General features: G+C 37.0%; 52 protein-coding genes. 50 read left to right on the top strand and 2 right to left on the bottom strand.

The window, feature by feature from the left end:
• Positions 1-232 precede the first annotated feature (232 nt).
• Entirely contained in the window at positions 233-517 is a 285-nt protein-coding gene (locus tag ENH66_01890) for a hypothetical protein (protein ID HDZ54433.1), read from the bottom strand.
• A gap of 128 nt (positions 518-645) precedes the next feature.
• Here ENH66_01890 and fusA point away from each other — a divergent pair, with 128 nt between their 5' ends.
• The 45 genes from fusA (at position 646) to ENH66_01665 (ending at position 34,434) form a co-directional block, all read left to right on the top strand.
• The gene (gene fusA, locus ENH66_01885; GenBank protein HDZ54432.1) at positions 646-2,748 is read left to right on the top strand and encodes an elongation factor G; all 2,103 of its coding nucleotides are present in this window, start codon (positions 646-648) and stop codon (positions 2,746-2,748) included.
• Between the two features lie 524 nt (positions 2,749-3,272).
• Positions 3,273-4,472, top strand: a complete 1,200-nt coding sequence (gene tuf, locus ENH66_01880) for an elongation factor Tu (protein ID HDZ54431.1) — start codon at positions 3,273-3,275, stop codon at positions 4,470-4,472.
• 83 nt (positions 4,473-4,555) lie between these two features.
• The gene (locus ENH66_01875) at positions 4,556-4,906 is read left to right on the top strand and encodes a 30S ribosomal protein S10 (GenBank protein ID HDZ54430.1); all 351 of its coding nucleotides are present in this window, start codon (positions 4,556-4,558) and stop codon (positions 4,904-4,906) included.
• Positions 4,907-5,061: 155 nt separating this feature from the next.
• Positions 5,062-5,739 (top strand): 50S ribosomal protein L3, encoded by a 678-nt coding sequence (rplC, locus tag ENH66_01870; protein ID HDZ54429.1) that lies wholly within the window; start codon positions 5,062-5,064, stop codon positions 5,737-5,739.
• A 208-nt stretch (positions 5,740-5,947) separates the two neighbouring features.
• Entirely contained in the window at positions 5,948-6,619 is a 672-nt protein-coding gene (locus ENH66_01865) for a 50S ribosomal protein L4 (protein HDZ54428.1), read from the top strand.
• A 237-nt stretch (positions 6,620-6,856) separates the two neighbouring features.
• Entirely contained in the window at positions 6,857-7,138 is a 282-nt protein-coding gene (locus ENH66_01860) for a 50S ribosomal protein L23 (protein HDZ54427.1), read from the top strand.
• 26 nt (positions 7,139-7,164) lie between these two features.
• Positions 7,165-7,947 (top strand): 50S ribosomal protein L2, encoded by a 783-nt coding sequence (locus ENH66_01855; GenBank protein ID HDZ54426.1) that lies wholly within the window; start codon positions 7,165-7,167, stop codon positions 7,945-7,947.
• Positions 7,948-8,030: 83 nt separating this feature from the next.
• The gene (locus ENH66_01850; protein ID HDZ54425.1) at positions 8,031-8,354 is read left to right on the top strand and encodes a 30S ribosomal protein S19; all 324 of its coding nucleotides are present in this window, start codon (positions 8,031-8,033) and stop codon (positions 8,352-8,354) included.
• An 81-nt stretch (positions 8,355-8,435) separates the two neighbouring features.
• Positions 8,436-9,008: a 50S ribosomal protein L22 gene (locus ENH66_01845; GenBank protein HDZ54424.1), complete on the top strand. Its 573-nt coding sequence runs from the start codon at positions 8,436-8,438 to the stop codon at positions 9,006-9,008.
• A gap of 4 nt (positions 9,009-9,012) precedes the next feature.
• Positions 9,013-9,666, top strand: a complete 654-nt coding sequence (locus ENH66_01840) for a 30S ribosomal protein S3 (GenBank protein HDZ54423.1) — start codon at positions 9,013-9,015, stop codon at positions 9,664-9,666.
• 17 nt (positions 9,667-9,683) lie between these two features.
• Positions 9,684-10,094 (top strand): 50S ribosomal protein L16, encoded by a 411-nt coding sequence (locus ENH66_01835; protein ID HDZ54422.1) that lies wholly within the window; start codon positions 9,684-9,686, stop codon positions 10,092-10,094.
• Between the two features lie 68 nt (positions 10,095-10,162).
• Positions 10,163-10,375, top strand: coding sequence for a 50S ribosomal protein L29 (gene rpmC / locus ENH66_01830; protein HDZ54421.1), 213 nt, complete (start codon positions 10,163-10,165; stop codon positions 10,373-10,375).
• 43 nt (positions 10,376-10,418) lie between these two features.
• The gene (rpsQ, locus tag ENH66_01825; GenBank protein HDZ54420.1) at positions 10,419-10,652 is read left to right on the top strand and encodes a 30S ribosomal protein S17; all 234 of its coding nucleotides are present in this window, start codon (positions 10,419-10,421) and stop codon (positions 10,650-10,652) included.
• Positions 10,653-10,747: 95 nt separating this feature from the next.
• Positions 10,748-11,116, top strand: coding sequence for a 50S ribosomal protein L14 (locus ENH66_01820; GenBank protein HDZ54419.1), 369 nt, complete (start codon positions 10,748-10,750; stop codon positions 11,114-11,116).
• 2 nt (positions 11,117-11,118) lie between these two features.
• The gene (locus ENH66_01815; GenBank protein HDZ54418.1) at positions 11,119-11,424 is read left to right on the top strand and encodes a 50S ribosomal protein L24; all 306 of its coding nucleotides are present in this window, start codon (positions 11,119-11,121) and stop codon (positions 11,422-11,424) included.
• Positions 11,425-11,436: 12 nt separating this feature from the next.
• On the top strand, positions 11,437-11,994 hold the full coding sequence (locus ENH66_01810; protein ID HDZ54417.1) for a 50S ribosomal protein L5: 558 nt from the start codon (positions 11,437-11,439) through the stop codon (positions 11,992-11,994).
• A gap of 85 nt (positions 11,995-12,079) precedes the next feature.
• A complete protein-coding gene (locus ENH66_01805; GenBank protein ID HDZ54416.1) occupies positions 12,080-12,265 on the top strand; it encodes a type Z 30S ribosomal protein S14 in 186 nt (61 codons plus the stop codon).
• An 85-nt stretch (positions 12,266-12,350) separates the two neighbouring features.
• Complete coding sequence (locus ENH66_01800) at positions 12,351-12,740, top strand: 30S ribosomal protein S8 (protein HDZ54415.1); 390 nt, start codon at positions 12,351-12,353, stop codon at positions 12,738-12,740.
• Between the two features lie 14 nt (positions 12,741-12,754).
• On the top strand, positions 12,755-13,303 hold the full coding sequence (locus ENH66_01795) for a 50S ribosomal protein L6 (protein HDZ54414.1): 549 nt from the start codon (positions 12,755-12,757) through the stop codon (positions 13,301-13,303).
• 43 nt (positions 13,304-13,346) lie between these two features.
• Positions 13,347-13,790, top strand: coding sequence for a 50S ribosomal protein L18 (locus tag ENH66_01790; GenBank protein HDZ54413.1), 444 nt, complete (start codon positions 13,347-13,349; stop codon positions 13,788-13,790).
• Positions 13,791-13,823: 33 nt separating this feature from the next.
• Positions 13,824-14,336: a 30S ribosomal protein S5 gene (rpsE, locus tag ENH66_01785; GenBank protein HDZ54412.1), complete on the top strand. Its 513-nt coding sequence runs from the start codon at positions 13,824-13,826 to the stop codon at positions 14,334-14,336.
• Between the two features lie 132 nt (positions 14,337-14,468).
• Entirely contained in the window at positions 14,469-14,900 is a 432-nt protein-coding gene (gene rplO, locus ENH66_01780) for a 50S ribosomal protein L15 (GenBank protein ID HDZ54411.1), read from the top strand.
• A gap of 173 nt (positions 14,901-15,073) precedes the next feature.
• Positions 15,074-16,360, top strand: a complete 1,287-nt coding sequence (secY, locus tag ENH66_01775; protein ID HDZ54410.1) for a preprotein translocase subunit SecY — start codon at positions 15,074-15,076, stop codon at positions 16,358-16,360.
• Positions 16,347-17,084: an adenylate kinase gene (locus ENH66_01770; protein ID HDZ54409.1), complete on the top strand. Its 738-nt coding sequence runs from the start codon at positions 16,347-16,349 to the stop codon at positions 17,082-17,084. Before secY ends, ENH66_01770 begins: the two co-directional genes overlap by 14 nt.
• Positions 17,071-17,820, top strand: coding sequence for a type I methionyl aminopeptidase (map, locus tag ENH66_01765; protein ID HDZ54408.1), 750 nt, complete (start codon positions 17,071-17,073; stop codon positions 17,818-17,820). The genes ENH66_01770 and map overlap by 14 nt, the downstream gene beginning before the upstream one ends.
• Before the next feature lie 312 nt (positions 17,821-18,132).
• On the top strand, positions 18,133-18,858 hold the full coding sequence (locus tag ENH66_01760) for a glycosyltransferase family 2 protein (GenBank protein ID HDZ54407.1): 726 nt from the start codon (positions 18,133-18,135) through the stop codon (positions 18,856-18,858).
• Positions 18,855-19,937, top strand: coding sequence for a DUF4931 domain-containing protein (locus ENH66_01755; protein HDZ54406.1), 1,083 nt, complete (start codon positions 18,855-18,857; stop codon positions 19,935-19,937). The genes ENH66_01760 and ENH66_01755 overlap by 4 nt, the downstream gene beginning before the upstream one ends.
• Positions 19,938-20,118: 181 nt before the next feature.
• Positions 20,119-20,580, top strand: coding sequence for a ligand-binding protein SH3 (locus ENH66_01750; protein HDZ54405.1), 462 nt, complete (start codon positions 20,119-20,121; stop codon positions 20,578-20,580).
• Between the two features lie 2 nt (positions 20,581-20,582).
• Positions 20,583-21,368 (top strand): triose-phosphate isomerase, encoded by a 786-nt coding sequence (locus ENH66_01745; GenBank protein ID HDZ54404.1) that lies wholly within the window; start codon positions 20,583-20,585, stop codon positions 21,366-21,368.
• Between the two features lie 31 nt (positions 21,369-21,399).
• The gene (locus ENH66_01740) at positions 21,400-21,909 is read left to right on the top strand and encodes a hypothetical protein (GenBank protein HDZ54403.1); all 510 of its coding nucleotides are present in this window, start codon (positions 21,400-21,402) and stop codon (positions 21,907-21,909) included.
• A 108-nt stretch (positions 21,910-22,017) separates the two neighbouring features.
• Entirely contained in the window at positions 22,018-23,253 is a 1,236-nt protein-coding gene (gene mnmA / locus ENH66_01735; GenBank protein ID HDZ54402.1) for a tRNA 2-thiouridine(34) synthase MnmA, read from the top strand.
• Positions 23,254-23,505: 252 nt separating this feature from the next.
• Positions 23,506-23,772, top strand: coding sequence for a hypothetical protein (locus ENH66_01730; GenBank protein ID HDZ54401.1), 267 nt, complete (start codon positions 23,506-23,508; stop codon positions 23,770-23,772).
• A gap of 208 nt (positions 23,773-23,980) precedes the next feature.
• Entirely contained in the window at positions 23,981-25,786 is a 1,806-nt protein-coding gene (locus tag ENH66_01725; protein HDZ54400.1) for an alanine--tRNA ligase, read from the top strand.
• Positions 25,787-25,864: 78 nt separating this feature from the next.
• Positions 25,865-27,043 carry a hypothetical protein gene (locus ENH66_01720; GenBank protein ID HDZ54399.1) on the top strand — a complete coding sequence of 393 codons (1,179 nt, stop codon included), beginning with the start codon at positions 25,865-25,867 and terminating at the stop codon, positions 27,041-27,043.
• Between the two features lie 228 nt (positions 27,044-27,271).
• Positions 27,272-28,546, top strand: a complete 1,275-nt coding sequence (locus tag ENH66_01715; protein ID HDZ54398.1) for a hypothetical protein — start codon at positions 27,272-27,274, stop codon at positions 28,544-28,546.
• Between the two features lie 155 nt (positions 28,547-28,701).
• On the top strand, positions 28,702-28,917 hold the full coding sequence (locus ENH66_01710) for a translation initiation factor IF-1 (protein ID HDZ54397.1): 216 nt from the start codon (positions 28,702-28,704) through the stop codon (positions 28,915-28,917).
• A gap of 133 nt (positions 28,918-29,050) precedes the next feature.
• Positions 29,051-29,164 carry a 50S ribosomal protein L36 gene (locus ENH66_01705; GenBank protein ID HDZ54396.1) on the top strand — a complete coding sequence of 38 codons (114 nt, stop codon included), beginning with the start codon at positions 29,051-29,053 and terminating at the stop codon, positions 29,162-29,164.
• Positions 29,165-29,287: 123 nt separating this feature from the next.
• On the top strand, positions 29,288-29,677 hold the full coding sequence (locus tag ENH66_01700) for a 30S ribosomal protein S13 (protein HDZ54395.1): 390 nt from the start codon (positions 29,288-29,290) through the stop codon (positions 29,675-29,677).
• 13 nt (positions 29,678-29,690) lie between these two features.
• The gene (locus ENH66_01695; GenBank protein HDZ54394.1) at positions 29,691-30,143 is read left to right on the top strand and encodes a 30S ribosomal protein S11; all 453 of its coding nucleotides are present in this window, start codon (positions 29,691-29,693) and stop codon (positions 30,141-30,143) included.
• Positions 30,144-30,230: 87 nt separating this feature from the next.
• Entirely contained in the window at positions 30,231-30,857 is a 627-nt protein-coding gene (locus tag ENH66_01690) for a 30S ribosomal protein S4 (GenBank protein HDZ54393.1), read from the top strand.
• Positions 30,858-31,011: 154 nt separating this feature from the next.
• Positions 31,012-31,944 carry a DNA-directed RNA polymerase subunit alpha gene (locus tag ENH66_01685; GenBank protein HDZ54392.1) on the top strand — a complete coding sequence of 311 codons (933 nt, stop codon included), beginning with the start codon at positions 31,012-31,014 and terminating at the stop codon, positions 31,942-31,944.
• 90 nt (positions 31,945-32,034) lie between these two features.
• Positions 32,035-32,385, top strand: a complete 351-nt coding sequence (locus tag ENH66_01680; GenBank protein HDZ54391.1) for a 50S ribosomal protein L17 — start codon at positions 32,035-32,037, stop codon at positions 32,383-32,385.
• Position 32,386: 1 nt separating this feature from the next.
• Positions 32,387-32,746, top strand: coding sequence for a 50S ribosomal protein L13 (gene rplM / locus ENH66_01675; protein ID HDZ54390.1), 360 nt, complete (start codon positions 32,387-32,389; stop codon positions 32,744-32,746).
• A 1-nt stretch (position 32,747) separates the two neighbouring features.
• Complete coding sequence (locus ENH66_01670; protein HDZ54389.1) at positions 32,748-33,299, top strand: 30S ribosomal protein S9; 552 nt, start codon at positions 32,748-32,750, stop codon at positions 33,297-33,299.
• 436 nt (positions 33,300-33,735) lie between these two features.
• Positions 33,736-34,434 (top strand): Dna2/Cas4 domain-containing protein, encoded by a 699-nt coding sequence (locus tag ENH66_01665; GenBank protein ID HDZ54388.1) that lies wholly within the window; start codon positions 33,736-33,738, stop codon positions 34,432-34,434.
• A gap of 72 nt (positions 34,435-34,506) precedes the next feature.
• Here the strand turns inward: ENH66_01665 and ENH66_01660 are convergent, their stop codons facing one another.
• Positions 34,507-35,904 carry a hypothetical protein gene (locus ENH66_01660; protein ID HDZ54387.1) on the bottom strand — a complete coding sequence of 466 codons (1,398 nt, stop codon included), beginning with the start codon at positions 35,902-35,904 and terminating at the stop codon, positions 34,507-34,509.
• Positions 35,905-36,242: 338 nt separating this feature from the next.
• Between ENH66_01660 and murA the strand changes: the two genes are divergently transcribed.
• The 5 genes from murA (at position 36,243) to rseP (ending at position 41,776) form a co-directional block, all read left to right on the top strand.
• Positions 36,243-37,508, top strand: coding sequence for a UDP-N-acetylglucosamine 1-carboxyvinyltransferase (gene murA / locus ENH66_01655; protein HDZ54386.1), 1,266 nt, complete (start codon positions 36,243-36,245; stop codon positions 37,506-37,508).
• Between the two features lie 145 nt (positions 37,509-37,653).
• Positions 37,654-38,661: a rod shape-determining protein gene (locus tag ENH66_01650; GenBank protein HDZ54385.1), complete on the top strand. Its 1,008-nt coding sequence runs from the start codon at positions 37,654-37,656 to the stop codon at positions 38,659-38,661.
• 62 nt (positions 38,662-38,723) lie between these two features.
• Entirely contained in the window at positions 38,724-39,737 is a 1,014-nt protein-coding gene (locus ENH66_01645) for a DNA polymerase III subunit (protein ID HDZ54384.1), read from the top strand.
• A gap of 361 nt (positions 39,738-40,098) precedes the next feature.
• Positions 40,099-40,659 carry a ribosome recycling factor gene (locus ENH66_01640; GenBank protein ID HDZ54383.1) on the top strand — a complete coding sequence of 187 codons (561 nt, stop codon included), beginning with the start codon at positions 40,099-40,101 and terminating at the stop codon, positions 40,657-40,659.
• 31 nt (positions 40,660-40,690) lie between these two features.
• Positions 40,691-41,776, top strand: a complete 1,086-nt coding sequence (rseP, locus tag ENH66_01635; GenBank protein ID HDZ54382.1) for an RIP metalloprotease RseP — start codon at positions 40,691-40,693, stop codon at positions 41,774-41,776.
• Positions 41,777-41,941 lie beyond the last annotated feature (165 nt).

The following is a 41,941-nucleotide window of genomic DNA, read 5'->3' as shown; positions in this document are numbered from 1 at the left end:
TCAAAGTAAACGTTCGGAAATATGACCCCGCCCCTAAAACTTGAGGTGGACGATTAATGATAGGAATTTAAGTCTAATTCATTTTTTTGTTTCATTCGTATCTCAATAGGCATAGGAGCGGGGTCAATTTCCTCACTAACTTATTTTTTGTATATTCGCACTGATTCGTAATTTGTAGGGAAACAAAAAGAGGCGTCGAATGAACGACGCCTTTGGGGCGGTGGAGGAGGGGTTAGTGGGACGATTGCCCAAAGTGAATACGGTGTTCGGGAGTTATATAAAGTTCCAGCTTTCCCTCCCTAATTAAATTGGTTAAGATAGAACCTAATTTTGGATGGAAGTTGACCTTTGCTCTCTTTACCCTTTCCCAGTCCCAATTATCAGAAATCCATTTCATGAGTCCCTCAAGAAAAAAAATGAAGGTAGGATTGGTGATACTTATCTGCACCTTGAGACGGTTAAGGTATTCAACTACCACCTTCTCAAGATCGACTTCCTTTTTGCTTCGTCTGGCCATGTTATAACCTCTTTCCTGGCATTGTGTACCAATAATTATATAAATATATTATTAAATTTTTGTCAAGGACAAAATTTCTTTGACAAATAAATTAGAGTTTTTTATTTTTAACATTTTATTTTGAGCGTATGCGAACATATCCCATAGAAAGAGTTAGAGATATTGGTATTATTGCTCATATTGACGCCGGCAAAACCACAGTGACCGAGCGAATTTTATTTTACACCGGGATTTCTCATTCAATTGGCGAGGTTCATGACGGTAAAGCAATTATGGACTGGATGGTTCAAGAGAAAGAAAGAGGAATTACTATTACATCCGCGGCTACCACTTGTTTCTGGATTCCCAAGGGGTTAGAGAGAAAAAAAGAAAACGAATGTCGGATAAACATAATTGATACTCCCGGTCACATCGATTTCACGGCCGAAGTTCAAAGGTCTTTGAGGGTTTTAGACGGCGGAGTGGTTGTTTTTGACGGAGTGGCAGGAGTTGAACCTCAATCAGAAACAGTTTGGCGCCAAGCTGATAAATTTAAAGTTCCACGAATTTGTTTTATAAATAAATTAGATAGGACCGGTGCTTCTTTTGAAAAAAGCCTAGAATCAATCTGGGAAAAGTTATCTCCCAATGCTGTAGCTCTTCAACTGCCGATTGGGGAAGAAGAGCAACACGCAGGGGTAATTGATCTTTTAACCATGAAAGCCCTGAGATTCGAAGGCGATTTTGGCCAAGAGATAGTAGAAGCTGAAATTCCTCAAAATCTTCAAGGAAAAGCTAAAGAGTGGAGAGATAAATTGGTTGAGAAAATTGTTGCAGAGGACGATAAACTTTTAGAAGAATATTTAGCTGGCAGAGAAATTTCAGTTGGTGATTTGAAGAAAATTCTAAGGACAGCCACCATAAATTATAAGCTTATTCCTGTTTTTTGCGGGTCAGCTCTAAAAAACAAGGGAGTTCAGCTCTTGCTTGATGCTATTTGTGATTATCTTCCCAGCCCCATTGATCTTCCCCCTATTAAGGGAACCGACCCAAAGACCGGTAAAGAGATTGAAAGAGAAGCTTCAGACTCAGCTCCTTTTTCAGCCCTAGCATTTAAGATTGCGACCGATCCTTATGCTGGCACTTTAACTTTCTTTCGTGTTTATTCCGGCTCTTTAAAGAGAGGTTCTTATGTTTTTAACCCGACTAGCGGAGGAAAGGAAAGAATTGGCCGAATCCTCAGAATGTACGCTAATACTCGCGAAGAGATTGAAGAAATTTATACCGGCGAGATTAACGCAACAGTCGGTCTTAAAAATACTGCTACCGGCCACACTCTTTGCGACATTGATCATCCGATTGTTCTAGAAAAGATTACTTTTCCAGAGCCTGTTATTTCTATTAGAATTGAGCCAAAAAGCAAAGCTGATCAAGAAAAAATGAGTTTGTCTCTAAAGAAGTTATCTGAAGAAGACCCTACTTTTAAAGTAAAGGGAGACCTGGAAACCGGCGAAACGATTATTTCAGGCATGGGGGAATTACATTTGGAAATAATTAGTGACCGGATGAAGAGAGAGTTTGGAGTGGAAGCCTCCGTAGGACGGCCTCAGGTAGCTTATAAAGAAACGATAAAAGGTACGGCTGAAGCCGAGGGTAAGTATATTAAGCAATCGGGCGGAAGAGGTCAGTATGGACATGTCTGGTTAAAATTAGAACCCAAGGCAAGGGGGGAGGGGTTTGAATTTATTGATGAAATCAGAGGAGGAATTATTCCTAAAGAGTTCATTCCAGCAGTTAGGAAAGGAGCGCAAGAGGCCAAGGATAAAGGGGTGATAGCCGGTTATCCAATGGTTGATTTAAAGGTAGTTTTATATGACGGTTCTTTCCACGAAGTCGATTCTTCAGAGGTTGCTTTTAAGATTGCAGCCTCTATCGCTTTTCAATCAGCGGCAAAAAGAGCAAAAATAATTTTACTTGAACCAATAATGCGATTAGAGGTGGTTTGTCCTTCAGAATTTTTCGGCGATGTAACAGGAGACCTAAGTGCGAGGAGGGGAAAAATTGAGGAAACAAAAGACCGGCTTAATCTGAAAGTTATCGATGTAAAAGTTCCTTTAGCCGAAATGTTTGGTTATGCGACCGTTCTTCGTTCAGTGAGTGAAGGTCGCGGAAGTTTTACGATGGAATTCGATCACTACGGAGAAGTCCCGGGAAATATTGCTCAAGAGATAATTGAAGGAAAAAGGCGTTAGATAGAGCGCTCGGCAACGAAGTTTTCAAAGTACCGACCCTCAAAATCCCAGGACATTCGGCTGAGCTCAGTCGAAGCCCGAGATTTTTTGGGTCTGCTTTCTCAGCGGCTGACCCGCCTTCGGCGTGACCATGCTCAGCCGCTTCCGAAGGCTACTTTGAAGACTTGTTGCTTCACTTATTCGTATATTCGTAATGATTCGTAATTCGTAGGAAATAGAATTAATCCACAGGCAATCTGTTGACCCCGTTAGAAATTCTTAATACCAAGATGATAGTAAAAGCAATCCCTTTTGGTTATGTCAATGAGTTACGATGATTTATGTAAATGTAAAATTTCTAACGGGGTTGACCAAGTACTTAATCTTTGGTATAAATTACTCGAATCAGATTTTTACCTAATGAAGGGTTGACTATTTTCTAAAAATTAATAGAATAGTAATATAAGCTAATTTAACAATGAACAATGAACAATGAACAATGAACATTCCGTTCTCTGTTCTCTGCTCTCTGTTTATTGGATGTTATGGCAGAAAAAGAAAAATTTGAGAGAGTAAAACCTCATGTTAATGTGGGAACCATTGGTCATGTTGATCATGGCAAGACAACCCTTACAGCCGCCATCTTGAAAACCTTAGGATCAAAAGGTTTCAGGGCTTCAAAAAAATCAATAGAAGAAATCGATTCTGCTCCCGAGGAAAAAGCCAGAGGTTTAACTATAAACGTTTGTCATGTCGAGTACGAGACAGAGAAGAGACATTACGCTCACATTGACTGCCCAGGACACGCTGACTACATTAAAAACATGATTACGGGAGCTGCCCAGATGGACGGAGCCATTTTAGTGATTTCAGCTCTTGATGGCCCCATGCCTCAAACCAGAGAGCATATTTTATTGGCCAAACAAGTGGGATTACCTTCTCTTGTTGTTTTCTTGAATAAATGCGATCTCGTTGATGATCAAGAGATGATTACTTTAGTAGAATCTGAAGTACGAGAACTTTTAAAAAAGTATGATTTTCCGGGAGATGAGATTCCAATAATTAAAGGGTCGGCCTTAAAAGCCCTGGAGGCAGATTCTGCTGATGATGAAGCAGTCAAGCCTATTCTAGAACTGATGAAGGCTTTAGACGATTATATTCCAGATCCCAAAAGAGACACAGATAAACCATTTTTAATGGCTATTGAAGATGTTTTTTCTATTGCTGGCAGGGGAACAGTTCCGACTGGAAGAATAGAGAGAGGAGTGATTCATTCTAATGAAGAGGTAGAGTTGATAGGTCTTCGCCCAACCGTTAAAACAGTAGCAGTCAGTATCGAAATGTTTAACAAAATTATGGATGAAGGGATGGCAGGAGATAATGTTGGAATTTTACTCCGAGGATTAAAGAAAGAGGACGTTGAAAGAGGCCAAGTTCTAGCTAAACCAGGTTCAATTACTCCTCATACCGAATTTGATGCAGAGATTTATGTTTTGGCCAAAGAAGAAGGAGGTCGTCACACCCCTTTCTTTTCTGGTTACAAACCTCAATTTTATTTCCGGACTACCGACGTTACGGGAGACGTGGTCTTACCCAAGGGAACAGAGATGGTTATGCCTGGTGATACGGTTAATTTAACGATTAAATTGCTTGCTCCGATTGCCCTTGAGGAGAAACAGAGGTTTGCAATTAGAGAAGGGGGCAAGACCGTGGGAGCTGGAGTAGTAACAAAGATAATCAAATAATAAGCCTGAACGTTGAAACCGTTGACAATTTTGTTACGATTTCTGTTATTTCTACCTGTTAATTTTTTATTCGTTCTTTTAAGATGATAGCAAAAGGAAAACGGGGAGCTCAAGAAACCAAAGATGGCTTTCAGTCGAAATTAAGAATAAAGCTGAAAGCCTATGATCACAAGGTAATAGACAGCAGTGCTCGACAGATCGTTGAGGCCGCTTTACGTTATGATGCAGAAGTTTTAGGCCCCGTTCCCCTTCCGACAGAAATTCATAAATATACGGTCAATCGGTCTTCTTTTATTCATAAAGATGCCCGAGAACAATTTGAGACAAGGATTCACAAAAGATTAATTGATATTTTAAATCCGAATCCAAAAGTTATTGATGCTTTAATGAACCTGAACCTGCCCGCCGGAGTTGATATCGAAATCAAAATGTAATAAAAGCATAGAAGCATCATAAAGGAATTGTAAGAGTAAATTTACCAGAATATATTTTAACTAAAATGGTAAAAATATTTCTTTAGATTATTGATTAATCTTAAATAGCCATGGACGAAGACCGGGCTATGCCCGGTTTTCAATTGTTTATAAAATTGTTCATAAATATGAAATTTATTTTAGGCCAAAAACTAAAGATGGCCCAAATATTTGATGAAAAAAGGAATGTAATACCGGTTACTCTAATTGAGGCCGGTCCTTGCCAGGTTTTACAGATAAAAACAAAGGAGCCTAACAGCATCGCCAAGAGAGAGCTACAAGACAAGAAACCCCGTACCAGCGAAAATTCGGTACGAGGCATAGATGGCTATGAGGCAATTCAGATTGGATTCCAAAAATTAAAAGAGAAAAAAGTAAAAAAACCACAAAAACAAAAACCATTTAGATATATTCGAGAATTTAGAGGTGATATAGATATTTCAAGATACAAAGTCGGTAATATTATTGACGTTTCAATTTTCGAAGAGGGAGATGAGGTTTCAGTTTCTGGAATTTCCAAGGGTAAAGGTTTCCAAGGAGCAGTAAAAAGATGGGGTTTTGCGGGTAGGGGAGCTTCTCACGGTGTAAAGCACGAAGCCAGAACTTTGGGTTCTGTGGGATCTTCTTTTCCAGAAAGAGTTATTAAAGGCAGAAAAATGCCGGGCAGAATGGGATCAGAAAGAATAACAGTTAAAAATTTGAAAATAGCAAAAGTTGATTCTAAAAATAATATACTTGTTGTTACAGGTGCTATTCCGGGCAGAAAAGGAACATTAATTGAAATTAGAGGATAGGTGCTCGGGAATGCAACTTTCGGTACACGCGAGATTCCCAGCGAGAAGCTCGCTCATGTCCTCGTGAATTAGTCGCCTTCAGCGACACCATGCTAATTCGCTGCGGATGGTCCCGAAAGTTGATTCCCTCGCCTTAAGGACATTCGTAGATTCATCAATATCAACACTACGTGGAGTTGCTTAATGCGACAGCGTAATTCGTAGGAAAATGAAAATTGAAATTTACAACCAAAATGGTGAAAAAATCGGCCAGGTCTTACTTCCAAAGGAGATCTTCGATATTAAAATTAACCTTGACCTGGTTCATCAGGTATTAGTTTCTCAGATGGCAAATAGAAGAAGAGTCATTGCTCATACCAAAGGAAGAGGAGAGGTGAGGGGCGGAGGAAGAAAGCCCTGGCGTCAAAAGGGGACAGGTCGTGCTAGGGCAAGTTCAATAAGGTCTCCTATATGGCGAGGAGGAGGAGTGACTTTTGGCCCAACCAAAGACAGGGTTTTTAAAAAGAAAATTAATAAAAAAATGAAGAGGAAAGCTTTATTAATAGTTTTATCTGCCAAAGCTAAAGAAAAATTAATTATTGTTTTAGACGATTTAAAGCTAGAAAAACCTAAAACAAAAGAGATTTTAAATATTTTTAGAAAAATACTTTCCCCGAAAATATCTGCTCTAATAGCCTTACCAAAGAAAGATGAAAAGATATTGAGAGCTGGAAGAAATATTCCAGGATTGCAAATAATGGAAGCTAGAAATCTAAATGTGTTCGATCTGCTTTCTTCTAAATATTTAATAATGCCAAAAGAAACAATAAAAACAATTAAAGAAACATTTCTAAACCAAAGCACAAAGCACAAAGTACAAAGAACAAAATTATCTTTATAAAAGGCGCGAAAATTGTTGTTCTCTGTTCACTGTTCTCTGTTCACTGAATTTATGGCAATTTTAGATATTTTTAAGAAAAAAGAAAAACCCTCCTTCGCCAAGGCCACAGAAAGCAAGAAAAAAAAAGAAGCAAAAGAAAAACCAAAGAAACCTAAGGCCGATGAAAAAGAAAAGAAAAAGGACAAAAAGAAAGTTCCGACAGTTGAAAAACTAAGAACCAAGAGAAAGAAAAAGTTTATTCAGGCTTATAAAGTTTTGAAAGCGTTCCATGTCACAGAAAAAGCAACCGATCTTACCAAGGAAAATAAATACATCTTTAAGGTTTGGCAAGAGACTAACAAAGTAGAAATTAAGCAAACAGTCGAAGGTCTTTACGATGTTGATGTAGTGTCGGTAAAAATTATTAATATTCCCCCAAAAAGAAGAAGGCTGGGAAGAACTGCAGGGTGGCGGAAAGGATATAAAAAAGCAATTGTAAAAATTAAGGAAGGACAAAAAATTGAAGTTCTGCCAAGATAAAGAATAGAATATTTAAATAAAATTTTATGAGAGTTTCTAAATTGCTTACAAAAAAAGAGCCAGAAAAAAAGCTCCTCTTATTTATCAAAAGGAAGGCAGGCAGGGGGAGTTCTGGGAGAATAACCGTTCGCCATCGTGGAGGAGGGGCTAAACGTCTTTATAGGATTGTCGATTTTGGACAAGCAAAACTTAATATGCCCGCAAAAGTTATCGCCCTAGAATACGATCCTTATCGCACAGCTTTTCTTGCCCTTTTACAGTATCAAGACAATGAAAAACGTTACATTCTTGCTCCAAAAGATTTAAAAGTCGGCCAGGAGATTATTACTTCAGAGAATACTTCTCTTTCACCAGGTAATCGTTTGAGGTTAAAAAATATTCCGAGTGGAACCTTAGTTCATAATATTGAAGTTGAACCAGGTAGAGGAGGAAAATTCATAAGAGGGGCAGGGACATCTGCTCGTGTCTTAGGCCAAGAAGGAAAATATACCAATTTAGAAATGCCTTCCTCTGAGATTAGGAGAATTTCTGGAGAATGTTTTGCTTCCATAGGAGTTGTTTCTAATCCCGACCATATTTATCAGGTTATTGGAAAAGCCGGAAGGTCTCGTTTGAAGGGAAAAAGGCCAACGGTACGGGGCTCAGCAATGGTTCCTCCCGATCATCCTCATGGTGGTGGAGAGGGCAAGGCCCCTATTGGCCTGAAACATCCGAAAACTCCTTGGGGGAAGCCAGCCTTGGGAGTGAAGACCAGAAAAAGGAAAAAATGGACAAATAAATTAATAATATCGCGTAGAAAAAAGCGATAACTGTTAAATTGCTAAATTGTCAAATTGTTAAACCGATAAAATAGTTTAGCAATGTAGCAATGTAACAATTTAACAATGTAACAATGGCTCGTAGTCTTAAAAAAGGTCCTTATATTGACCAAAAACTTCTTAAAAAACTAAAACCAGGCTCTAAAATCATTATTAAAACCTGGGCAAGAGCTTGTACCATTACCCCAGAAATGATTGGGTTTACTTTTGGTGTTCACAATGGGCGGGAATTTATTCCTGTTCAGGTAACGGATGACATGGTTGGCCATAAATTAGGAGAATTTTCTCCAACGACAAAGTTCGTTAGACACGGAGGAAGAATGCAAAGAGAGTTAGAACAGAAAGAAGTCCAGAAAGGAACCGTAAAGGCAGAGCCATCAAAAGAACCGTCTAAGTAGTCTTAATTTCTAGACGTTCGAGTTTCTATAAAATATCAAACTCGTTTGAATGTTAAAATACTTAAATATTTAGAAAAGATTATGGCAATTACCGTAAAATTAAGGTATTTAAGGATTGCTCCCCGGAAAGTAAGATTAGTAGTTGATTTAATTCGAGGAAAGAAAGCGATTGAGGCCCAGACATTGCTTCGATTTTTACCAAAGAGAGCAAGTTTGCCTATAGATAAGCTTTTAAAATCAGCCATAGATTCTGCTAAAAATAACTTTCAATTAGAGGAAGGCAACCTTTATATTTCAAAAATAACAGTCGATGAAGGGCCGAAATTAAAAAGATGGCAGCCTAGAGCTCGAGGCCAAGCATATGAAATTCAGAAGAAGACTTCTCATATAATCATTGTCTTAGATGAATTTGAGACAAAACCAAAGAAAGCAAAAAAACCGAAATTCCGCACCAAGTCGAAGCCTGATGCAGGGCTAGTCCGACACCGAAAAGAAATTTCTGGTGCCGGGAAAGCCGAGGTTATTAAAGAGAAAGTCGAGAAAGATGAAAAGGCGTCTAAAATCGAGAAACCAAGATTGAGGACAGAAATAAAAGCCGTTAGACCCAAAACAGAAAGAGGAATAAGAAGAATATTTAGGCGAAAAGCCTTCTAAAAATATGGCTCATAAAGTCCATCCTAAAATTTTTAGAATAAGAGGGATTGCTGATTGGGATTCTCGTTGGCTATCTAAAAAAAAATTTCCTCAGTTTTTAAAGGAAGATTTTAAAATTAGAAAGTTCTTGAAAGAAAAATTATTCCAAGCCAGCATAGGAAAGATTGAAATTGAAAGATTTCCCGGAAAAGTAAATATTATTATCGAGACAGCGAGGCCGGGTTTGATTATTGGCAGAGGAGGAGAGGGTGTTGAAGAACTGAAAAGAACATTAGAACAAAAAATTTTAATTCCAGCCAAAAAAGGCGTCAAAAAACAAGAATTAAAAATTGAAATTAAAGAGATTAAAAATCCTTGGCTAAAAGCCAGCTTGGTTGCCCAATGGGTTGCTCAACAACTAGAGAAGAGAATTCATCACCGGAGAGTGCTAAAACGAGCCTTAGATAAAATTATGGTTCACAAAGAAGTAAAAGGAGCTAGGATAGAAATTGCTGGTCGTCTTGGAGGGGCAGAAATTGCCCGTCGAGAATGGTTAAAAAGGGGCCGTCTTCCTCGTCAAACACTGAGAGCCGATATTGATTATGAACTCTGCGAAGCTCATTGCGCTTATGGAGTAATTGGAGTGAAGGTTTGGATTTATAAAGGAGATAAGTTTTAAACATTGATACTATGGCCATATTGATACCAAAAAAAGTAAAACATCGAAAATGGCATAAGGGTCGTTCAAGGGGAAGAGAAATCGAGACTCGAGGAACAGAACTTATTTTTGGCAGTTTTGGTTTAAAAGCATTAGAAGCTAAATGGATTACTTCTCGTCAGATTGAGGCCGCCAGAAGAACAATCATTCGCTATTTAAAAAGAGGTGGTAAGCTTTGGATTAGGATTTTTCCTGATAAGCCCGTGACTCAAAAAGGAGTCGAAGTTCCTATGGGCGGAGGAAAAGGAGCGGTTTCTCATTATGTTTTTCCAGTTAAGCCCGGCAGAATTATTTTTGAATTAGAAGGGATCAAAGAAGAGATAGCCAAGGAAGCTTTTAGAATGGCGACCGATAAGCTTCCGATAAAAACAAAATTTGTAAAAAGATAAATGAATTCCGTTAGAAATTATTGGGATTTTCAATAATTTTAGCGGGGTTTATCGAAATTTCTAACAGGATGAAAATTTCTGAACTTCATCAAAAAACCAAGAAAGAACTGCTCAAAATTTTGCAGGAAAGCAGAGAACATTTACGATTATTGCATTTTAATTTAGCTTTAGGAAAAGTGAGAAACGTTAGAGAGGCAAGAAGAATAAAAAAAGATATTGCTAAAATATTAACTTTGTTGAATGAACAAAGAACAAAGAACAATAAACAAATTACTTCTTAATAAAATCATTGTTTTTTGTTAACTGTTTTTTGTTTACTGAAGTATGCCAAAACGTCAATTAATCGGAACAATTATTTCTAATAAAATGGAGAAGACCGTAGTGGTAGAGATTGAACGCATTAAGAAACATCTTAAATATAAGAGAAGATATAAGGTTCATAAAAAGTATAAAGCTCACGACGGAAAAAAAGAGTATAAAGCAGGAGATAGGGTGATTATTGAAGAATGCCGGCCGATAAGCAAAGAAAAAAAATGGCGAGTAGTCGGCAAGGCCTAAAACCAAAAATTAAAAATAAAAGATAAAAAATACAGTTTAAAAACCAAAAATTTTTTATATTTTATCTTTTCTATTTTATTTTAACGGTAACACTTATGATTCAGCCTCAAACAATGTTAAGGGTAGCTGATAACACCGGAGCAAAGATTATCCAGTGTTTTAGGGTTTTAGGGGGAACGAGGAAGAGGTATGCTCAAATTGGCGATATAATTGTTGCTGCGGTCAAAAAAGCAGAGCCTCGAAAACCAGTTAAAAAACATGATATAGTAAGAGCAGTAGTCATAAGGCAGAAAAAATCGTATCGGAGGAAAAATGGTACTTATATACGTTTCGATGATAATGCAGCTGTCATTTTAGATATAAAGAAGAACCCTAAGGGTGGAAGGATTTTTGGGCCTGTTCCTTATGAAATAAAAGAAAAGGGATTTGAGAAAATAGCTACTTTAGCCAAAGAACTTGTATAAATATGAGAATTAAGAAAGGCGATAATATTCTAATAATCTCGGGAAAAGACAGGGGAAGAAAAGGGAAGGTTTTAAAGGTTCTTCCGAAGAGAGAGAAAATTATGGTTGAGGGAATTAATTTAAGAAAAAAACACATCAGACCACGAAAATCGGGGGAGAAGGGACAAATTGTAGAAATTGTCGCTCCAATGAACGTCTCTAATGTCAAGCTTATTTGTCCAAAATGCGGTAAGGCAACAAAAATAGGGTATAAACTTGGAGAGAAGGAAAAATATCGGATTTGCAAGAAGTGTGGACAAAGAATATAGTAATAAAAAAATATGCTTCGATTACAAGAACTATACAAAAAAGAGATTATTCCGGCTATGAAAGAGAAGTTTGGCTACAAAAACGCCATGGCTGTCCCTAAGATTGAGAAGGTTATTCTAAATACTGGTTTTGGTAAGTTGATTACCGGGAAAAGCTCAGAAGAACAGAAAAAAGTTTTTAATAATATTTTGAACGATCTGTCTTTAATTGCTGGACAGCGATCAGTTTTAACAAAGGCAAAAAAATCTATCGCTGGTTTTAAAATTAGACAAGGAATGGCAGTCGGAGCTAAGGTCACCTTAAGAAAAAGAAAAATGTATAATTTTTTAGACAGATTAATTCATATTGCTTTGCCTCGATCCCGTGATTTTCGAGGGATTGATCCAAAATCAGTAGATAAAAGAGGAAATTTAACCATTGGGGTTAAAGAGCAAATATCTTTTCCTGAGATATTACCAGAGAAGACAAGGTTTATTTTTAGTTTCGAAATTACCGTAACCACTACCGCCAAAACAATGGAACAAGGGTTAGAGCTTCTGAAACTAATTGGATTTCCGATAAAACAATGAGCAGAGGACAATGAACAAGAAACAGAGAACAGGGAGAAAGAATTCTTAGTCGAAATATTGTTTACTGTTTTTTGTTCACCGATATATGGCAACAAAGTCACAAATTGCGAAATCAAAAAAGAACCCTAAATTCACAACCCGAATCGTTAGGCGTTGTTTTCGATGTGGCAGGAAGCGAAGTTATATGAGGAAATTTGGTTTATGTCGGATATGTTTTAGAGAGATGGCAAATAAAGGCGAGATACCCGGGGTTCGAAAATCGTCATGGTAAAGATAAAAAATGAAAAACCAAAACATAAAAACGCAAAAATATCTTTCATCCTTTATTTTTAATATTTTATTTTAGCAAAACGCTTATGACCGACCCCATAACAGATATGTTAAATAGAATACGTAATGCTCAGGCCGTTTCACATTCTACGGTTGATGTTGATTTTTCTAATTTAAAATACGAAATTGCTAAGGTTTTAGAAAAAAACGGTTGTATCCAGAAAGCCGAGAAGCGAGGGAGGAGAACAAGAAAAATTATTGAAATTACTTTGAAATATGATGATGGAACTTCCGTTATTTCTGGATTAAAAAGAATCTCAAAACCAGGCCAAAGAATTTATTTGAAGACTAAAAAATTAAAGCCGGTAAGGGAAGGATATGGCATATCTATCGTTTCTACGTCAGAAGGTTTGATGACCGGGAAAGAGGCAAGAAAAAAAAGACTAGGAGGAGAAATACTTTGCGAAATTTGGTAAATTGCAAATTATCTATGTCACGTGTAGGAAAAAAATTAATTCTAATACCAGAAAGAGTGGAGGTTAAAACTGAAGGCCACAAGGTTACCATAAAAGGTCCCAAGGGTGAGCTTTTCTATGAGATCCATCCTGAGATTAAGGTAGAAATAAAAGAGGGAAAGATTTCTGTTTTACCATCTCGAAAAACCAAAAAAACCAAATCTTTCTGGGGCTTAACAAGGACTCTTCTTGCCAATATGATTCAAGGAGTTACTAACGGATACGAAAAAAAATTAGCAATCGAGGGTTTGGGTTATAAAGCCTCGCTTGAAGGAAAAGATTTAGTTGTTCGGGTTGGTTTCACTCATCCCGTTACAGTAAAAGTTCCAGAGGGAATTAATTTTTCAGTTGAAAAGAATATTATTACTATTTCAGGAATCAACAAAGAATTAGTTGGTCAGATTTCAGCCAAAATCAGAAAAATCCGGCCCCCAGAACCATATAAAGGAAAAGGCATAAGATATCTTGGAGAGATTGTTAGGAGAAAAGTGGGAAAGAGGGCAATAACAACAACGGGCCAATAGCTAATTATTAGTAATTAATAGGGTTACCAGCCGGCAATTAACAATGGTTAAATCATCGAGACTCGAAAAAAGACATAGACGTCATAAAAGAATAAGGGCTAAGATTTCTGGTACAGCTAAAGTGCCTCGTCTTTATGTCTTCCGTTCTAATAAACATATTTATACCCAACTAATTAATGACGAGAAAGGAAGTGTTTTGGTTTCAGCTAGAGATCAAGAGCTTAAAGGATCCCGCACCAGAACCCCAAAGGAAAGCCTTCGGCTTCCTACGGGGCAGGCAAGTTCGGTGCGGGGCAGGCAAAAAACAAAAATAGAAAAAGCCAGGGCAGGGAAAGTAGCTATAGCTTACGAGATTGGAAAATTAATTGCCGAAAGAGCGCTTAAAAAGAAAATTGAAAAGGTAGTTTTTGACCGGGGAGGTTTTGATTACCATGGTAGAGTAGAAGCACTGGCTGAAGGAGCAAGAGAAGGGGGATTAAAATTCTAATCATTGTTTCTTTAATACGGTAAAAATATGATTATGGTAGGATCAAGAAAATCTTTTTTCACTAGGGCTAGAGAAGATAAAGAATTTGACTCAAAGCTTTTGAATTTAGCGAGAGTGACTAGGGTTACCAAAGGTGGCCGGCATTTTCGATTTCGGGCAGTAATGATAATAGGTAATAAAAAAGGAAAGGTAGGGGTAGGAGTGGCTAAGGGTACAGATGTTGCCCAAGCAGTCGAAAAAGCAACTAGAATGGCGAAAAAAAATTTAATCGACGTTCCTATTCTTCAAGATACCATTCCTCACGAAGTTTTCGCCAAACATTCTTCGGCTAGAGTTTTATTAAAACCTCAAAGAAAAGGCAGGGGATTGGTGGCAGGAGGAACGGTGAGGGTAATTTGCACTTTAGCCGGTATAAAAAATATTTCTTCAAAAATCTTAGGAAGAACAGGGAATAAATTAAATAATGCCAAAGCAACAATTATGGCATTAGAGCGGCTGCGAAAACCCGAAATCCGAACTTCTAAACTCGAAACCCCAAAACCATAAATCCTTCGGATTTAAGTTCGGAGCACAGCAAATTCTAAAATTTGGATATTGCCTGCCCCGCAGTTAACGAGCGTAGCGAGTTATACTTCGGGGTTTCAAATTTAGATATTAAGATTTATAATTTCTAATACTATGCAACTACATCAATTAGGCCCAAAACATCAATTAAGACCGAAGAAACGAGTTGGTCGTGGCGGAAAAAAAGGAACTTATTCTGGTCGAGGAGTTAAGGGTCAGAAGTCCCGGTCGGGAAGAAGGCTTAAGCCGGTTATTAGACAAATAATAAAAAGATACCCAAAACTAAGGGGTTATAGATTTAAGAGTAAACACTTGAAGCCGGTTGTTATTAATGTTGAAACTCTTGAGAAGGAGTTTGAGTCTTCAGAAGTGGTTTCTCCTAAAACCTTGCTCGATAAAAGATTAGTTCGTAGAATAAAAGGAAGGACTCCGGAAGTTAAGGTTTTGGGGAAAGGAAAGCTGGCAAAGAAATTAGTTCTTGAGAAATGCCAGGTTTCAGAGCAAGCTAAAGAGAAGATTGAGAAAGCCGGCGGCGTCATAAAATAAAAATCCGAAATCCGCTGGACGCAAAGCGGACTCCCCGGAGGGTTGCATTCTAAATTCGAAACAAATCCTAAACCCTAAATCCTAATATTCTAAACACGTATTTAAAATTTAGAAAATTGGAATTTAGATATTTAGATATTAGAATTTGAGATTTCTTCTGCAAATCAAAAGATATGTGGTATCAAAAAATTATCCAAGTTTTTAAGATAAAAGATCTTCGCAATAAGATTCTATTTATCTTAGCAATTTTTGCCATTTTCCGAATAATGGCTACTATTCCTATTCCTGGGATTGATGCCCAGAGAATGCGAGAGTTCTTTGAATCTAACCAACTTTTTGGTCTTTTAAATATTTTTACAGGAGGTGCCCTCGACAATCTTTCTATTGTCATGCTGGGATTGGGTCCCTACATAACCTCAGTGATTATTTTGCAGCTTTTAACCATGATTTTTCCTCAACTTGAGCGTCTTTACAAAGAAGAAGGAGAGCAGGGACGACAAAAATTCAATCAGTACGGTCGTCTTTTAACTGTTCCCTTCGCCGCCCTTCAGGGTTATGCAATGTTAGCTTTGTTTCAGCAGCAGAATGTCATAGGAACCCTTTCGCCTCAATTACTTTTAACTGCCATTCTGACCATTATTGCTGGAGCCGTCTTTTTAATGTGGTTGGGTGAGTTAATTTCTGAAAAAGGGATAGGTAATGGCATATCTCTCATGATTTTCGCTGGCATTGTGTCTGGTTTTCCCAATAATATTCGTCAACTGGCAATTAGCTATACACCCGCACAAATTCCTTCTTTATTACTCTTCTTTGGAATGGCTGTTCTGATTATTGCCGGAGTGGTTTTAATTAATGAAGCCAGGCGGAATATTCCAGTTTCTTATGCCAAAAGAGTGAGGGGAATGAAAATGTATGGAGGTGCTTCTACTTACTTACCCTTAAACGTTAATCCGGCTGGAGTTATCCCGATAATCTTTGCCTTATCGATTCTACTTTTCCCCGGAATGATTGCCAATTTTTTAAGTGGGGCAGGGGGAATTGTTGGTAATATTGCTCAAAACATAGGCGCTTTTTTCGATCCCCAACAGAACCTTTTGGGCTATGTGTCTATCTATTTTATATTGGTTATCCTCTTTACTTTTTTTTACACTGCTGTTACCTTTGATCCTAAATCTATTGCCTCAAATTTACAAAAGATGGGAGGATTTATTCCGGGTATTAGACCTGGCAGAGCAACGGCTGACTTTCTGCATTATATTTTAAACCGAGTCTTGGTTATTGGCGCAGTTTCTTTGGGGTTGATTGCCGTGATGCCTTTTCTTGTTCAGGCAATAACCGATATTACGGTCTTTGGATTTTTGGTTGGGGGAACTTCTCTAATAATTGTCGTGTCAGTGGTTCTCGAAACTATGCGTCAAATTAGAGCCCAGTTACAAATGCGCGAATATGAGACTTTCTAAAAAATTAAAAATTATTATTTTGTTAGGGCCGCCAGGGTCTGGCAAAGGAACCCAAGCCAAATTGCTTGTTAAAGAATTTGGCCTCGAATATCTCGGTAGCGGAGATGTCTTACGCAGACGACAGAAAGTGGGTGATTTTACAGCTAAAAAACTTATAAAAGTGATGGGCAGAGGAGAATTGGTCCCCAGTTTTATTATTTCTAAACTTTGGGTAGATATACTGGAAAAATTTAAGCAAAAAACCCACCGTTCACACACAGGAAAATTTCGAGGTTTTGTAATAGATGGCAGCCCGAGGAAAATGGAAGAGACCAAACTCCTTAATGAGGCAATAAAGTGGTATGAATGGCAAAAATATGCAAGGGTTATTTTGGTTGATATCTCAAGAAGAGAATCAATTAATCGTTTAACCAAAAGAAGAATGTGCAGGAAATGCGGCAGGGTTTTTCCTTGGCTGGGCCATTTTAAAAAGATTAATAAATGCGATGAATGCGGAGGGAAGCTTATTGCAAGACACGATGATAAATTAAGCTCTATAAAAAAACGTTTAGAAGAATTTAAAAACGAAGCGATACCAGTAATAAATTATTATAAAAAACAAGAAAAGCTAAGAAAAATAAACGGAGGACAGAGCATAGAAAATGTTTTCAAGGATGTTTTAAAAGCAATCCTTCGGCCAACTCAGGATGGTAAATTTACCGAACCATTAAATGATTACGATTAAAACGCCGGAAGAAATTAAAATAATGACAGAAGGCGGCAGAATCCTGGCAGAAATTATGAAGAAACTGGAAAAGAAGGTTCGGCCAGGAGTTCAAACCCGTGAATTAGATAGGTGTGCGGAAAGCCTGATTTTAGATTCTAAAACCAAACCCTCTTTTAAGGGATATCAGAACTTCCCGGCAGTTTTATGTACTTCAATAAACGAAGAAATTGTCCATGCCGTTCCTTCTGCTCGAAACCTGAAAGAGGGTGATATTATTTCTTTGGATTTAGGCCTTATCTATAAGGGGTTTCATACTGATATGGCAGTTACTCTGCCAGTAGGGAAAGTTGATTCTGAATTTCAAAGATTAATTCGGGTTACAAAAAAAGCTTTAAAAAGGGGAATTAAAAAGATTAGGCCAGGAAATACAGTTGGTGATATCGGCAATACTATTCAAAGGTTTGTTGAATCTCAGGGATTTAATGTGGTTAGAGAACTTTGCGGTCATGGAATTGGTAGAGAATTACATGAAGATCCTCAAATTTTAAATTATGGAAAAAGGCACAAAGGCGAGGAACTAAAAGAAGGGCAGGTTCTTTGTTTGGAGCCAATGGTAACAATAGGGGGCTGGAAACTTAAAAAAACAGAAGATGACCACGGCTACACAACTCAAGACAATTCTCTCTCAGCCCATTTTGAACAAACAGTTGCCGTAACAAAAGATGGTTCGCGAGTATTGACAGAAATATTATAGAAAATAGAAAAAAATCAGCACAAAATCCCATAAATCTTGGCCATTTGGTAGATCGGGAGAAGGAGGTTTGATAAGACAATGATGAGGACGATGACGTTCTCGAGGCAATGGAGCCTATGGAACGCTTCCTCTCCGACTACTGTTGGATGGGAAGTCAAAAAATGCCGGCAGGTGAACGGGAAGACCGACTCGTCTTCTAATTCCTCAAGTTCCTCTCTTAAAAGGGGCGTTTCAGTTACTGAGCGTTCCATTTTGTTTTATACTAAGAAATGTTATAATCAAAAAATACTATAATATTTCAATAATCCAACAATGTATTTATCTGTTATCATTCCAGCTTATAACGAAGCGAGAAGATTACCCAAAACTTTAGAGAAAGTCGATGAATACCTAAGAGAACAAACCTATGATTACGAGGTTATTGTGGTTAATGATGGTTCGAGAGATAAGACAGCAGAAGTCGTTAAAAACCTGCAAAGCCAAATAAAAAATCTAAGATTAATTGATAATAAGGAAAATCATGGTAAAGGTTATGTGGTGAGGCAGGGGATATTAGCTGCTTCAGGCGAATACCGAGTATTTACTGACGCTGATAATTCGACCTCTATTGATCAGGTTGAAAGAATGTGGCCAGAATTCAAAAAAGGATACGATATTGTTATTGGTTCGAGAGATGTTAATGGAGCAGTTTTAGATCCTCCTCAGCCCTGGATAAGAAATATTATTTTGGGAGAAGGTTTTAAATTATTTAGAAAAATAATTATTGGGCTTTGGAAAATTGAAGATAGTCAGTGTGGTTTCAAGGGGATTACAAGAGCGGCTTCCGAGAAGATTTTTCCTAAATGCAAAATAGATCGTTTTGCTTTCGATCCAGAGATTCTAGTTATTGCGAATAAATTGGGATATAAAATAAAAGAAATTCCCATTCATTGGAAAAATGACCCCGAAAGCAAAGTTAAATTTAAATCAATAATCAGAATGGCAATTGACTTAATTCAAATAAGATTGAATTCAGTCAAAGGACTCTACGGGGTATGAAAAAAAAGAGAAAACTTAAAAAATCGAGATTTCCCTCAGAACTACGTTTAGATCTTGTCTCCAGGGACTGGGTAGTTATTGCCACTGGCAGAGCCCGGAGGCTCGAAACTTTTAAGCAAGAAAGACGAAAGAAAGAGACTATTCCAAAGAGTCGATGTCCATTTTGTCAGATTCATACTCAAGAAATCCCTACCGTTATTTTTTCTAATAGTAGAAAAGTGTTTCCTCCAAACGAAAAGCTCGAAAATTTGGCCCCGCTAGGAATTAGAAAATTTCTAACGGGGTGGACAACCATTTCTATTCCAAACAAATATCCCGCCTTTATTCCTTCTCCTGAGTTCGACGAGAAAATTGAAGGCAATATATATCAAACAATGAACGCTGTTGGTTTTCACGAAGTGGTTATTACCAGAGACCACGAAAAACAATTAGCCCAGTTTTCAATTAGCCAGGTGAAAGAAACAATAGATGTTTATCAGCAGAGATATTTGGAACTAATGAAAGAAAAGTTTGTTAGTTATGTTTCTATTTTTCATAATCACGGCATAGAAGCTGGAGCAACAATTGTCCATCCCCATTCTCAGATTGTAACTATTCCACTTATTGACGTTGATCTTAAAAGATCCTTGGTGAATTCCAAAAAGTATTTTAAGGTTCATAAAAAATGTATCTATTGCCAGATGGTTCAATGGGAAATAAAGATTAAAAAACGAATAATTTTTGAAAACGAGGATTTTTTAGTTATCTGCCCCTTTGCCTCAAAATCTGCTTTTGAAGTTATTATTTCTCCTAAAAAACACCATTCTTACTTTGAGAGGATTACCGAAAAAGAAAAACAGCAGTTAGCCGAAGCCTTTAAAATAGCTTTAAATAAACTCTATAAAGCCTTGAATGATCCGGCTTATAACTTTTATTTACACACTGCTCCTTGCGATGGCAAAAATTATGATTATTACCATTGGCATTGGACGATTCTGCCAAAAACTTCAACTTGGGCTGGGTTTGAAATGGGAGCAAAGATAGAGATTTCGACTATCGAACCAGAGAGAGCCGCCGAATATTTACGAAGACAAAGATAGGGTTCGATAGGCGAAATCTCGGTTTCCCCCGTGGTGGAAAAACAGGCTTTTGTCCTGAGCGAAGCGAAGGGCAAAAACGTTAGAAACCGAAGGTATCTAAAAGAGGGGGGGTCGGGGGAAACCGTGTGATCGTGATTTCTACTATCGAACCAGAGAGAGCCGCCGAATATTTAAGAAAACAATGATTCCCGAACTTAAAACCTTTCTAATTGCCATGTCCCCAGTAGTTGAGTTAAGGGGATCAATTCCTATGGCCTTGGAAGTTTACAAAATGCCTGTTTGGTCAGCTTATCTTTTTTCGGTTTTAGGGAATTTAGTACCCTTAATTTTAATCATTTCTATCTTTAGTCCAGTTTCTCGGTTTCTGAGCAAGAAATTCGGATTTTTCGATCAATTTTTTACCTGGATTTTTATCCATACCAGAAAAATTCATCAGTCAAAATTCGAAAAATGGGGAAAAAATTTAACTGTTATAATTTTGGTAGCCATCCCCATTCCTTTCATTGGCGGCTGGACGGGAGCTATAGCTGCTTTTGTTTTCGGAATTTCCTTTAAAAAAGCCCTGCCTTTAATTATAATTGGGTCTTCGCTTGCTGGAATAATCGTCATCATTCTAACCTTAGGAATATCTAAGTTAATTTAACTATGAAAACCATTATTGTTGCCAATTGGAAATGTAATCCCACCACTCTTCAAGAGGCCAAGCGCCTTTTTAGTTCAGTCAAAAGGGGCTTAAGAAATATCAAAAACAAAAGCACGGAAGTAGTAGTTTGTCCACCATTTGTTTATTTATCAATTTTAGGAGGCTCTTCCCTCGCTCACCGAAAGACGAGCTTCGGAGGACTCGCCTTGGGCTCACAGGATTGTTTTTGGGAAGAAAAGGGAGCTTTCACTGGTGAAATTTCGTTTCTAATGCTCAAAGATTTAGGTTGCCAATATGTAATTTTAGGCCATTCTGAAAGGCGGAGATATTTCAAAGAGACCGATGAGATGATAAACAGAAAAATGAGAGCTGTTCTCTCGGTAAAATTAAAGCCAATTTTATGTATCGGTGAAGCTGAAAACGAACGAAAAAAGAGATTAACCCAGAAGATTTTAAAGTCTCAAATTGAAAAAGGCCTTAGAGAAATTACAGAAAAAGATATTAATCAAGTTATTATTGCCTATGAACCAATTTGGGCAATTGGAACGGGTAAAGCCTGTTTGCCAGAAGGGGCAGAGAAGGTGGCTATCTTTATTCGGAAAATTATCTCTAAGATTTATAGTCAGAAAATAACCAAGAGAATTCCTATTCTTTATGGGGGCAGTATCAATAGTCAAAATGCCTTAAGTTATACAGCAAAATCGAACCTACAAGGTTTTTTGGTTGGTGGCGCCTCATTGGATCCTCAAGAATTTGTCAAAATAATAAAAAATGTAAGTAGAGCTTGATTACAATTATTAAATATGATAGAAATTTGATATGGAAAGATTTCTTAAAGGATATTTTTATAATCCCAGTCGAGGAAATTTATCCCTTGACGGAGTAATAGAAGAGGTGGCCAAATATATGGAGGAAAAAAACGAAGGGTTTTATGATATTATTGTTGGGTGCGATTCGTCTTCTGGCCAGGAGCCACATTTTCCAGTAGCTATAGTTGTCCTGAGAAGGGGAGAAGGAGGGAGATTTTTTCTTAAAAAAATTAGATACCAAAACCGAAAATTTTACAACTGGAAAGAGCGCGTTTTAGAAGAGGTCTTATTGTCGTGCGAACTTGCTTTATTCTTGAAAGAAAAATTCGAGAAAAAAATCCGAGATTTATCTCCTTCTTTAAATTATCAATTTCGTTATATCCATGCTGATGTTGGCGAACAAGGAGAGACTAAAGATATGATTAAAGAAGTAGTTGGGTTGATCCGGGGAAACGGTTTTGAGCCTAAAATTAAACCCGAAGCCTATGCCGCCTCAGTAGTGGCTGATCGATATTCCTAATTACTTTGACCCATTTGAAAAGGGTTCTTGAGCCTCCCAAGACGCCATCCTTAGAGGTGGCTTTATTAAATTATGCGAAAGCCTAAAGAAAAAAAAGTGATTATAGCAATGTCCCCGCGGCACCGAGCACTCAACGCCTTGAGTGCTCGGTCTGCGGGGCAAGCAGGAAGGTTTAAAAAAAAGAAAAAAGTTCTCGTGGCTATGTCTGGCGGAGTAGATTCGAGCGTGGCGACAGCCATATTAAAAAAGGCTGGTTTTGAAGTAGTAGGAGTTTTTATGAGATTTTGGCGTGATCCTGTCTTGCAAAGGTGGAACAGGTGTTGTTCTCCAGAGGCCGAAAAAAGAGCAAGGAGAGTGGCCCTTCTTTTAGGCATTCCGTTCTATGTTTTAGATTTTGGAAAAGAGTTTAAAAAGAGAATTGTTAATTATTTTTTGAAAGAACATAAGAAAAATTTTACCCCAAACCCTTGTGTGGTTTGCAATAAAGAAATTAAATTCGGACTTTTATTGGAAAAAGCTTTAGACATAGGGGCTGATTATGTGGCTACCGGTCACTATGTCAAGAAACAGGAAACCCGTTTTCGCCCCGTCTTTCGCAGCAAGACCGCGGAGGGGGACCAAGGCCCAGGCTTACAAGTAAAAAACAAAATCTATAAATTATTAAGGGCTAAAGACAAAGAAAAAGATCAATCTTATTTTTTATGGCAGTTGTCCCAGAAGCAACTTAAAAAGATTTTGTTTCCTCTGGAGAATTTGACTAAAAAAGAAGTAATTTCTTTGGCCAGGAAATTTAAATTGCCAGTTCTAAATATACCAGAATCTCAAGAGATATGCTTTATTCAAACTACAGTCAATGATTTTTTAAAGCGCTACCTAAAACAAAAACCAGGCCCCATAGTAGAGCAAGCTCACTACAGGGCAAGCAAAATTATTGATGCTAAACGAAAAATCATTGGTCAGCATCAAGGTCTGGCTTTCTATACTATTGGCCAGAGAAGGGGAATTAGATTGCCCGGTGGGCCATACTTCGTTTTAGACAAAGATTTAAAGCGAAATTTTTTGGTTGTTACTAAAAATGAAAGAGATTTATACAAAAAAGAGCTAGTAGCAGGAAACGTTCATTGGATTTCAGGTAAAAAACCAAAACTACCGTTGAGAGTAAAATCAAAAGTCAGATATAGGCAAGAGATGATGCCGGCAATTATCAAAGACCAAAGAATAAAAAATAAAAAGCAGGTCTTGGTAGAATTTAAAAAACCCCAAAGAGCGATAACCCTTGGTCAATCAGTTGTGTTTTATCGAGAAAAAGAGCTTTTGGGCGGCGGGATAATAAAAAAAATATAGACCAAGAGATACTTGTTTAAATTAAACTTCTTTGGTATTCTTTAAGTAGATTCTAATTATGCCCCGTAGGAAACAAAGGGGTTTTCGTTGATACAGCGCAATAAAGCATTCAAGATCAGATTTCCTAGAAGCATATATAGATCCAAATATTTTTTCCTTAAAAACCCTTGCTTTTATAAATAACAATAATTATAGAGATGATAAAAAGTCTAAATATAATAACCACTGAAAATATTTAATTTCCTACGGGGTATGGTCGAGACATCAAAAGAACAATTATTAGAAGAATTCTCTAGGTTCTTAATAAAATTAGGCAAAGAAATCGAAAATAGACTAGGAGAAAAAGGAAAGCTGGAAGAAGAACTTAAACAAAAAAAGGCAACAGTCAGAAAACTGGACAGTGAGGTTTTTTTGGCTAGAAAACGTTTAGCTAAGTTGTTAATTGAGCTATCTGACCTGGAATCAAAAAGAAGAGAATTTGAAGAGAAAAAGTTTCTCTTAGAAAAAAAGAAATCTTAATGACCTCAGCAGAAATTCGTCAGAGCTTCTTGAATTTTTTTAAGAAAAAGGGACACCCCGAAATAGGCACTAGATCTCACTTCGAGGCAGGTCCCGTAGTAAAGAAATCTCACTACGGGGCAGGCAGAATTACGTCCTTTTACCCCGCATAGAACTTGTTCTTATGCGGGGCTTCTTCGCCTCGCTCTGGCGGAGGACTTCATTTTTTATGGATTCATCTATAATAAGAAAACAATTCTTAGATTTTTTTGCAAAACGTGGCCATACTATAGTTCCGTCAAGCTCGCTTCTATCTTCCGACCCGACAGTTTTATTGACAACAGCCGGTATGCAGCAGTTTAAGGAATATTATCTAGATAAACCTTCTCCTTTGGGAAATAGAGTTGCTTCTTGCCAGAAATGCTTTCGAACTTCAGATATTGATGAGGTGGGAGATGATTTTCATCTAACTTTCTTTGAAATGTTAGGAAACTTTAGTTTTAGAGACTACTTTAAAGAAGAGGCAATCGAATCTGCCCATGAGCTTTTAGTCAAAGACTACGAGCTGCCGGCCGTTAATTTATGGGTGACCTATTTTAGAGGCGATGGAAATATTCCCGAAGACAAAGAATCTCAAGAAATTTGGCATAAATTAGGTGTTCCTAGAGAAAGAATTTCCGGGTTCAGTAGAGAAGATAATTTTTGGGGGCCGACTGGCGAAGAAGGTCCCTGCGGTCCAACTACCGAAATTCATTTTGATATAACTCAAAAACCCTGCCAGAAGAGAAAAAGTTGTCGTCCTAATTGTGATTGCGGCCGTTTTTTGGAAGTCTGGAATTTGGTTTTTAATGAATATTACCAAGATAGAGAAAAAAAATTTACTTCTCTGAAAACAAAAGGAGTTGATACCGGCATGGGATTGGAGAGACTAGCTGTGGTTCTTCAGAAAAAGTCTTCAGTCTTTGAAATTAATTTATTTGAACCAATAATTAGAGAGATAGAAGAAAATACGTCTAAATCCTATAACTCAAATCAAAGGGCCTATCGAATTGTCGCTGACCACATTAAGGGCGCTGTTTTTTTATCTTCAGAAGGGGTCATTCCTTCTAATATTGAAGAAGGCTATATTCTGCGTCGAGTCCTGAGAAAGACAATTAGGTTCGGGAAACTGCTGAATTTACCTGAAAATTTTTTAATATCTTTAGCCAAAAAAGTAATTAGTATTTATGGTGATACTTATCCCGGGATTAAATCTTCGCAAGCTGATATTTTGACTATAATTCAAAACGAAGAAGAAAAATTCGATAGAACCTTAGAAAAAGGCCTGAAAGAATTTGATAAATTAATAGAAACCACCCAGATTAAAAATAAAAAGATAATTCCAGGAGAGAAAGCTTTCTGGCTTTTTGAAACATATGGCTTTCCTTTAGAATTAACCGAGGAATTAGCCAAAGGGAAAAATTTGAAAGTAGACCAAAAAAGTTTTAGAGAGGCCTTTGAAAAGCACCAAGAAATTTCAAGGGCGGGGGCAGAGAAAAAGTTTGGAGGCGTTGGCAAAAAAGCCACATATGAAGCAACAAAATTGCACACTGCTACGCACTTGCTGCACCAAGCCTTAAGAGAAATCTTAGGAAAACACGTTAAACAAATGGGCTCCGATATTACTTCTCAAAGGCTTCGTTTTGATTTTTCTCATTCCTCAAAAATGACAGAAAAAGAAAAAAAGAAGGTAGAAGATCTTATTAACCAAAAAATCCAGGAGAATTTGGACGTCAGACAAGAAGAAGTCGAATATCAGCAGGCTATAGAATCAGGAGCTTTGGCTTTTTTTAAAGAAAAATACCCAGAAAGAGTAACTATCTATTCAATTGGTGATTCTTCGGACCCTTCAGGGCGAGTTTTTTCTAAGGAGATTTGCGCCGGTCCTCATATTTCACAGACTCAAGAATTGGGAAAATTTAAGATTATCAAAGAAGAATCAGCCGGAGCAGGAGTAAGAAGAATTCGAGCAATTATAGGAGATGAAGCTTTATAACAAAAGCCCGTTAGAAATTGTCATTCTATTGTTTATCTGAGAATAGATTTAAGATTACTAACGAGGTAAAATAAACTAATGATAGGTTTCCCTGCCTTAAAACAGAAAAAGGAAATATTTTTAGCCTTAGATATTGGAACAGAGGCAATTAAATCTTTAATCTTTACAAAAGAAAAAGAAAAAAATATTATTCTAGGAGCAGATTTAAAAGAATACTATCGTTTGGGCATTCAGGACGGAGCAGATCTCGATAAAGAGGTAATGAAGGAAGCTATTTTAGAAGTAGTCAGCCAGGCCAAAAAACAAGCTAAAACAGAAATGAAAGAATGCTTGATCCTTTGGAGACTTCCGGGAAATATTTTGAAAGAAAAGATAGTTCTGAATTCTTTTCAGAGAAAAAACCCCAAGAAAATTATTGATCAAGAAGAAGAGGATGAAATTTACCATAAAATTATTAATCAGACTCAACAAGAAGTCTCCCAAGGAGTTTTCCAGGAATCTGGCATTTTACCCAAAGACATTCATTTTATAGATTTTAAAATTCTGGAAAGGAAAATGGATGGCTACCAGATTAATCAATTAACGGGAATTTCTGGACAAAATCTGGTTTTCCGAATATTATTTACCTTTTTAGCTAAAAATTATTTAGAAAATGTTAAAAAAATAACCAAAGACCTAGGCTTAGAGAGGCTGAAAATAGTTTCAGAAGCAGAGAATTTATGTTTAGCATTTTCTAGCCAGAAAATTACAGCCGTTTTTTTGGATATCGGAGGAAAATTCACCCAAATAGTCTCAATGAAAGAGGGTAAACTTCAGACTTTAAGCGGTTTTGAGATGGGCGGAGAAATTTTCTCTCAGAAACTGTCGCAGATTTTAGGAATAACCAAAATTCGAGCAGAAGATTTAAAGATTAGATATGCTCAGAGAACTTTAAGCGAAGAAGTAAGAAAAAGAATCAGCGAAATCCTACTTTATGACTGTCGGTCGTGGTTTAGTAATTTAAAGCTTAAATTACGAGAGATTTCTCGGGGGGAAGAGAAAATACTTCCTCAAACAATTCTTCTTTTTGGAGGAGGAAGTTTGTTGCCGGAAATAGAAGAAATTCTGGCCGGAGAGGAATGGGATGATTTACCGTTTTTAAACCGGCCCCAGGTAAAATTTATTTCACCAAAAGACTTGAAAAATATTGAGGATAGAGCAAAGATAATAAGCACAATCCAATATATTCCATCTTTATTGCTTTGTTATACCCCGTAGGAAACAAGAGGGTTTCCGTGGATAAAGCGAAGCAGAAAACTTAAAACTGTTTTCTTCGGGACATATGAATTACAGTATTTTTTCTCCAGAAATCCTTGATTATATGAATAACAATAATTAAGCAAACCAGTCGTCGCTTCGCTCCTCCTTGTAATTCCCCCAGAATTAATAAAGATGTTCAAGGTCTAAATATAATAACAACTGAAAATATTTAATTTCCTACGTGGTATGCCAATGTTTAAATCATCTTCTCAGAAAATTTTTGATATCATCCCTCCCGAAAAAATAGAGGGAAAAGCTTTCTCTGGTAAAAAAACCAGGGACAGGAAATATCTTCAACCCCGGCCCAGAAAATCTTTAAAGATATTTTTCTTAGCATTCATTTTTTTCTTGGTTTTAGGGGGGATATTCTCTTATTTTACTTTTCAGAAAGCAGAAATAACAATTTGGCCAAAAACTCAAGAAGTAAACTTTGAAGAAAGGGTAATTATTAACTCAGAGACAGAAGAGGTTGAGTTTTTGACAAATACTATTCCAGGAGATATTTTTAAAAAAGAACAGACAATCGTCCAAGAATTTTTTTCTTCAGGTAAAGGCTTGAGAGAGATAAAGGCCGAGGGAATAATCCGGGTTTATAATGTTTATTCCACTTCTCCTCAGGTGTTGGTGGCTACTACTCGTTTCATTTCAGCTAATGGTGAATTATTCCGTTCGTTGGAAAGGGTGACTATTCCCGGCGGAATCTATAAAGGAGGAAAACTGGAACCTGGTTTTCTTGATATAAAGATTCGAGCCGACCAGCCAGGCGAAGAGTATAATATTGGCCCTTCTACCTTTTCTATCCCAGGATTCGCAGGAACAGTTCGTTATACTGCTTTTTATGGAAAGTCTTTTGAACCAATGGAAAGAGGTTTTAAAGGAGAAGTTCCTGAGGTCACCCAAAAAGACCTCAATAAAGCCGAGAATATCTTGAGAGAAAAACTATTGACAGCTGTTAAAATTTCTTTAGAGAATAAAGTTTCTGAAGAAATCATTATATTAGACGAAGCTTCAACGAAAGATTTTTCAACCCCGGTTTTTTCAGCGAAAGTTGGAGACGAGAAAACTTCCTTTGTAGGCGAAGGAGGGCTTTCTTTCACAGCCCTAACATTTAAACAATCGGATCTAGAAAATTTTACTAAAGAATATATTCTTTCTCAAATATCAAAAGATCAAAAGATACATTTAGAAAGCCTGAGAATCAACTATTTTTTCCAAGGCTTTAATACGAGACAAGGACAAATGACCCTAAGATTGAATTCTTCAGCTAAAATTTATTTCGGAATTTCAGATGATTATCTCAAAAAAGAATTAGCTGGAAGATTATTGCCTGAAGCAAAAGAGTTTTTGACTAATGACCCTCGAATCACTAAATCAGATATAAACCTTTGGCCCTTCTGGACGAGAAGAGTTCCTCAAGACACGCATAAGATAGAAATCAAACAAGAGATTGACAGGAGTTAACTTTACATCAATCTCAGTCAAAAATAGTGGATTTTCGAAAGCCGTAAGGCGAAGTCATCTAAACGGCTCAAGCCATTATAAGTTTAATAAGGTACTCCAGGATCGGTAACGGGGTTGACTAAATTAAAATAATCCGTTATTATTCATCATTACTAATGAAAAAGGGTGTTCTCAAAAAAGAAGGACGGGTTACAGAGACTTTGCCCGATACTCATTTCCGAGTTAGGTTAGATGACGGAAAAGAAATCATGGCCCATTTGGCTGGAAAATTAAGAATCTATCGAATTAAAGTTTTACTCGGTGATCGGGTGACAGTAGAAATTTCTCCGTATGATGACGAAAAAGGAAGAATAGTTTATCGGGGAAAATAAGGCGACACCAATTTACGCTGGATCGCTCTTTCTTCAGAAATAGCGAGATTCCCCGTAGGGCTGATTAAGCACGAACGACACGAATAATTATTAGTGACATTGGTATTAAATTAGTGTATTAGTGTCAGTTTTTATGAAAGTTCGACCTTCGGTTAAAAAAATTTGTAAAGACTGCAAAGTTGTCAGGCGTAAAGGCCGGGTTTATATTGTTTGTAAACATCCCAAACATAAACAACGTCAAGGTTGAGCGGAGCGAAACCGAGCACATAGTATTTTATTAAGCAATAATCTGGTTTTTGCTCGCCCTTGTTAAAATCTAATTTCATTTTGAAAAGTCAAGCTATGTGCTCGGTGCTCACTATTTTTGCATATGCCACGGATTATCGGAGTCAATATTCCCGAAAAAAAACAAATAGAAATTGCTTTAACTTATATCTATGGAATAGGTAATTCTTTGAGTCGTAAAATTTTAACCGAAGCCCAAATTGACCCCCAAAAGAGAGCCTCACAACTAACTTCTCAAGAGATCAGTCGACTTAAAGAAATTATTGAGAAGAATTATAAGATTGAAGGAGAATTAAGAAGAGAGCTGCTTTTGAATATTAAAAGATTAAAAGATATTAGTTGCTGGCGGGGAATTCGTCACATCAAAGGCCTGCCGGTTAGGGGGCAGCGGACGAAAACCAACACTCGGACGGTCAGAGGAAATGTTAGAAAAACTGTAGGATCTGGCAAAAGGTCATCACTAGAACCCAAGTAATAAATAGAAAAAGATGGGAAAAAAACGCATAATTAAACAAACTGAAAAAGAGCTATTACAAGAGAGAGATAAGATTGACGAAGCTTTAAGAAAAGAAGTTAGAGTTAAGCCCAAGAGAAGAATTGACGAAGGCAGGGTTTATATTTCCGTTTCTTATAATAATACTTTGATTACCCTGACTGATCTTGAAGGGAAGGTTTTGGCTTGGAGTTCGGCTGGTAACATCGGTTTTAAGGGAACAAAAAAATCCACTCCTTTTGCTGCCTCTAAAGTGGCCGAAGCCATATCCCAGAAAGCTCAAAAATTAGGCATAGAAAAAATAGAAATATTAGTGAAGGGAATAGGCTCTGGTCGGGAGTCGGCTATTAGATCTTTATCCGTCCGTGGGTTAGAAATAGAATCTATCAAAGATATTACTCCTATTCCTCATAACGGCTGTCGTCCACCCAAGGTCAGAAGAGTATAATCGATGTCAATAAAATTAATTACCATAACCAATGATACAAGTTTATTAGTATAATTGGTATGCATTTGTATATTAGTATCGCGTTTTATGATTAATAAAAAATGTAAAATTTGCCGAAGATTAGGGCAAAAACTTTTTTTAAAAGGTGAGAAATGTTTTTCTCCAAAATGTCCGATGATTAAAAGGCCCTATCCGCCAGGTAGGAAGAGTAAAAGAAGACTACCGCCCATTTCTGAATACGGTAGAGAATTACGAGAAAAGCAGCGACTTAAATCATGGTATAATTTAAGAGAAGCACAATTAAGAAAATATGTGAAAGAAGTTTTAAGGAAAAAGGGCACAGTAGAAACGGTTGATCTTTTAATCAAAAAGTTAGAAAGTCGGTTAGATAATATAATTTTTCGACTTGGTTTCGTTAGTTCAAGGCCTCTGGCTAAGCAGCTTGTTAATCACGGTTATTTTTCAGTTAACGGAAAAAAGGTTAAAAGCCCGTCTTATCAAACCAGAAAAGGAGACAAGATCACAATTTTGTCTCCGAAAAAACAAAAAAAAATCTTTCAGAACTTAACGTCTTCCATCAAAAAATACCAACCTCCTTCTTGGTTAAAACTTGATAAGCAAGATTTAGAAGGACAGATAGTTGGGGAACCAACCTTTGAAGAAGCTAATCTGCCAGTTGAAGTGTCATCTATTTTCGAATTTTATTCAAGATAATTCTTGCTCCGCAAAAACTGTTGATTCAACACTGATCTACTGCCCTGATCCCACGCAGATATTTTGATCCGCGTCTTATCTGCGGCAGAGGTTCAATGAAATTGGACCAATAAAGATCCGCGTCTGATCTGCGTTTTTACGAAGCGAATAAAATATGCTTCCTTTGCCTCATTCTCCTAAAATAATCGAAAAGAAAAGAAATAGGGCCTTATTTGAAATTGAAGCTCTTTATCCTGGTTATGGAGTAACAATAGGAAATGTCTTCAGAAGAGTCTTGCTCTCGTCGCTTTCCGGAGCAGCCATAACTCAAATGAAAATTAAAGGAGTTCATCATGAATTCTCCACTATCCCCGGAGTTCTGGAGGATGTCGTGAATATAATGTTGAATTTGAAACAGCTAAGATTTAAGATTTTTACTGCAGAGCCGCAAAAAGCCACTTTAAAAATAAAAGGGGAAAAAACAATAAAGGGTTCTGATTTTAAATTTCCCTCTCAAGTTGAATTAATAAACAAAGATTGTCATATCGCAACTTTAACAGACAAAAAAGCAGACTTCGAAATGGAGATCCAGATTGAAAGGGGATTAGAATATGAGCCGGTAGAAAAGAGAAAAAAAGAAAAATTAGAAATAGGGATAATTCCCATAGATGCAATTTACACTCCTATTAGAAGGGTAAGTTATCAGACCGAGAATATGCGAGTAGGGGAGAGAACCGATTTCGATAGATTAAAATTAGAGATTGAAACGGATGGAACCATTACCCCCGAAGAAGCTTTCTATCAGGCTTCGGAGATTTTAATTAAGCATTTTTCTTTATTTTCTGAAAGCATTAAAAAAGAGATTCCTCCTTCTCCAGAGAAGAAAGAAAAAAAATTGTCGGTCAAGGAAGATTTGATTAGAACCAAAGTCGAAGACTTAAAATTTTCCACCAGAACCTTAAATGCTTTATTGCAGAGTAATATAAAGACAATAGGAGGAATCCTGCAAAAGAGCGAAAAAAGCTTTCTTAAATTGGAAGGAATGGGAGAAAAAGGGGTTAAAGAGATTAAGAGAAAGCTCAAAAAACTGGAATTAAAACTGAAATGAAACTTATATAAACATTTAAATATATTAACATTTAAACAAACTTTAGATTAAAGATATTTAGATGCTTAGACGTTTAAATGCTGAGACGGTATGCATAAACGCAAACGAAGCAGGAAATTTTCACGTAAAAAGGATCAGCGGCAAGCCCTATTAAGAGGATTAGGGAGGGCTCTTTTATTGAACGAAAAGATAAAAACTACTGAAGCTAGGGCCAAGGAGCTTCGAGGAATTGTTGAAAAATTTATTACCAAAGCAAGAAAAGGAGATCTCCATACCCGAAGATTACTATTAAGATTTTTTTCTCCTCAGGTCGTAAAAAAATTAGTTGAAGACATTGCCCCAAGATATAAAGATAGAAAGGGGGGATATACCCGGATTGTTAAAATTGGCTTAAGAAAGGGCGATAAAGCAAGAATGGCAATTATAGAATTAGTTAAGTAATATGGCTTCTAATATGAATTCTAAACTTCATACTATTGATGCCTCTGGCAAGGTTTTGGGGCGTTTATCTACCGAAATAGCCGTTTTACTGCGAGGAAAACATAAACCAGATTTCTTATATCACAAAGACATGGGTGATTTTGTGGTAGTGAAAAACGTTGATAAAATCAGATTCACCGGCAGAAAGCTTGAACAAAAGAAATATTATCGTCACTCCGGTTATCTGGGAGGATTAAAAGAAACTCCCCTTAAAAAACTTTTTCAACAAAACCCGAAAGAGATTTTAAGGAAAGCTGTCTGGGGAATGTTGCCTAAAAATAAATTACGCGCCAAAATAATTAAGAAATTAAAATTTAAATAAAATGTCCAAAACCGCTTCAACAACTAAGGAAAAGGCAATATCCAAAAAAACTCTTAAGAAAAAGAAAGCAAGCAAATCAAAAAAAGAGAAGACAAAGAGAGAGAAGGTTAAAGTCAAAGCTAAAAAAAAGGTTGAAAAGACTTTTTTAGAAAAAGAAATATCTGAGAAATATTGGGCAGGAGTAGGGAGAAGAAAGACGGCAGTGGCTCGGGCTAGACTTTTTGCAAAAGGAGAGAAAAAATTTTTAGTTAATGATAAATTATATCAAGAATATTTTCCTATATTAGATTACTGGCAGACTGCCTCGTCTTCTTTAAGAAAAATGAATACTCTCGATAGATTACGAGTTTTAGTCAAGGTAAGGGGAGGAGGTTGTCATGCTCAAGCAGAAGCTGTGCGCCATGCTACAGCTAGGGCTTTGGTTAAATTTAATCCCAATTTCCGAAAAAGACTAAGGAAAGCGGGTTTTTTGACTCGTGATTCCCGCATGAGAGAGAGAAAGAAATTTGGCTTAAAACGAGCCAGACGCGCACCACAATGGCAAAAGAGATAATTCGCTCGGCAACGGTATATAAAGTACCGGCTGTCCAAATCCCAGCGAGATTTGGCAGCCTGCGTTCTCGACAGCTGACTTCCTCGCTTTGCTCAGAGACCATGCTTAGCTGCCTGCGAAAGCTACTTTAATACCCGTCGCCTCGCTTTAAAAGAGGCACAGGGGCAGAAGAGATAATTCGCTCGAACCATGCCTGCTCGGCCTCCGAGGTGCTCTTTGAGGGGCTTACCCTCGCTCCAGAATGATTGGAGAGAAATGGAAAGGCTCTCAGAAAGCCTTGAGTTGCGAGGAGCATTTCCGGGCGACCTCGGATTTGCTACCTTGAACAGGCCATCAATGCCGAAAGTGGCCTTTGAGAACCTCCTTCGTCCTTGACATATGTTCGTTATTCATAAATTAGTATCATTGGTATTAATTCGTATATTAGTGTCGATCTATGTTAAAAGAACTCATTGATAAATTTTATTTAGACAGACAGAAAGACAAAGAACAGCATCATTTTTATATCACAGATGCTGGAAGATGCCCCCGGGCAACTTTTTTGAAATTTAAAAACGCTCCCAGAAAAGAAATGGAAGCAAAGATTTTGAGAATGTTTGATCATGGTGATTATATTCATCAGCTCATTATGAAACCCTTACTCGGCATAAGAGAAATCCATGTGGTTGCTTCAGAGGTAAACATCCCTCCTCAAGAATTAATTTCAGGAAGAGCCGATGCCATAATTAGCGACGGTCAGGAGCTGCATGTTCTCGATATTAAGAGCATGAATAGTATAATTTTTAGAAATCTGCAGCAGCCGAAAGAAGAAAACGTTAATCAAATTCAACTATATTTACATTATTTTAAAATTAAAAAAGGGATATTGCTTTATGTTAACAAAGATACTCAAGAGCTAAAAGAATTCGTTGTTGATTATGATAAAGCCCAGGTTCAGTCTCTTTTAAGCGGACTAACCAACCTTAAAACAAAAATTCATTCTAATATTGTTCCCTCGAGAATGGAAAGTTGGCCGAGTAATTGGCAATGTAGATATTGCCAGTTTAAAGAGATATGTCGAATGGCAGGAAGCGGAGAAGTTAACTGGGAAGGATTTAAGAGAAAGATTGAACAGCTCAACTCAAAGGAAAGTTGATAATATTATTGAATAAAAAACTAAAAAGCCGCGTACTAACGCGGCTTTTTAGTTGGTGAATAAATATGATTCCTAGGGGATTAATTGCTCTGAAATAAAAATTTTTCCTTCACTTAAAACATATAGTTTTTTATCGTATTTATTCCAGAATATTTCCGGGTTTTTAAATATAACCAAATCATAGATATTTATTCTATCTCGGTCATCAATCTCGGTAATTTTAATTTTATCGCCAACTGAAAAGACTAAATAATGCGACGTCCACCAGAAGGCATCTCCAATTTCTTCTGAGAAGCGGGTTAAAAACAGTTTTTCCCCATTTTTCCTTCGAGGTTGTTCTTCGATATTTTCCAAAAATAAGACCCAAATTTCGTTATCGGTAAAATAGACTATCTTTTTTGAGTCAGGAGAAATTCGCGCCCCTTTTATTCTTCCTGAAATCATTTCAAGCGACTGTCTGTCTTGGTTTAAAAAGTAAAAGTCGTCGTCTTCTTTAAGAAATATTTTATCATTAGCGAAAGTGAATAATTCATATTGAGAGTCAGGATTTAAAGAGAGAGGTTTTTTGTTCAATTGACGAATTTCATTACTCGACAAATTAGATTGACGGAGAAATCCTTCTTCGTCTAACCAAAAGAGACTATTATCGAAAGCTTTAAGGGCTAAGAAACCGCTCAAGATTGGTCCAGAAAGACTTTTTTCTTTGTAATTAACAGAGAAAAGATTGTCTTCCTTCGTTAGGTTTTGGGTTAAAAGTATAACCTGAGGGTCTCGGGGGTGGAAAACAGCGTCGCTCAAGTTCATACTCAAGAAATCTAAAGGAAAAATATTTGGCTCATTTTCTACTTCAATAACAAAATATTGATTTTTTCCTGCCTTATTTTTTAGTAAAAACCTTTTTGAATCTGATGACCATTCTAGTGTAATGAAGTCGGTATTTTTATCTTTCTCTGAGAAGTCTTTTTCTTGAAATAATGAAGAGGATATATTTTTCTCAAAATCAAGAAGAATCAGGGCCCAGCCATCTTTTTCGTCTTTTTTCAAGATACCTTTCTTTCCATCGGGGGACAAGAAAAAGTTATCACCCCCCTCTTCTAAAAGATTGAACCGAGGGTTTTCTGGAACTAAAAAAATATTTTTATTTTCTGTTACCCATTTTTCCTTTATCTCTAAGGTTTTTTTCCATGGCAAATAACCTTCTTTCTCAATTTTTACTCTATATTCTTTGGGCAGAATATTTTCAATATAGACGGTACCAAAGAAAAAGTCAGTTTTTTTCACTAATTTATTATCAATTGAAATCCAGGCTTCTTGGGGCCAGGCCTTAAAAGAAAAAGCTCCCGTTTGAAAAATTTTTTTAGTTTTGAAGTCAAAACGATACCCTTGAGAATAAAAAATTATTAGAGGAGCCATTAGGAAAAATAAAGCAGTGATTGAAACAAATAAAATTGTCCTAGCTTGCTTGGTCATGTTTTAATTTTAGCAAAAGATGCTCTTTTTGCCAGTTAATATTTACTAGTTAATATAGCCTTTGGCGGGGCTTGTCAAAAGAATAATTTTGAGATACGATAAAAAAGAAGTTTTTTATGCCCCGTAGAAAATATTATGTTTTACGTGTACCCGCAGGAAATCAAAGGGTTCTCGTTGATAAGACAAGATGGTGCATTCAATATTAGATTTCCTTGGGACATAGACATTTCAAAATATTTTCTACTGAAAATCCAAGATTATCTTTTAAACCGTGAATTATACAATGATCCAATGGTCAAATATAATAACAACTGAAAATATTTAACTTCCTACGGAGTATGGCAAAAAAATTTATCATTCAAGGAGGGAAGAAGCTTGAAGGGACAGTAGAGATCGGAGGATATAAAAATGCAGCTGGTGCCTGCTTGGCAGCAACTTTATTGACCAAGGAAGAATGTCTGATTGATAATTTGCCTTTGGTTCAAGATATTTTTTCTCTTTTGAAAATTTTAGAACAAATTGGAGTAGAAATTTCTTGGCAGGGTGAAAGAGAAATCAAAATTAGAGCTGGTGCCAATATTGACCCAGAAAAAATGGATTTTAATTTAGTGAGTAAGTCTCGGATTTCAGTTTTACTTATTGGCAGTTTACTTTCTAGATTTAATAATTTTAAAATCTCTCATCCCGGCGGAGATAGAATTGGAGTTCGGCCTATTTCAACTCACCTGGAAGCTTTTAAAAAGTTAGGAGTGGAAATTTCCCAAGAAGGTGATTTTTATTGTTTTCAAAAGAAAACATTAGAAAGCTCAGAGATTATTTTGAAAGAATTTAGCGTGACAGCCACCGAGAACTTAATGATGACATCTGTTTTAATCGAAGGGCAGACAGTGATTAAAGGGGCTGCGGCCGAACCTCAGGTTCAAGACTTAGGAAAGATGCTTAACAATATGGGCGCACAAATAAAAGGAATAGGAACTCACACCATTTTCATTGAAGGGGTCAAAGAATTGAAAGGTACTTCTCATCGAATTCTACCCGATCCTTTAGAAGCTGGTACTTTTGTCATCATGGGGGCTATCACCTCCGGGGAAATAGAAATAAGGGGTTGTCTCCCCTCTCATTTAGATATTTTCCTGGCAAAATTAGAGGAAATCGGAGTTAATTTTAAAAAAGGTTCAGATTTTATTCAGATTAGTTCTTCTTCCAAACTTAGACCTGTTAAGATCCAGGCTTTGCCCTATCCAGGATTTCCAACCGACCTGGTGCCAATGGTCTTGTCGCTTCTTACCCAAGCTGAAGGGAAAAGCCTGATCCACGATCCTTTATATGAAAATAGACTTAGTTTTACCCAGGAATTAAAGAAAATGGGAGCCGATATTGAGGTTGTTGATCCTCATCGAGCTTTTGTGTTTGGAAGAACTCCTCTTTCTGGGTTGAGGATTGAAAGCTGGGACATAAGGGCAGGGGCTTCTCTCATTACAGCTGCTTTAATCGCCAAAGGTCAGACGACAATTGAAAATATTTTTCAGATAAATAGAGGTTACGAAAAAATAGAAGAAAAGCTCCAAAAATTAGGAGCCGATATCAAGTGCGTTAGCACTTAAAAATTAAAAACCAAAAATCTTTTATTTTTTAATTTTGAGCAAAACGAGAAATCAAGGTTCTATGAAATAGGTTCTTATATTTTATTTTTAATCTTGACCAATCGAGTACATAAAGCGTTATGTGCTTCGGTGCTCAGGAAGAAACATGTTTTTCAAAAAAATCGGCATTGATCTTGGGACCTGTAATTCTTTAGTTTTTATCCCTCAAAAGGGAGTGGTTTTAAATGAGCCTTCAGTGGTGGCTATTTCCATTGCCGACAATAAAATTTTAGCCATTGGTTTGGAAGCCAAAGAAATGATTGGTCGCACTCCTGATACAATTAGAGTTTACCGTCCCTTAAGAGACGGGGTTATTGCTGATTATCGAGTAACTCAGGCAATGTTGAGATATTTCATCAAGAGAACCGGAGGCAGGCTGTCTTTCTTTAAGCCAGAGTTAATGATTGCCATTCCAGCCGGTGGAAGTTCGACTGAGAGACGGGCAGTAATTGAAGCAGGATTGGCAGCCGGCGCCAAGCAAGTTTTCATAGCCAAAGAGCCAATTTTAGCCGCCATTGGGGCCGGTATTCCTATTAATGCATGTTCTGGCCATTTGATTATTGATATCGGAGGAGGGACAACCGAGGTGGCGGTAATTTCATTGGGAGGCATAGTCACTTGGAGTTCAATAAGGGTGGCTGGAGATAAGATGGATTTAGCCATTTCCAATTATATTAAAAAGAAATACAATCTGGCCATTGGGGATCAAACTGCCGAAGAAATAAAAATTAAAATTGGCACTGCTTTGTCCGAGAAAGAAGAAAAAGTTTTTGAAATTCGCGGTAGAGACTTAATTGCGGGTCTTCCCCGGACAATTAAGATTTCATCTAACGAGATAGCCTCAGCTATTTCCGATGTTTTAAGTGAAATTATTCAGATAATTAAACAAGTTTTAAAAGAAACTCCTCCGGAACTTTCAGCCGATATTATGGATAAAGGAATGATAGTTTCGGGAGGAGGGGCGTTGATTCGCAATATTGACGAATTAATCGCGAATTCAACCGGAGTACCTTGTTTTATTGCCGAGCATCCTTTATTTTGTGTGGCCAAGGGAACGGGCGTAGTCATGGAAAATTTAGATTTTTATAAAAAAAGTATAATGAGTAAAAAATAAACCACTAATGAAATCACGAATTTATTCACGAATCTTCATCAATAACTTATTCGCGATGATTAGTGATTAAAATTAGTGCCTTATCCGTGGCGATTATTGGGCATCAAAAACAATGGCAATTTTTAAGAAAGTCAGCCGAACTTAATCGTTTCAATCATGCTTATCTTTTTTGGGGTCAGTCTCACTTAGGGAAAAGAGTTATAGCTAAAGAATTTGTTAGATTGCTTAATTGTCAAGAAGACCCCCGCCATTTTTCTAATAGTTCATCCGGCCAAACGAATTTCACAAAAAGTAGCGGGGGGTGTCAGAAGTGTTGGTCATGCCAGGCATTTCAAAGAGAAATTCACCCTGATTTAATTTTTATTAAATCCGAGGGAAAAGAAATTAAGATTTCTCAGATCAGACACCTTCAGTATTTTCTTTCTTTCCGGCCTCATTCTTCTCTCTTTAAGGCTGTAGTCTTAGAAGAGGCAGAGAGAATGAACTCAGAAGCTCAGAGCTGTCTTTTAAAGACCCTGGAGGAGCCGTCGAAGAATTCTCTGTTATTTTTACTTACAGAACACCCAAGAATGCTTTTACCGACTATTCTTTCCCGGGTTCAGACAATTAAATTTTTCCCAGTACCAAAATCTGAAATAAAAGATTATCTAAAAACTCACAAAATTTCTTCATCAAATATTGAATTGATATCTTCTCTTTCTTTTGGCAGGCCAGGTTTGGCTTTGGAATTTTCTAAGAATCCAGAAAAATTAGAAAAAGCATACAAGACAATCAAAGAAATAGCTGAAATGAGCCAGTTAGAGTTAGCTGATCGTTTTCAGTATGTAAAAACTTTGGCTTCTCAAGAGCATGACCCGAAAGAGATTTTAGAGAGCTGGTTGAGATATTTTCGAGATATTTTGAGAATAAAAATTGGTTTACCTCCAGAGTTAGAAATTTCATCTTCTTTTGGTTATAATCCTTCTATTCCTCAAATTAAACAAATCATTAACTCCATTGAAAAAATAAATTTCTTAATTTCTTCAACTAACGTTAATTTAAAATTAGCCTTGGAGCAGATAATGTTAAAAATATAAAATACATTTAACATAAAACCTACCTCGCCTCAAGCTGGGGGCGAAGTAGGTTTTATGTTAGAATAAGAAATTTCTATTTAAGATACTAGCGCAAGGCCATTGCTATATTCTGCTAAACGCTAAGTAAGTAAATAAGCAAGCCAAGCATTTCCCCGGTTAATTTTATTCAGCTCGACAGAGAACAAAAATTCTGCTATATTTAAAGAGTACTTTCTAGCCACGTAATTCGGTAGTCCTCTCTTATTTTGGTTGGAAAAGGAAGCGAGTATTTCATGGATAGAAGCGGAAGAACGCGGAAAAGTGATCCGCGTTAATCCGCGTAAAGGCCATCCATCACCAGATTGGCCGAAAATTACAAAAGATGACCTATCAAGAAATTATTGACAAAATTAAGCCCGAGCTGGATAAGGTGATTATTTTTTTAGAAAGAGAAGTCGGGAAAATTCGGACTGGCCGGGCTACCCCTTCTTTAGTTGAAGATATTGAGGTCGAATGTTTTAATCAAAAATTTCCCTTAAAACAGCTGGCCTCAATTTTTTCGGCAGGTTCCAGGCAGCTTATTATCCAACCTTGGGATAAATCTTATTTAGAATCGATTGAAAAGGCGGTCTCTCGGGCTGGATTAGGGGTGAGTCCGATTGTTGATCAAGACCTCATTCGAATTTCCTTTCCTCAGCTGAGCGGAGAATATCGGAAAAACTTGTTAAATATTTTATCAACAAAAAAAGAGGAAGCAAAAAAAACAATCAGGAGATGGCGGGAAGAAGCTTGGGATAAAATTCAAGCAGGATTTAGAGAAGGAGAGATTCGAGAGGATGATAAATTCCGCGGCAAAGATAAACTTCAAGAACTAATCGATGAATATAATGAAAAAGTTGAAAAGACGATGGAGAGAAAGAAAAAAGAAATAATGGAAGGTTAAAACGGTTTCACAGTTAAATAACTATATTGAAATGTTTTTTACAATCATTATCACTTTTATTAGCCTTATTGGACTAATCGTTTTACATGAGCTTGGCCATTTTATAATGGCTAGGCGTTTTGGAGTAAGGGTTGAAGAATTTGGCATTGGGCTGCCTCCTCGAATTTTTGGAAAAAAAATTGGAGAAACAATCTATTCTTTAAACCTTTTACCGCTTGGAGCTTTTGTCAAACTTTACGGAGAAGAGAAAGATATTAAAGATCCTAGAAGTTTTAGTTCAAAACCAATTTGGCAAAGAATTTTAATTATTATAGGGGGAGTGGTTGTTTTTTGGATAGTAGCTTTTGTTATTTTAAGTATATTGATGGTTATCGGAATGGCAACTATCGTGGGAGATGAAGCTAATGACAATTTAGTTAACCCTAAAGTTCAAATTGCCCAAGTTGTAGCCAATTCACCAGCCGAAAAGGCAGGATTAAAAATTGGTGACACTATAAGATATTTGAAAAGCAGCGACAAGCAGCTGTCGATAGATAAGGTAAAAGAAGTGCAAAATTTTACTGCTTTAAACTTAGGGAAAGAGATTACTTTAACAATCCAGAGAGGAAAAGAAACGTCTGAAATAAAGTTGACTCCGCGAGACTCACCACCAGAAGGAGAAGGACCGATGGGAATAGATTTAGCTAGAACGGCAACAATAACTTATCCCTGGTATCAAGCCCCTTTTCGAGGAATTTTAGCTACAGCAGATCTGACGATAGTTATAACGAAGAGCTTTGGTTTGCTTTTAAAGAGTGTAATTACCGGAGAAGGACTTCCTCCTGGCACTCGTATAATGGGGCCGGTGGGAATTTTTGGTTTATTTAACCAGATGGCTCAACTTGGAACAAGTTATTTTCTAAGATTTGTAGCCGTAATCTCAGTTTATCTTGCTGTTTTCAATATCTTACCCATTCCCGCTTTAGATGGCGGAAAGCTTGCCTTTTTAGTAATTGAAGCAGTCAGAAGAAAACCAATTTCTCAAAAAATTGAACAAAACATTACCGCTTTATTTTTCTTTCTATTAATTGCTATGATCATATTTGTCACTTTCCGAGATATCCAAAGACTATTTTAACTAAAGGTAAGTGAATCGTTCGGCAACGAAGTCTCAAAGTAAACGTTCGGAAATATGACCCCGCCCCTAAAACTTGAGGTGGACGATTAATGATAGGAATTTAAGTCTAATTCATTTTTTTGTTTCATTCGTATCTCAATAGGCATAGGAGCGGGGTCAATTTCC

Source organism: Candidatus Nealsonbacteria bacterium (genome assembly GCA_011050465.1).
GTDB lineage: Bacteria > Patescibacteriota > Minisyncoccia > Minisyncoccales > RBG-13-36-15 > RBG-13-36-15.
Note: the sequence above shows the minus strand (reverse complement) of the source record. Positions and strands in the feature narration are given on the sequence as shown.

What these genes read in the sequence shown, in the direction of transcription:
- ENH66_01660 (HDZ54387.1), bottom strand. Translation starts at nt 35,904, where the DNA reads ATGACCAAGCAAGCTAGGACAATTTTATTTGTTTCAATCACTGCTTTA.
- secY (HDZ54410.1), top strand. Translation starts at nt 15,074, where the DNA reads ATGTGGTATCAAAAAATTATCCAAGTTTTTAAGATAAAAGATCTTCGC.
- ENH66_01700 (HDZ54395.1), top strand. Translation starts at nt 29,288, where the DNA reads ATGCCACGGATTATCGGAGTCAATATTCCCGAAAAAAAACAAATAGAA.
- ENH66_01820 (HDZ54419.1), top strand. Translation starts at nt 10,748, where the DNA reads ATGATTCAGCCTCAAACAATGTTAAGGGTAGCTGATAACACCGGAGCA.
- ENH66_01840 (HDZ54423.1), top strand. Translation starts at nt 9,013, where the DNA reads ATGGCTCATAAAGTCCATCCTAAAATTTTTAGAATAAGAGGGATTGCT.
- ENH66_01665 (HDZ54388.1), top strand. Translation starts at nt 33,736, where the DNA reads ATGTTAAAAGAACTCATTGATAAATTTTATTTAGACAGACAGAAAGAC.
- tuf (HDZ54431.1), top strand. Translation starts at nt 3,273, where the DNA reads ATGGCAGAAAAAGAAAAATTTGAGAGAGTAAAACCTCATGTTAATGTG.
- ENH66_01710 (HDZ54397.1), top strand. Translation starts at nt 28,702, where the DNA reads ATGAAAAAGGGTGTTCTCAAAAAAGAAGGACGGGTTACAGAGACTTTG.
- rseP (HDZ54382.1), top strand. Translation starts at nt 40,691, where the DNA reads ATGTTTTTTACAATCATTATCACTTTTATTAGCCTTATTGGACTAATC.
- ENH66_01810 (HDZ54417.1), top strand. Translation starts at nt 11,437, where the DNA reads ATGCTTCGATTACAAGAACTATACAAAAAAGAGATTATTCCGGCTATG.
- ENH66_01680 (HDZ54391.1), top strand. Translation starts at nt 32,035, where the DNA reads ATGCATAAACGCAAACGAAGCAGGAAATTTTCACGTAAAAAGGATCAG.
- ENH66_01760 (HDZ54407.1), top strand. Translation starts at nt 18,133, where the DNA reads ATGTATTTATCTGTTATCATTCCAGCTTATAACGAAGCGAGAAGATTA.
- rpsE (HDZ54412.1), top strand. Translation starts at nt 13,824, where the DNA reads ATGGTAGGATCAAGAAAATCTTTTTTCACTAGGGCTAGAGAAGATAAA.
- ENH66_01770 (HDZ54409.1), top strand. Translation starts at nt 16,347, where the DNA reads ATGAGACTTTCTAAAAAATTAAAAATTATTATTTTGTTAGGGCCGCCA.
- ENH66_01725 (HDZ54400.1), top strand. Translation starts at nt 23,981, where the DNA reads ATGGATTCATCTATAATAAGAAAACAATTCTTAGATTTTTTTGCAAAA.
- murA (HDZ54386.1), top strand. Translation starts at nt 36,243, where the DNA reads ATGGCAAAAAAATTTATCATTCAAGGAGGGAAGAAGCTTGAAGGGACA.
- ENH66_01715 (HDZ54398.1), top strand. Translation starts at nt 27,272, where the DNA reads ATGCCAATGTTTAAATCATCTTCTCAGAAAATTTTTGATATCATCCCT.
- ENH66_01705 (HDZ54396.1), top strand. Translation starts at nt 29,051, where the DNA reads ATGAAAGTTCGACCTTCGGTTAAAAAAATTTGTAAAGACTGCAAAGTT.
- ENH66_01875 (HDZ54430.1), top strand. Translation starts at nt 4,556, where the DNA reads ATGATAGCAAAAGGAAAACGGGGAGCTCAAGAAACCAAAGATGGCTTT.
- ENH66_01720 (HDZ54399.1), top strand. Translation starts at nt 25,865, where the DNA reads ATGATAGGTTTCCCTGCCTTAAAACAGAAAAAGGAAATATTTTTAGCC.
- ENH66_01730 (HDZ54401.1), top strand. Translation starts at nt 23,506, where the DNA reads ATGGTCGAGACATCAAAAGAACAATTATTAGAAGAATTCTCTAGGTTC.
- ENH66_01790 (HDZ54413.1), top strand. Translation starts at nt 13,347, where the DNA reads ATGGTTAAATCATCGAGACTCGAAAAAAGACATAGACGTCATAAAAGA.
- ENH66_01650 (HDZ54385.1), top strand. Translation starts at nt 37,654, where the DNA reads ATGTTTTTCAAAAAAATCGGCATTGATCTTGGGACCTGTAATTCTTTA.
- ENH66_01795 (HDZ54414.1), top strand. Translation starts at nt 12,755, where the DNA reads ATGTCACGTGTAGGAAAAAAATTAATTCTAATACCAGAAAGAGTGGAG.
- ENH66_01745 (HDZ54404.1), top strand. Translation starts at nt 20,583, where the DNA reads ATGAAAACCATTATTGTTGCCAATTGGAAATGTAATCCCACCACTCTT.
- ENH66_01855 (HDZ54426.1), top strand. Translation starts at nt 7,165, where the DNA reads ATGAGAGTTTCTAAATTGCTTACAAAAAAAGAGCCAGAAAAAAAGCTC.
- ENH66_01845 (HDZ54424.1), top strand. Translation starts at nt 8,436, where the DNA reads ATGGCAATTACCGTAAAATTAAGGTATTTAAGGATTGCTCCCCGGAAA.
- ENH66_01740 (HDZ54403.1), top strand. Translation starts at nt 21,400, where the DNA reads ATGGAAAGATTTCTTAAAGGATATTTTTATAATCCCAGTCGAGGAAAT.
- ENH66_01815 (HDZ54418.1), top strand. Translation starts at nt 11,119, where the DNA reads ATGAGAATTAAGAAAGGCGATAATATTCTAATAATCTCGGGAAAAGAC.
- ENH66_01805 (HDZ54416.1), top strand. Translation starts at nt 12,080, where the DNA reads ATGGCAACAAAGTCACAAATTGCGAAATCAAAAAAGAACCCTAAATTC.
- ENH66_01690 (HDZ54393.1), top strand. Translation starts at nt 30,231, where the DNA reads ATGATTAATAAAAAATGTAAAATTTGCCGAAGATTAGGGCAAAAACTT.
- fusA (HDZ54432.1), top strand. Translation starts at nt 646, where the DNA reads ATGCGAACATATCCCATAGAAAGAGTTAGAGATATTGGTATTATTGCT.
- map (HDZ54408.1), top strand. Translation starts at nt 17,071, where the DNA reads ATGATTACGATTAAAACGCCGGAAGAAATTAAAATAATGACAGAAGGC.
- rpmC (HDZ54421.1), top strand. Translation starts at nt 10,163, where the DNA reads ATGAAAATTTCTGAACTTCATCAAAAAACCAAGAAAGAACTGCTCAAA.
- rplO (HDZ54411.1), top strand. Translation starts at nt 14,469, where the DNA reads ATGCAACTACATCAATTAGGCCCAAAACATCAATTAAGACCGAAGAAA.
- ENH66_01755 (HDZ54406.1), top strand. Translation starts at nt 18,855, where the DNA reads ATGAAAAAAAAGAGAAAACTTAAAAAATCGAGATTTCCCTCAGAACTA.
- rplM (HDZ54390.1), top strand. Translation starts at nt 32,387, where the DNA reads ATGGCTTCTAATATGAATTCTAAACTTCATACTATTGATGCCTCTGGC.
- ENH66_01640 (HDZ54383.1), top strand. Translation starts at nt 40,099, where the DNA reads ATGACCTATCAAGAAATTATTGACAAAATTAAGCCCGAGCTGGATAAG.
- ENH66_01865 (HDZ54428.1), top strand. Translation starts at nt 5,948, where the DNA reads ATGAAAATTGAAATTTACAACCAAAATGGTGAAAAAATCGGCCAGGTC.
- rpsQ (HDZ54420.1), top strand. Translation starts at nt 10,419, where the DNA reads ATGCCAAAACGTCAATTAATCGGAACAATTATTTCTAATAAAATGGAG.
- ENH66_01850 (HDZ54425.1), top strand. Translation starts at nt 8,031, where the DNA reads ATGGCTCGTAGTCTTAAAAAAGGTCCTTATATTGACCAAAAACTTCTT.
- ENH66_01670 (HDZ54389.1), top strand. Translation starts at nt 32,748, where the DNA reads ATGTCCAAAACCGCTTCAACAACTAAGGAAAAGGCAATATCCAAAAAA.
- mnmA (HDZ54402.1), top strand. Translation starts at nt 22,018, where the DNA reads ATGTCCCCGCGGCACCGAGCACTCAACGCCTTGAGTGCTCGGTCTGCG.
- ENH66_01890 (HDZ54433.1), bottom strand. Translation starts at nt 517, where the DNA reads ATGGCCAGACGAAGCAAAAAGGAAGTCGATCTTGAGAAGGTGGTAGTT.
- ENH66_01800 (HDZ54415.1), top strand. Translation starts at nt 12,351, where the DNA reads ATGACCGACCCCATAACAGATATGTTAAATAGAATACGTAATGCTCAG.
- ENH66_01685 (HDZ54392.1), top strand. Translation starts at nt 31,012, where the DNA reads ATGCTTCCTTTGCCTCATTCTCCTAAAATAATCGAAAAGAAAAGAAAT.
- ENH66_01695 (HDZ54394.1), top strand. Translation starts at nt 29,691, where the DNA reads ATGGGAAAAAAACGCATAATTAAACAAACTGAAAAAGAGCTATTACAA.
- ENH66_01750 (HDZ54405.1), top strand. Translation starts at nt 20,119, where the DNA reads ATGATTCCCGAACTTAAAACCTTTCTAATTGCCATGTCCCCAGTAGTT.